This window comes from Luedemannella helvata (genome assembly GCF_039528415.1).
GTDB lineage: Bacteria > Actinomycetota > Actinomycetes > Mycobacteriales > Micromonosporaceae > Luedemannella > Luedemannella helvata.
In genome coordinates, this window is sequence record NZ_BAAALS010000005.1 from 227,846 (window position 1) to 271,933 (window position 44,088).

Below are 44,088 nucleotides of genomic sequence, written 5' to 3' on the forward strand. Positions count from 1 at the left end.
CGGCCGTACCGGTCTCGGGCACGTTCCTCGGCGGCTGCGCCGTGGCCCTGTTCGGGGCGGCGTGCGCGGCGCTGGGCAGCAACGTCGCCAGCCGTTACCTCGCTTCCATCGGTAGCTGGGAACAGACGATCGGCGCGTTCTTCTTCGGCGGCGCGCTGATGTTGCCCATGCTGATCATGGTGCCGGTGCCCGGCACCCCGGCGCCGGTCGACTACGCCTACCTCGCGGCGCTGGCGCTGCTGTGCAGCTCCCTGGCGTACGTGCTGTACTTCCGGCTGGTCGCGGAGGCCGGCGCGACCATCGCGATCAGCGTCGAGTTCGTCGTCACCGTGATCGCGGTGCTCGTCGGCGCGCTGCTGCTCGGCGAGCACCTGTCGGTCATTCAACTCGTCGGCGGCGCGGTCATCGTCGCCGGCTGCGCGCTGGTGCTCGGTCTCGTGCCCGGGCGGCGGCTCAGCGGACCGTGAGCCCGCCTCAGGCGAACAGCGCCGAGCCGTACTTCAGGACCACCGCGAGGACGAGGACGAGCAGCCAGATGGTCACGAGCATCGCGTCCACGTCGGCCTCGACGCCCCGCCGGAGGGTCGCCGCGAGCCGGCCGGGCAGCAACAGGTTGCCGTCGCGGATGTTCACGTGGGTCAGGGTGGCGAACACCAGGGTCGTGGAGACCGTGACGAGCAGGCACCAGGGGCACAGCGCGCCGATGGTGAACATCGCCTCGTAGAACAGCCAGTACGCGAAGATCAGGCCGAGGGTGTAGACGACCTGGGCGGCGAACATGAACCAGCGCGGGAACCGCACGCCGCCGAGGCTGGCGACCGCGATCGTGATGACGACCGGTTCCGCGATCAGGCCCAGGAAGGCGTTGGGGAAGCCGAACAGGTGCGCCTGCCACGACGCGCCCACCGTCCCGCAGCTGATCACCGCGTTGATGTTGCAGGACAGGCTGGTCGCCGGGTCCTTGGCGAGCGCGATCGCGTCCACCGACAGCACGAACGAGGCGGTGAGGCTCAGGCACGCCGAGAACAGCATCGTGCCGAAGATCCAGGCGTTGGAGTGCCGGATCCGGCGCAGGCGCGCGATCACCCCGTGGCCTTGGCGGCGACGATGGCCTGGGTCAGCGGCCCGGCCGTGTAGAGGTCGCCCTTGAACACCGTCCCGTTGATCTTCACGGTGGGGGTGCCGGTCACGTCGCCGCTGAGCACCTTCTCGGTCGACACCGCGATCCACGAGCGGAAGCGGTTCTCGTGGAAGGCGGCCACGACCTCGCCGGGCACCCCGGCGTCGCGGGCCAGCGTGGCGATCTGATCGTCCGTGAGTCCGGTCGTGCCCTCCTCGGGCTGGTGCTCGTACAGGGCCTGGTTGACGGCGAGCACCTTGTCGGGGGCCCGGTCCGCCACGGTCGCGACCGCGTTGGCCGCCCGGGTGGAGTACTCGCTGCCCTGCGACATGCGGTCCAGGAACGCCAGCGGGTACAGCTCAAGCCGCACGGTACCGTCCGCCACCAGCCGGTTCAGCTCCCCGGCGTTCGCCCGTTCGAACCTGCCGCAGTACGGGCACATGTAGTCGAGGTAGATCTCCACGCGCACGGGGGCGCCCGCCTGGCCGACCGTGAGGGCGCCGCCCGTCGTGGCCCCGGCGGGCGCGACGACGGCCGCGGTCGGCGTTGTCGCCGTGGACTTCTCGTCGCCTCCGCTGGCCGCCTTGACGACGGCGACCACGATGGCGAGGACGAGGCCGACGATCACCACTCCGCCGACGGTGGACATGATCCGCTTGCGCTTGGCGGCGCGCCGCTGCTCGGCCTCCCGCGCCGCTCGAATCTCCCTGGCCCGGGTCCGCGCCTGGACACCCATCGTCACGTCTCCTCGTCGTCGGCGTCGAGCCAAGTCTCGGCGTGACGGCCGTGGATGCGTCAGGGACAAGGTCCCGGGCGGCGACGACCGAAGGTCCCGATCTGCCCGCCGGACACCCGCCCCCGCCGGCGCGCTGCCGCTCGTATCCTGGCGCGATGGAGCTGGAGTTCAGCGGTGAGATCTGGTTCTGGCGCGGTCCCGCGCCGTGGCACTTCGTCACCGTGCCGGAGGACCAGTGCCACGAGTTGGAGGCGGCGTCGTCGATGGTGAGCTACGGCTGGGGCATGATCCCGGTGACCGCCCGCATCGGCTCGACCGCGTGGACGACCTCGCTATGGCCCAAGGACGGGCGCTATATCGTGCCGATCCGCACCAACGTGCGTAAAGCCGAAAACCTGGACGTGGGCGACTCCGTAAGGGTCTCGCTGACCGTCGGGGGCCTGAGCTAGCGTGGCGCCATGAGCGACAGCGACTACCCCTGGGAACCCCCGATGGCGGGCACGGAGGTCGAGCACCTGCTGGGCGCGCTCGACCGCCTGCGGACCACGTTCCGGTTCAAGGCCGACGATCTCGACGCCGCTGGGCTGAACACGACCGTCGGCGCCTCGTCGCTCACCCTCGGCGGCCTGCTCAAGCACCTTGCCGTCGTGGAGGATCACCAGTTCGGCACCAGGCTGAGCGGGGTGCCGCTCGACACGAGCGAATGGGACAGCGAGGACTATCCGTTCAGCTCGGCCGCCAGGGACACCCCGGATGAGCTCTACGCGCGCTACGACGAGGCCGTGGCCCGCGCCCGCGCCCGCGTCGCGGCGGCCCTCGCGGGCGGCGGCGTCGACCAGCCGGTCCCCATGGCCGCGCCGGACGGCCAGCACGCCAACCTACGCCGCCTGATCTGCGACATGCTGGAGGAGTACGGCCGCCACACCGGGCACGCCGACCTGATCCGCGAGGCCGTGGACGGCCGCACCGGCGAGGACCCGCCGGCCGGCTGGCGCCCCCGGAAGGGCCACTTCACGTTCGCCTGACGGCCCGACAGACGGGATTGCCGGCTCACGCCGGCCGCGACGACGGCCAGAGCGACGGCAGGGCCGGGCAGCGCTCGCTGGTGGCGCACGTCACCAGGTCGTCACAACCGGCGTCCAGCGCGGCACGCAGGCTGTCCGCGATGAGCCGTAGGTCGGCGATCCGGGCTTCGATCTCGGTCAGCTTCCCGGCGGCCCGGCGTTGCAGGCTGGTGTCGCGGCGGCGGCCGTGGCCATGGATGCCCAGGTCGACAAGTTCGGCGACCTCGTCCAGCGTGAACCCGAGCCGTTGCGCGGCCTTGATCACCCGCAGCGTGGTCAGCGCGCCGGCCGGATACAGCCGGTGCCCGCCCGGGCTGCGCCGCGGCTCGGCGAGGAGCCCGCGCCGCTCGTAGTAGCGCAGCGTCTGCGGGTTCACCCCGGCGGCCCGCGCCAGCTCGCCGGACCTCATACGCGGGCCGCCCATGCGTCCAGCACGTCGATCCGCGCGGCGGGAACCTCGATGTCCAGGCGCACCAGGCCCGGCTCCGGCGCGGTGACCGTGAAGTCGAAGAACGAGCAGCATTCCGTCTCCCTGGCGGCCAGGTCGCGGACGGACTCCGCCAGGTCCGGGCCGCCGGCGAGGGTCACGCGAAGGTGCCGCGCGCCGAGCCGTTCGCCACCCCGGACCGCTCTGGTGAACAGCTCGTCGAACTCCGCCAGCCGCAGCGGTCGCTCGGCCGTCGGCAGCGTGCAGGCGTCCGGCACCCAGGCCGGTTGCGGAAGGTTCTGGTCAGCCATGACCCAACGGTAAGCCGGTACCCGGGTACCGGATGCAACCCCACGGGCGCGGGCCGATGGTCTCGGCCCGCGCCCGTCGCGGGTCTAGCTCCAGGCCGGCACGGCCGTGAAGGAGCTGTCGGACTGGAACGTCGCGTTCGTCTCGTACGGGTCGATGCGCAGTTCGTAGTTGTAGTGGCGCAGGTAGCGGCCCGGGAAGTTGTAGGACTCCAGCCGCACCGCGCCACCGGTGGCGCCCGGCCGGGCGCAGAAGGTGGCGTCCCGGTTGAACGTGGCCGTCCCGTCGCTGGCGTCGGACCGGATGCGGTAGCCGTAGTGGCGCAGGTAGGCCCCGGTCGTCGTACGGAACGAGTAGCAGTTCCCGTCAGCCAGGCCGGCCACGATGGTCAGCGTCGCGGCCTGCTTGACGGCCGTGGTGCTCGACGACGTGACCGGGTCGACGTAGCCGAGACCGCCGCGCACGCTCACGTACCGGCCGGGGAAGTTCACCGACTGCAGGGAGCGGGTGACGTCGCGCGGCAGGGTGACGCCGCCGGGGACGACCTCCTTGAGCACGGTCAGGTGCCGCACGAAGCCCGACAGGCCGGGCAGTGCCCGCGGCGCGCTCCACGTGGCGAAGGTGTCGTAGCTGTCGCTGTAGTAGTACGTCCCCTCGCCGTAGCCGTCGTAGTAGATCCGCCAGCCGCCGTTGTCGAGCTGCACCAGCGCGGGGCCCTCCCGGCCGCCGCCCCAGCCGGCCCAGTTGCCCGTGCGCGAGATCGTGTAGGGGCCGGTGAGACTGCTCGCCGTCGCGTACTCGATGTATTTGGTGGTCTCGTTCTTGATGAACGCGTGATACGTCGAGCCGATCTTCACGATGAACGTGTCGATGTAGTTGGGGCTGATGCCCTGCAGCACCGTCGGGCTGCTCCACGCGGTCAGCGCGCTGTTCGTGGCCGTCAGCTTGTACGGCTTGAAGATGTACTCCCCGCCGGCCGTGAACGAGAGGGAGACGATGATGTTGACGCTGCCGTTGGAGTCGACGAACCACTCGGGCGCCCACGTGCGGGCCATCCCGCTCAGCGGGATCGTGTAGTCGTAGAGGAAGGTCCAGTTGAGCCGGTCGGTGCTGCGGGCGAAGCCGATCTGGGTGCTCGGCGCCGACCACGTCCGCGTCGTGTACGTCAGGTAGTAGTACCCGTCGGTGTGCCTGAAGACGCTGGGGTCCCGGATCGCGCCGGTGGGCGGCGTGTACGCCGGACCCTTGCGCAGCGTGAAGCCGGCGGCGTCGGGCGAGTCGTAGACGTACAGGTTGGACTCGCTGCTGTTGGTGAACGCCGTCATGGTGTAGCGGGTGGCGGACCCGGCGGGCGGGTGCGCGGCCTGGGCCGCGGGCGCCGTGACCGCGACGATCGCCGCGCCGAGGGCGAACGCGAGCCAGGTGCGCGGGCGCCTGAGCGAGGGCCTTGCGGGCAGGGCCATGTCTGCCTCCTGTGTGGTGGACGCGATGGTGCGACCCCGTGGTCCATGGGCATCGGCGGGCTTATTGACACCGGTTCCGTTAACGTTAACATCGAGGTTATCGAATGGAAACATTCCCTCGGATGTCACCAACCAGTCGGGCGGTATCGATGCGCATGAAAGCCCTGGCCGCGTTCACCGCGCTGGCCGTCGTCGCCTCCGTCGCGGTCCTGGCCGGGCCCGCGCAGGCCTCGCCCCCGGCCACCTTCACCAACCCGCTCATCGCCCAACGGGCGGATCCGCACATCTTCAGGCACACCGACGGTTACTACTACTACACGGCGACCGTCCCCGCGTACGACCGGATCATCCTGCGCCGGTCGACCACGCTGCAGGGCCTGGCCACGGCGAGCGAGCAGACCATCTGGACCAAACACAGCAGCGGCGAGATGGGCGCGCACATCTGGGCGCCGGAGATCCACTACATCAACGGCACGTGGTACATCTACTTCGCCGCCGGCGCCACCAACGACGTGTGGAAGATCCGGATGTACGTGCTGGAGAACTCCAGCGCGAACCCGCTGACCGGCACGTGGGTCGAGAAGGGCCGCATCTGGACCCACTACGACACCTTCTCGCTGGACGCGACGACCTTCGAGCACAACGGCACGCGGTACCTCGCGTGGGCACAGTCCGAACCGAGCCTGGCCAACAACTCCAACATCTACATCGCCGCGATGGCCAACCCGTGGACGATCACCGGCACGCCCGTACGCATCGCCACGCCGACGCTGTCCTGGGAGACCATCGGCTACCGGGTGAACGAGGGCCCGGCCGTCATCAAGCGCAACAACCGGATCTTCATGACCTTCTCGGCGAGCGCCACGGACGCCAACTACTGCCTCGGCCTGCTCACCGCGTCCGCGTCCGCCAACCTGCTGTCGGCGTCGTCGTGGACCAAGACGCAGACCCCGGTGTTCCGGAGCAACGCCAACACCAGCCAGTACGGCCCGGGGCACAACTCGTTCACGGTCTCCGAGGACGGGCAGAGCGACATCCTCGTCTACCACGACCGCAGCTACCAGAACATCAGCGGCGACCCGCTCAACGACCCCAACCGCCGCACCCGCCTGCAGAAGCTGTACTGGAACGCCGACGGCACGCCGAACTTCGGCATCCCGGTGCCCGACGGCGTCACGCCCATCCGGCTGCGGTCGCACAACTTCCCCGACCGCTACATCCGGCACTGGGAGTACCGGGCGAAGCTGGAGCCCAACGTCACCAACCTGGCCGACTCCCAATTCCGGATCGTCCCTGGCCTGTCCGGCTCGGGCACGGTGTCGCTGGAGTCGACCAACTTCCCCGGCTACTACCTGCGCCAGCGCGCCAACGGCGAGGTGTGGGTCGACAAGTCCGACAACAGCACGACGTTCCGCAACAACGCGTCGTTCTACCAGCGCGCCGGCCTGGCGAACGCGTCCGGCGTCTCGTTCGAGTCGTACACCACGCCCGGCGGCTACCTGCGTCACTACAACTACCTGATGGTGGTGCAGTCGGGCAGCGGTTCGGTCTTCACCGCGGACGCGACGTACTACACGGAGTAGTCCGCCCCAGACGGCGGCCGGCCGGCGCGACCACGACCTCCGCCGGCCGGCCGCGCGCAAATTGGCTGGACAAGCCGCACGCACGACGCGAGGGTGGTCGGCATGCCAGAACAGCGGGTCTGGGACGAGGCCACCGCGAAGCGCTACGACACGCCGGGTGAGGGCATGTTCGCCCCCGAGGTGCTCGATCCCGCCGTGGCGCGCCTCGCCGAGCTGGCCGGCGGCGGCGCGGCGCTCGAGTTCGCGATCGGCACCGGTCGCGTCGCCATCCCGCTGGCCGGACGCGGCGTGCCGGTCACCGGCATCGAGCTGTGGCAGCCCATGATCGACCAGTTGCGCACGAAGAACACCGCGATCACGGTCCTCCAGGGCGACATGGCGACCACGCGCGCCCCCGGCGAGTACACCGTGGTCTATCTCGTCTACAACACGATCTCGAACCTGCTGACGCAGGCCGAGCAGGTCGAATGCTTCCGCAACGCGGCCCGCCACCTGCGGTCGGGCGGACGGTTCGTCATCGAGCTGTGGGTGCCCGAGCTGCGCAAGCTGCCGCCCGGCCAGCAGGCCACCGTCTGGAGCGTGTCGCCGGGCTACGTCGGGCTCGACACGTACGACGTGCTCAACCAGCACGTCGTGTCGCACCACTTCCGGTTCGACGACACCGAGCAGGCGCAGCTGTTCCGCAGCCCACACCGCTACATCTGGCCCGCCGAGCTGGACCTCATGGCCCAGCTGGCGGGCTTCGAGCTGGAGTCGCGCCACGCCGACTGGTCCGGCGCGGAGTTCACCGCGGACTCCCGCTCGCACGTGTCGGTCTACCGCCTGCCCTAGACCTCAATATCGGTGGGGGTGCCCGGAGGCAGCCAGCGGACCGTGTCGCCCAGCACCTGCCGGGCGCGCTCGGGCGGCTCCCGGAAGTGCTTCCAGCCCTCGTAGTGCACCGGGATCACCGTGCGCGGCCGCAGCAGCCCGATCAGGTCCACGGCCTCGCGCGCCGTCATCGTGTAGCGCAGCGGCCCGGTGATCGGGAACTGGACGCCGCCCAGGTGCAGCAGCGCGGTGCCGACGTCGAACCGGTCGGCCACCTCCTTCACCCCGCCGTAGAGGACCGTGTCGCCGGAGATCCACAGCGCCCCGTGCCGCTGCCCGTCCCAGCGCAGGGCGAAGCCGATCGCGTCGCCGACGATCGGGTGGCTCAACGGCGGGCCGTGCCGGCACGGGGTCGCGGTGACCTCGATGGTGGGGTGGCCCGGCTTCGTCAGCGTCGTCGATCCCCAGGTGGCTAGGCCCTGCGCGTTGCCACCCAACCGCCGCGCCCCGGCTGTCGTGGTGAGCACCGTGCCCACGCCGGGCAGCAGCGCCCGGCCCGCCTCGTCGAGGTTGTCGCCGTGGTGATCGTGTGTCAGCAGGACGGCGTCGACCGGACCGAGCGCGTCCGAGGCCACCGCCGGTCCGGCGAGCTTCACGGACGACGTGCCCCACCCGAACCCGTAGGTACGGCCGGGGGCGTCGAACGTCGGGTCGGTGAGCAGCCGCCACCCCTCGATCTCCAGGAGTACGGTCGGCCCGCCGATGTGGATGATCCTCACGAGCGCGCGTGCTTGAGCGCCCACTCGAGGGCGTAGTCGGCGATCTCCTCCCAGCCCGCCTGGGCCGGCAGCAGGTGGGCGTAGCCCTCGTACTCCTTGACCTCGGTGACGGTGTTGGACGTGTAGTGCTTGGCGTTCGACTTCTGCACGGCCGGCGGCATGATGTGGTCCTCGCTGCCGGAGATGAACAGCAGCGGGGCCCGGTCGTCGTTGTCGTAGTTGACCCAGGTGTCCTGGTGTCCGGGCTGGAAGTTGGCCAGCACGCCGCCCCACACGATGTTTCCGCTGGCCGGGATGTGGTAGCGCGCGTAGAGGGCGCGACCCTCCTCCTCGGTGAACGTGTTCGTGAAGGCGTACTGCCACTCCTCGAACGACAGGCCGACGGCCTTGTGCCGGTTGGCGGGGCTCTTGAACACCGGCAGCGTCGACTTCAGCTGTGACAGCGGCACGACGCGGACGCCCTCGGTGGGCGCCGAGTTGAGCGCCACGCCGGCCGCGCCGAACCCGTGGTCGAGCAGGATCTGGGTGAACGCTCCGCCGGCGGAGTGACCCATGATGATCGGCGGCGCCGGCAGCTCCTTGATGACCGCTTCGAACTTCTCGATGATCTTCGGAACGGTGAGGTCGACGATCGGGGTCGGGTCGGCGTTGAGGGCCTCGACCTCCACCTCGAAGCCCGGGTATCCGGGCGCGAGGACCCGGAAGCCCTTCGCCTCGTAGTGGGTGATCCAGTTTTCCCAGCTGCGCGGGGTCACCCAGAAGCCGTGAACGAGGACGATCGTGTCGGGTACGGGCATGGCGTCTCCTTGCGGCGCGGAACCTGTTGGCAACAGGTACGTGGTACTAGTGGGGTTAACACGCTAGGAGCTGCGCATTTGCATGGTTCGACTGAGCGTGCACCGCTGTCGGCCCACGATGCACACTTGGGCCGGATCGATCGGAGGGGCGTCATGGCGTTCGTCCTCGACACGGCCGACCTTCCGGCCACCGACCGCGTCGACGCGGTCTACACCGCCATGATGTACGCGTCCGCGCCCTGTTACGTCGTCCACGAGGAACCGCAGCGCGGCGTGCGTACCCGCATCTGTGTGTGGGATCTGGGCGCCGCCAACATCTTCACCACGGCGTCCACGGGCATCCGGCTACTGCGCACGCCGCGGCTGGCCCGCCGGGGCGACGCCCCCGTGCTCGCGCTGTCCGTGCAGCAGGCGGCCGACGGCCGGCACGAACAGCTCGGCCGGCAACAGATCGTCGCGCCGGGCGAGCTCATGGCGGTCGACCTGTCCGCCCCGTACGACTTCTCATGGTCCGGCGACGGCGCCGCCGGCTGCGTCCAGTTCCCGCTCGACCAGCTGGGGCTGCCGGTCGACCTCGTCCGTCGAGCGGCCGCCAACCTAAGGGCCAGCCCGCTCTACGACCTCGTGACCAACCACGTCGCGCATCTGACGCGCGACGCCGACCGGATCAGCACCGATCTGGCCGCGCCCGCCCTGGGCACCGCGACCATCGAACTGGCGCGCGCGCTGCTCGTGTCCGCCGCGCACACATCCCGGCACACGCGGTCGGTGCTCGCCGAGACCCTGCTCGTCCAGGCCCGGGCGTACGCGCGACAGCATCTGGCCGACCCGGGCCTGCGGCCGTCGACGATCGCGGCCGCACTCAACGTCTCGGTCCGCTACCTGTACAAGGTCTGCGCGCAGGCGGACCTCAGCCTCGAACAGTGGATCATCAGCGAGCGGCTGGCGGGTGCGCGGGAGGAACTGGCCCGACCCGACAGCCGCACCCGTTCCATCGCGGTCGTCGCCCGCCGGTGGGGCTTCATCGATCCCACGCACTTCGCCCGCCGGTTCCGGGCCGCGTACGGCATCACGCCGAGCGAATGGCGGCGCGTCAACGGCCGGTGACGCAGCGGGCTTTCCGGCCCCATTCCTGTCAGGGGATCGGCTTAGTGTTTCCCTCGACACCAACCACGGCGGGAGGCCCTGTGACCACGCTGCCCGATCGACCGAACACCGCGTTGCTGGTCATCGACGTGCAGAACGGCGTCGTCGCCAGCGCACACGAGCGCGACAAGGTCATCGCGAACATCGCCACGCTCGTCGACAGGGCCCGCGCGGAACAGGTGCCCGTCGTCTGGGTGCAGCACAACGACGATGACCTGCCCCGCGACACCGAACTGTGGCAGCTCGTGCCGGAGCTGGTCCGCCGCGGCCCCGAGCCGCTCGTCCACAAGAGCTACGGCGACTCGTTCGAGGGCACCGACCTCGAGGCGCGCCTGGCCGAGCTCGGCGTGGGCCGACTGATCGTGGCCGGCGCGCAGACCGACCAGTGCATCCGTTCCACCATCCACGGCGCCTTCGCGCGCGGTTACGACGTGACCCTCGTCGGCGACGCGCACACGACGGAGGACCTCAGCGCGTACGGCGCGCCGGGACCCGACGCGGTGATCGCGCACACGAACCTCTACTGGCGCTACCAGAGCGCCCCCGGCCGCCAGGCCGGCACAGTCGACACCGCGGAGGTCAGCCTCACGGCCTGATCACCAGTATTTGCCGCAGGCCGGCTCCAGCTTCTTCGTCGCGTTTTCCAGGGTGCTGGTGTCCGCCACCTGAACGATCAGTTCCCGGTACACGGGCTTGGGCTTGCGGATCTGGGCTGATTGCGATCGGGCGGCGTCACCGAGGGCTCGAAGATTCTGCTGGAGCGTGCGATCGGTGGTCTTGCCGATCGCGGTGACGGTGGCGTCGTGCAGGCTGAGCAGGCGGTTGGAGGCCTCGATCTGACCATCCAGCACCTCCTCGTCGCTGCTGGAGCCGGAGGCGAGGACGGTCAGGGTGAGCAGGCCACTGACGGCCCGCTCAAGCGGCGCCTTGACGGTGGTGCAGGCCGCCTTCACCCCGGTGCTGGCGGGTCGGGTGGACGTTTTCGTCGTGGTGGTGGCCGTCGTGCGGGTGGCCCGCGTGGTGGCCGTCGGCGATGGCTTGCGGGTCGGCGTCGGGCCGACCGTCGGCGACGCCGTCGGCTCGGGAGCCCCGGTGTGGGTGGGCGCGTCGGCCGGCGTGGTCGCGTCCGCGGCGACCGGCGTCACCGGTACGGTCGGCTTGTCGCCGCAGGCCGCGACGGCGAGGAGCATCGCGAGCGTGACGACAATGGAGGCGCCGAGTCTGCGGGCCATGAGGTCGGGTCCTGTCTATCGGTTACCGGGCCCGCGACACTACCTCGTCCCACCGCTGCTGTCCGACCCTTGGCGCGAGGTGACACAGGGCCACTATGCCGGCATGCCGCCGTGGTGGGAGACCAGCCGGGCGAGCAGGTCGACGAGCCGCTCCCGCTCGGCTTTCGACAGCGGGGCGAGCAGCTCGTCCTGCAGGGCGGTAACCAGCGCGTCGAGTTCCCTCAGCCGCCGCTCCCCCGCCCCGGTGACGCTGATGACATTGCGGCGGCGGTCGTCGGGGTCGGGGGCGCGGCGCACGTACCCGTGCTGTTCCAGTTCGTTGAGCACGGCCACCATGTCACTACGGTAGATGCCCGTGCGCCGGCTCAGCTCCGCCTGGCTGGCGGGGCCCCCGTCGGCCAGGGTGGCCAACACCGCGAAGTGCCACCGGTGCGCCCCCACGCCGGACAGCCCACCGCCGACCAGTCGGTCGGCGTGGCCGTTGGCCATCGCGAGCAGCCGGCTCGGCACGCGTCGCAGCCGGTCAACGGTGTCGTCGTCCATGACGCCGATCATAGGGCTTGCGTTAGTGGGACTAACAATCTAGCTTCGTTAGGAGTACGAACGTTTATGTTTCTAACGAACGGGGGTCACCCATGCCCAGCGTGGACGTGCTCGACTCGACCATCCACTACGCCGAGGTCAACGGCGACGGCACACCGATCGTCTTCCTGCACGGCAACCCGTCATCGTCGTACTCCTGGCGCGCGGTGCTGCCGGCGCTGGCGGGTCACGGCCCCCTGCTCGCGCCCGACCTGATCGGCATGGGCCGCTCCGGCAAGCCCGACATCGACTACAGCTTCGACGACCACGCCCGGTACCTCGACGCGTGGTTCGACGCGCTCGGCCTGGACGACGTCGTACTCGTGGGGCACGACTGGGGCGGCGCGCTCGCGTTCGACTGGTCCACCCGCCATCCGGGCCGCGTGCGTGGCGTGGCCTTCTTCGAGACGATCGTGCGGCCCATGTCATGGAGCGAACTGGGCGACGGCCCGCGCGCCCGCACGGAGACCGTCCGGTCGGCGCAGGGCGAGAACCTGATCCTGGACCGGAACGCCTTCATCGAGAGCGCGTACACCGGTGGGGTGCTCCACCCGCTGAGCGCGCGGGAGATGGCGCCCTACACGGCGCCGTTCCCCACCCGCGAGAGCCGCCGGCCGGTGCTGCGGTGGGCCCGGTCACTACCGCTGGACGGCGAACCGGCCGACGTGACCGAGCGGACAACCGCGTACAGCGCGTGGCTGGCCGCCAGCCCGCAGGTGCCCAAACTGCTGCTGACCTTCGACGGCTCCCCCACCCTGCTCATCACCCCGGCCATGGCCGACTGGTGCCGGGCGAACATCGCCGGGTTGGAGGTGGAGCACATCGGGCCGGCCGGTCACCACGCGGCCGAGGACCAGCCGGACGCCATCGCGGCCGCGATCGACCGCTGGCTGGATCGTCACCGCCTCGGCTGACACCGGTGGGCGGCAACCCGTGGCCGCCCGAGCGGGCGTCGGCGCGCCGGGCCGGCCCGTCCGCCCTTGCTGCCCGGGATGCCGGTAGGACGACGTCGGGGCCGGCCCCCGAGAGGGCCGGCCCCGACTCACGACGACGATCAGGCGAGGTCGAACCGGTCGAGGTTGGAGACCTTGACCCACGCCGCGACGAAGTCGCGCACGAACTTCTCCTTGGCGTCGTCGCTCGCGTAGACCTCCGCGAGCGCGCGCAGTTCGGAGTTCGAGCCGAACACCAGGTCGGCGCGGGTGCCCGACCACTTGACCTTGCCGGTGGCGAGGTCGCGACCCTCGTAGACGCCCTCCTCGGCCGTCGGCGCCCATTCGGTGCCGAGGTCGAGCAGGTTCACGAAGAAGTCGTTGGTCAGCGTCCCGGGGTTCTCGGTGAAGACGCCCAGCGACGACTGCTTGTAGTTCGCGCCCAGCACCCGCAGGCCGCCGACGAGGACGGTCATCTCCGGGGCGCTCAGGGTCAGCAGGTTGGCCTTGTCGACCAGCAGGAACTCGGCCGGCAGGCGGTGGCCCTTGCCCAGGTAGTTGCGGAACCCGTCCACGGTCGGCTCGAGCGCGGCGAAGGACTCCACATCGGTCTGCTCCTGCGACGCGTCGACCCGCCCCGGGGTGAACGGGACCGTCACGTCGAAGCCCGCCGCCTTCGCGGCCTGCTCGACACCGACAACACCGCCGAGGACGACGAGGTCGGCGAACGAGACCGGCTTGCCGAACGACGACTGGATGCCCTCCAGCGCCCGCAGCACGACCGCCAGCTTGTCGGGCTCGTTGACCTCCCAGTTGACCTGGGGCTGCAGCCGGATGCGGCCGCCGTTGGCACCGCCCCGCTTGTCGCTGCCGCGGAACGACGAGGACGCCGCCCACGCGGTCGAGACGAGCTGCGCCACGGTCAGGCCCGACGCGGCGATCCGCTCCTTGAGCTCGGCCACGTCCGCGTCGTTGATGAGCTCGTAGTCGCGGGCGGGCAGCGGGTCCTGCCAGAGCAGCTCCTCCGTGGGCACCTCAGGGCCGAGGTAGCGCACGACCGGGCCCATGTCGCGGTGGGTCAGCTTGAACCACGCGCGGGCGAAGGCGTCGGCGAACTGGTCGGGGTTCTCCAGGAACCGGCGCGAGATCGGCTCGTAGATCGGGTCGAAGCGCAGCGCCAGGTCCGTGGTCAGCATGGTCGGCTTGTGCTTCTTGGCCGGGTCGAAGGCGTCCGGGACGATCGCTTCGGCGTCCTTGGCGACCCACTGGTGGGCGCCGGCCGGGCTCTTGGACAGCTCCCACTCGTACCCGAAGAGGATCTCGAAGAAGCGGTTGCTCCACTGGGTGGGCCGGTCGGTCCACGTCACCTCGAGGCCGCTGGTGATCGTGTCCGGGCCCTTGCCGGTGCCGTAGGTGCTCTTCCAGCCGAGGCCCTGGGCCTCGATCGGCGCGCCCTCGGGCTCGACGCCGACGTGGTCGGCCGGGCCGGCCCCGTGGGTCTTGCCGAAGGTGTGCCCGCCGGCGATGAGGGCGACCGTCTCCTCGTCGTTCATGGCCATGCGACCGAACGTCTCGCGGATGTCGCGGGCGGCGGCGATCGGGTCCGGGTTGCCGTTCGGGCCCTCCGGGTTGACGTAGATGAGGCCCATCTGCACGGCGGCGAGGGGGTTCTCCAGGTCACGCTCGCCGGTGTAGCGCGCGTCACCCAGCCAGGTGGTCTCGGGGCCCCAGTAGACGTCCTCGTCGGGCTCCCACACGTCCGCGCGGCCGCCGCCGAAGCCGAAGGTCTTGAAGCCCATGGACTCCAGCGCCACATTGCCGGCGAGGATCATCAGGTCGGCCCAGGACAGCGCCTGACCGTACTTCTTCTTGACCGGCCACAGCAGGCGGCGGGCCTTGTCCAGGTTGCCGTTGTCCGGCCAGCTGTTGAGCGGCGCGAACCGCTGCTGCCCGGCGCCGGCGCCGCCGCGGCCGTCGCTGATGCGGTACGTGCCGGCGCTGTGCCACGCCATGCGGATCATGAACGGGCCGTAGTTGCCGAAGTCGGCCGGCCACCAGTCCTGCGAGGTGGTGAGCACCTCGGCGATGTCCCGCTTCACGGCGGGCAGGTCCAGAGCCTGGAACGCCTTCGCGTAGTCGAACGCCTCGCCGAGCGGGTTGGCGACGGCGGGGTTCTTCGCGAGAATCTTCAGGTTGAGCTGCTCCGGCCACCAGCCACGGTTGCCGCCACCCTGGGTCGGGTGCGGGGCGCGCCCGTGCGCGACCGGGCACTTCGACTCGGAGCCCACCTCCGGGTCATGGACGATGGGCTCGTGGTTCTCGGACAACGGACTCTCAGGCATCAGCTTCCTTCCGCGACGTGACTCACCGGGGCAGTCTCGCTCCTTATCTGGAATGAGTCAAGATTACCAGGGTGGTATGCAACGTCAAGATCCCTGCCGGTACCCGCTGGGAGTGAGCCCGAGGACCGTGCGGAACTCGTTCGCGAGGTGGGCGTGATCGGTGTAGCCGAGGTCGGCGGCGAGCGCCGCCAGGTTCGCGGCCGGGTCCGCGCGCAGGCGCTCGGCGGCCCGCTGCAGCCGCGCCCGCCGGATCATCGCCAGCGGCGGCAGCCCGACGTACCGGCGCGCGAGCCGCTGCAGCGTGCGGGGCGAGATCCGCAGCCGCGCGGCCGCGTCCTCCACCGTCCGGATCGACTCGTCGGCGTCGATGACGTCCGTCATGGCGTTGGCGAGCAGCCCCTCGTCGCTCGGCGCGGGGACGGTGGCGACCAGCCAGTCGACGAACGCCTCGACGGCGCGGTCGCGCCGCTCCCCCGGACCGTTCATGGCACGCCGGACGGGGTCCGCCAGCGCCGGCAGTGACAGCGGCCGCGCGGCGTCCCGCAGCGTCGCCGGGTCGTCGAGGAAGTGGGGTACGGCCGCCGGCCGCAGCAGCGCGCCCACGGCCCAGCCGGTGCCCGTCAGGTCCCGGTGCGAACTGCGGGTCGTCGGCCCGGAGAGGGTGACCGCGGCCGGCTCGACGACGAGGTTGCACGCCGGAAAGGCGATCAGGTGCTGCCGCGACGTCCGGCCGGGCGCGATGCGCCACTCCGGGATCCAGAACCAGCGGACCAGCGCCGCGACCCGCCCGGGCGCCGGGGCCCGGTGGAACGTGGGCAGGCGCGCTGGATACAGCACACCCCGCTCGGCCAGCCCCACCTCGCCAGCCTACGCAGCTGTCGCGAATCACCAAGCCGCGCGCCGGCCGCCGCGCCTAGCGTCGGGCTCATGAGCGAAAACCACACAGCCGCCGACGGCGAATACACGACCAACGGAACGCCGCACGGCATGACCAGCCTGACGCCGTTTCTCGCGATCCCGGACGCGCGCGGCGCGATCGAGTTCTACCGCGATGTGTTCGGCGCCCGGGTGATCGACGTGACGGAGCTGGGCGGCGTCGTCGCGCACGCCGACCTGGACTTCGGCAACGGACACCTGCAACTGGGCGAACCCACGCCCGACTACGCGCTGGTCGCCGCGCCGGCCGGCGACAGCGACTGCTACTCCATCGGGCTGTACTGCCCCGACATCGACGCCACGGTCGCCCGTGCGGAGGCGGCCGGCGCCACCGTGCGCGAGGCGCCGACGACGTTCGTCTCCGGCGACCGGTTCGCGAGCATCCGCGACCCGTTCGGCGTGCGGTGGAGCATCATGACGCGCGTCGAGGACCTGTCCGAGAAGGAGAGCGCGGCCCGCGTCGCGGAATGGGCGAGCGCGCAGGGCTAGCCCCGGTACCGTTCCAGCCCGTCGAGCAGCAGGTCGAGCGTGAACTGGAACTCGACCTGGCTGTCGCACCAGCCGAGCGTCGGGTCAGTGGCCGCGTGCAGCTCGGCCGCCACCATGGCCGCCATGTGCGGGAGCGCCTCCGCCATGGCGGCCAGCTCGGCCTCGTCGTCGCCGCCCTCGTCGCCGGACCCGAACAGCTCCTGGACGAACCCGAGCGGCATGCTGCCGAACGCGTGCAGCGCGCGGTGGGCGATCCGGTAGGAGAAGCCCGCCCCGATCATCGTGCCCAAGATCATTTCATAGTACGCGTACACGACCGGCGGCACGGCCTTCCCGCGCCCCATGAGCGCGGGCGCCCACGGGTGGCGCAGCATCACCTCGCGCGCCGCCAGGAACCAGCGCCGCAGCGTGTCGCGCCAGTCCTCGTCCGGGCCCGTCTCGCCGTCACGGCTGACGGCGGCCACGACCTCCGCCGCCACGGTCTCGACGAGGCCGTCGAGCAGGCCGTCCTTGCCGGGCAGGTGGTGGTAGAGCGACATCGCCTCGACGCCGAGGCTGGCGGCGAGGCGGCGCATGGTCAGCGCCGGCACGCCCTCCGCGTCGGCGAGGGCGACCGCCGCCGCCAGTACCCGTTCACGGCTGAGTGGTTCGCGCACGGCTACCCATCTTCCGCTATTGCCCGCCCTGCCGGTCCGCCTTACAGTGTAAGGGAGCCTTACGTTGTAAGGTTGATCTCTAAGGAGCCCACCCCATGCACCCGTTGGTCCGCACCGCACGCGCCACCGGCGTCCTCTACCTGGGCATCGCCATCACCGGCATGCTCGGCTTCCTGATCATCCGGCCGCGGCTGTTCGACCCGGACGACCCGGCCGCCACGCTCGCCAATCTCGTCGCCCACGAGTCGCTCGCCCGGGCGGGCGTGGCCCTGGAACTGGGCATCGTCCTCACCCAGGCGCTCACGGCCGTCTGGTTCTACCGGCTGTTCCGCACGGTCGACGCGGTGGCCGCCGGCGCCATCGCCGCGTTCGGCCTGATCAACGGGATCGCCATCCTGGTCAGCGCGGCGCTGTTCGGCACCGCCGTCGGCATGGCGGGCGACCCGGTCGGCGACGCGGCCGCGACCGTCCAGACGCTCTACCTGCTCAGCGACAACATGTGGGGCGTCGGCAACCTGTTCTTCGGCCTGTGGCTGATCCCCATGGGCATGTGCGTGCTGCGGTCGGGATGGATGCCCCGCCCGCTGGGCTGGGTCCTCATCGCCGGCGGGGTCTGCTACGTGCTGGGCGGCCTCGTCCGGTACCTGGTGCCCGGCGCCGGGATCCTGGTCGAGGCGCTCGCCATGCCGGCCTCCGTGGGCGAGTTCTGGATGATCTCGTACCTGCTGATCCGCGGCGTCCGCCGCACCGCACCCGTCGGGGCGCCCGCCGCGGACCTCGCGCCGGCGAGGTGAACCGCCGCTGAGCCGGATCGGCACCCACGGGCACCGATCCGGCTCAGGGTTGAGACCGCGAGCGTCAGCAGGCGTTGGTCCGGAAGTCAGAGATCGCCGTACCGCTGAACCCGCACGTGAACGGCGTGAACCGGGCGTCCTGCTCGAGGTAGCGCTTGAACCAGGACACGAGCACCCGCGACACGGTGGCGTTGCTGGTGTTCGGGAAGAAGTGGCTGCCGCCGTTGAGCTCGACGTACGACTTCGGGCCCGACAGGCTGTTGTAGAACGGGATCGAGTGGGTCGCGACCGGCGCGATGCTGTCGGTCTCGCCGCCGACGATGGCGACCGGCTCGGTGACCCCGCTCCACGACTTGTCCAGGTTCCAGGGCGCGAGCGGCACCCCGGCCTTGATGCGGCCGGAGGTGTCGCCCGCGAGGGCCTCCAGCGTGCCGCCGCCGCCCATCGAGTGGCCCGCGACGCCACGACGGTTCGAGTCCGCCCGCGACCGCACGGCGCTGGGCGCCGACGAGCTGACCGCCCAGTCCAGGGCGGCACGCAGCTGGCTACCGCGACTGGCGGGGGTGTCGTAGATGGTGTTGGTCTCGATGCCGACGACGACGAAGCCCCACGACGCGAGGCGCGGGCCGATCCAGCTCAGGCTCGACCAGCGAGCGGTATAGCCGGGCGAGATCGCGATGACGGGGTAGGTGCCGGTGGCGACCGGGTAGTACACCTGGCCACCGCCGAAGCCGAGCACCAGCGAGGAGATGCTGGAGCTCGTGGTGGCGAAGCTGCCGTTGCCGGTGATGTTGGACGCGGTCGGGGCCTGCCCGATCTCGGCGGCGTGGGCCGACTCGCCGACCGCGACGATGCCGAGCGTCAGCGCGACGCTCGCCACGACACTGATCAGCCGCCTGCGGAGAAACCGGTGGGGGACGGACTGCATGAGGCTCACTCCCATGATGTGGGGACGGCCGGCCGCGGAGGGGCTCGCGCGCCGGTTGAGTTCCGACAGTCTGTGGTCGCTACCGGCCGGTACACATCGGGGTATTTACGGGTCTCGGTGTTCGTCCTTGCGGTATCTGGCCAGGTCAACGCGGGAACGGATGCCCAGGCGCTGGTAGATGTTGCCGAGGTGGTGCTCGACCGTGCGGCGCGACAGGAAGAGCCGGGCAGCGATCTCCGTGTTCGTCGCGCCCATCGCCACAAGGTCCGCGATCTGCTGCTGTTGCGGCGTCAGCGCCCCCGTCGGTCCGGCCGGTTCCACCCGATCGCCGGCGGCCCGCAACTCGGCCCTCGCCCGGACCGCGAGGCGTGTGGCGCCGAGTTGCTCGAACGTGGACAGCGCGACGCGCAGGTGCTCGCGGGCCGCGCCGCGCCGGCGGACCCGGCGCAGGTGCTGCCCGTAGAGCAGCTCCGTGCGCGCCAGGCCATGGTCCGATCCGGCGGCCAGGTGCTGGCGCAAGGCCTCCTCGAAGTACCGCTCGGCCTCGGCGTCGTCGGCAGCTACCAGAGCGTGGCTGCGGCAGGCCAGGGCGAGCCACGGCGCGGTGCGCGAGCGCTCCACCCATACGTCGAGGATGTACAGCTTGTCGCGGGCCAGTTGGTGCTCGGCGCACCGGGTGGCCGCCTCGATGAGCGCGAGGGTGGCGGGGATGCGGATCATCGTGTTGCCGCGCATCTGGTCGTCATCGCACATGAGCGGGCGGAGCCATTCGAGGCCGGCCTGGTAGTGGCCGTCGAACAACTCGATGATCCCCAGCGCCCACCGGGAGAACGCCTCCGTCTGGCTCATCTCGCCGTCGACCGGTGTCGGCCTGAGCTGGCGCAGCCGCGCGTGGCAGGTCGCCCGGTCGCCGTCCATGGCGGCGAGCACCGCCAGCGTCGCCAGGAAGCTGTTGGCGAGGCTCTCCTGACCGGTGGCGCGCGCCGCGCGCAACCCCTCGACCGCGACCTCGGCGGCCATCAGGTTGCGTCCGACCGCGAACTCGGAGAACGAGATGATCTCAAGCGCCTGCGGCACGACGGCCGCGGAGCCGCGCGAGGTCGCCTGGCCGATGGCCTGGCTGGCCAACTGGTGCGCCCGCACGGGGTCGCCGAGCAGCGTGGCGGCCACGGCGGCGCGCACCGACGCCGTCGGGCTCGACAGCTGCGCCGCCAGTTCGATGACCTGGCGCAGCGGCGCCTCCGCCCCGGTCAGGTCGCCGCTGTACGACGCCGCCTGACCATGGGCGTACGCCTGCAGGAACGTCGCCTCCGGCCGGCCGCCGGGCAGGTGCAGCGCCGCCACCACGTTGGCCAGCTCGATGAAGTCGGCGTGGTGCCCGGCGACCGTCATGGCCTCGCCCGCGAGAATCAGCGTGTCCAGCGTCAGCTCGGACCCGTCGCGCGACAGCGTGCTCGCGGCGCTGAGCAGCAGGTTCCGGGCACGCGTGGTCGTTCCCGCGCGCAGCTCGATCTCGCCCTCCAGCGCCTGCGCCCAACCCCGCACGTCCGCCGGCAGGTCCGTGGCCCGTGCCCGGTGCAGAAGCACCCGAGCCCGGGACGGCTGACCACCCAGCCACGCCTGGCGGGCCGCCATGACGAGTGCCTTCGCGGCCTCCCGGGGGCGACGGCTCAGGTTCGCGACGCACTCGAACGCGGCCGACGACAGTACCGGCGGGCCGGCCCGGGCCGCGCGGGCGAGCCGGCCCGCGAGTCGCGCGTCCCGGCCCTCGGCCGCGGCGGCCCGGTGCATGAGATGGCGCAGGCGGTTGGCACCGCCGGCGGTGACCTGGGCGAGGATCCGGTGGGCGGCGAAACGCTCGGCCAACCCGGCGTCGTGATAGGCCACCTGCCGTTCCAGCGGGTCGGTGATGAGCACCCGATTCCCCGCGACGCGCACGATGCCCGCCGCGACGGCCTCGTCCAGCGGGGCAAGTCCCGCGCGGCCGGCCGCCTCGGCCAGCTCGTGGACGCTGATCTCCTCGTCGGCCGCCACCAGCAGGGTCAACCAGCGCGCCGCCGGGGGCAGCCGGTCCAGCCGGCGCCGGTACGCCGCGCGCACCCGGCTGTCGGGCGGCAGCGTGACCGGCGGCACCTCCTCGCCGCGCGCCTGGCCGGGCGACAGCGACCGGGCCAGTTCGCTGAGCGCGAGTGGGTTGCCGCCCGCGACCGTCAACAGTGCGTCCGCGACGTCCCCGGCCAGGCCCGGGACGAGGTCGTCCAGCAGCGCCCGGCCAGCCGGCGCGTCCAACGGGGGCAGCGTCCGCCGGGGGACGGACCGGTCCAGCAGGTCCGCGCCGTCCGGGTCGACCGCGAAGACCATGCCGATCGCACTGCCCGCGAGGCGCCGGGCCACGTAGGACAGCGCGTTGACCGAGGGCCGGTCAAGATGGTGGACGTCGTCGACGACCACGAGGACCGGACGTTTCGCGCCCAGGTCCCGCAGCGACGCCAACGCGGCCTCGGCGTCGCGCGCCCCGTCGGTCGCGGGCCCGTCGAGCAGCCGTCGCAGGCCGGCGTACGGCAGGTCGGTCTCGTTGGGCGACCCGGTCGACGAGACCACCACGAACCCGTCGGACCGCGCCTGCGCGACGGCCGCCGCCAGTAACGCGGACTTGCCGGTGCCGACAGGGCCGACCAGGACGACCGCCGCGCCGGCCCGGTCCCTGGCCGCCGCGAGCACCGAGGCGACGGCAGCCCACTCGGCCGCCCGCCCGTGCAGCGCCATCGATGCCGGCTCCGGCATGACACCAGTGTTACCGCATTAACACGCCATTGGTAATAGTTGATGTCCTGGAAATCTCGGGCCGCCGGGTCCGGCGGGTCCGACCGCTCAACGACTCAGGGCGGTCTCCCGGGCGATGCGCGAGAGCTTCTCCGGGTTACGGACCGTGTAGATCCCGGTGACCAGGCCATTCTCGACGCTTACGGTCATGACGCTGTCGAGTTCGCCGTTGAGCCGCAGCAGGAGTGCCGGCGAGCCGTTGATGTGTGCGGGCTCGACCGACAGCGCCTGCCCGACCTTCTCCAGACCGACGGCCAGCAGGCGGGCCACCCGCTGGGCCCCCACCACCGGTCGGGGCATCGCCTGCTTCAGGCCACCACCATCGCCCAGGGCGACGACGTCCGGCGCGAGGACGCCGAGCAGGCTGCTGACATCGCCCGTCTCGACCGCCCGCTGGAACGCCTCGACAGCCGCCCGGCTCTCGGCCGGCGAGACGGGACCGACCGGGCGTCGCGCGGCGACGTGTGCCCGCGCGCGGTGCGCGATCTGCCGTACGGCCGGGAGGTTCTTGTCGACCGCCTCGGCGATCTCGTCGTACCCGAACTGGAAGACCTCACGCAGGATGAAAACCGCCCGCTCGACGGGCGTGAGCGTCTCCAGGACCAGCAGCATGGCCGTCGAGACGCTGTCGGCCAGCTCGACGTCATCGGCCACGTCCGGGGTGGTCAGCAACGGATCGGGCAGCCACGGGCCGACGTAGGACTCCCGGCGACGATCGAGCGCGCGCAGCCGGGTCAGCGCCTGGCGGGTGGCGATCGTCACGAGGTAGGCGCGCTGGTCACGCACCGTGTCGAGATCGACGTCGCGCCACCGCAGCCACGTCTCCTGCAGCACGTCCTCGACGTCCGCCGCCGAGCCGAGCATCTCGTAGGCGACCGTGAAGAGGAGGTTGCGATGGGCGACGAACGCCTCCGTGGCGGGGCCGTCCTGGTTCATGGGTCGCCTCCGTCGGCTGATGGGTGTCCCCTCACACGACGCCGGCGAGCGCCCGTCCGTGACAGCGCGTCGCGGTGACGCCCGTCACTGTCACACGAACGGCGTCGCCGGCGTCTCATGGTCGGATCGTGCACCCGAACGGAGGACACCATGAACGTGGCTCTGTGGATCGTCGCCGGCATCCTGGCCGTTGCCTATCTGGCCGGCGGGATCGGCAAGCTCATCATCCGCAAGGAGAGACTGGCGTCGTTCGGCCCGAGCGCCCGATGGACCGAGGACTTCAGCCAGGGTGCTGTGCGCACCATCGGCGTCCTGGAGGTGCTGGCCGCCATCGGCCTCGTGCTACCCGCGGCACTCGACGTCGCGCCGGTTCTCGTACCGCTGGCCGCTCTCGGCCTGGTGCTGATCATGGTCGGTGCCACGATCGTCCGCCTCCGGCGGCGCGAGTTCGCGTTCATGGCGGTGGACCTGGCCTATCTCGCCGCGGCCGCCTTCGTCGCGTGGGGTCGCCTCGGCCCCGAGTCGTTCCTCTAGGCCGATCGGGGCGCGAGCACGCAGAACTCGTTGCCGTCCGGGTCGGCCAGCACGACCCAACTCACCTCGCCCTGCCCGATGTCCAGCCGGGTCGCCCCGAGGGAGAGCAGCCGTTCGACCTCCGCCTGCTGGTCACCGTCCGCGGGCGGGGCGAGGTCGAAATGCAGGCGGTTCTTGCCGTACTTCGGCAGCAGCGGCGGGCCGCCCCAGGTGAACTTCGAACCGCCGTGCGGCGACTGGATCGCGGTCTCCTCGTCCTGGTCCCAGACCAGCGGCCACCCCAGCGCTTCGCTCCAGAAGTACCCGACTTCCCGCGTGCCGTCGCCGTTCACCGCGCCGAGGAACCCGCAGCCGGACAGGAAGTTGTTGCCCGGCTCGATGACACAGAACTCGTTGCCGTCCGGGTCGGCGAGCACGACATGCCCATCGTCGGGCTCCTGACCGATGTCGATGTGCCGGCCGCCGAGCTCCAGCGCCCTGGCGACCGTCCGCTGCTGCTCGTCGGCCGATTGACTCGTCAGGTCGAAGTGGGTCCGGTTCTGGCCCTTCTTGCGTTCCTGGGAGGGCAGGAACCGGATCCGGAACCCGGTGTCGTCGTCGGGCAGGAGCGCGATGCCGTCGCGCGGGTCGTCGATCATCTCCCGACCCAGGACTCCGGACCAGAACCGGGCAAGTCGCAGGGGGTCGCTCGCGTCGAAGCTGACCGCGAACAGGCGAGAAGTCATCGGTTCAGCCTAGGGAGCGGCGTGGCTACCCGCAGCCGAGTATTGACCCGGACGACCCCGACAAATACGGCATAATCAGGACCGTGGACCAACAACACGTGCAGGTCGAGGTGCTCGACGTGGCCGCGGTGGACCAGATGTCAGGCAAGGTGCAGGCAGCCGCGGCGAGCCCGGAGATGGACGACAGGGTGCGCCGGTGGAGCGAGGACAACCCGCTGGCCGCGAAACAGGCCACCCGGCGACCGGACGGCTACTCCTTCGCCGTCGTGGGAGAAACGCTGATGTACCTTCACCGCGCCCCGGACGGCATGGTCATCCCGCACGCTTGCTACCCGGACGGTACGGAGAAGGTCTACACCGACCACCTGCACGCCGAGGCGGCCTACGGTTAGAAACGGCCGTCGAGGCGGATGGTCGCTGGGGACCGTGTTGCGCGTTGGTTCCACAACGCTTCCACACAACGTCCATGCGACCACGACGACACCTACGCCCCCGAGCGGAGTGCGGCCGGGCCGGAACGGGTCCAGGCGACTGCTGGTATCCGTTCCGGCCCGGGCCCTGTCCGGATCAGCTGGACAGGGACAGCGCCGCGAGCGCGGCGTTGACGATCGCGCCGGGCGCGAGGTCATGCACCTGGTACAGCTCCTGCACCGAGCCGGACTGGCCGAACGAGTCCACGCCCATCGGCACGCAGGCGACGCCGAGCGCGGAGCCCAGCCACGCCATCGCGTGCGAGGAGGCGTCGTGCACCGTCACCACCGGCACGCCGGCGGGGAACGCCGTACGCAGGACGCCGGGCTGAGCGGGCGGCCGGGCGGAGCGCACGCCGTCCCGGATGGCCCCACGCCAGCCGTGATAGATGCGATCCAGCGAGGTCACGTCGACAACGTGTGCGGCGACGCCCTCGTCCGCCAGTTCCGCCGCCGCGGCGAGCGTCTCCGGCAGCACGGCGCCGGTCGCGGCGAGCGTCACCACGGGCGCGCCGGTCGCGGCCAGCTCGCTGGCGTCGACCAGCCGGTAGGCGCCGGCGAGCACCTGCTGGCGCAGCACCGCGTCGCCGAGGCGCTCCCGGGCCGCCTCGAACGGCGCCTGGTCCAGCGGCCGGGTGCTCAACCGCAGGTAGTAGGCGCCGGGCTCCTGCCGGGCGATGCGCCCCAGCGCGTCGCACAGCTGCCAGTCGAGCGCGGTCACGAAGGCCGGCTCGAGCAGCTCGACGCCGGGCAGCTCCAGCCCGATCGACGGGGTGATCGTCGACTGGTGCGCGCCGCCCTCGGGTGCGAGCGTGATGCCGGACGGGGTGCCCGCCACGACGAACCGGGAACCCGAGTAGGTCGCGTAGATGAACGCGTCCAGCCCGCGGCAGACGAACGGGTCGTAGACCGTGCCGATCGGCAGCAGCGGCTGGTCGGACAGGTCCCAGGCCAGGCCGAGCTGACCGAGCAGGAGGAACACGTTCATCTCGGCGATGCCGAGCTCGATGTGCTGGCCGGCGGGGCTCTCCGTCCAGCGCAACACCGCGTCCTCGGTCCAGGACTGCCGCGCCTGCGGCGAGAACACCCCGGCGCGGTTGACGAAGCCGGCCAGGTTGGTCGACGTCGCCACGTCCGGCGCGGTCGTCACCAGCAACGGCGCGACCTCCGGTACGCGGCTCAGGTTCACCAGCACCCGACCGAACGCCTCCTGGGTGGACAGCGGACGGCTCGACCGCAGCCCGGTGCCGGACGGCACGGTGACCGGCTCGTGCTGGCGAGGGGCCGGGCGGGTCAGCTCCGCGCGCCGGCGCTCCACCAGCGCCCCGGCCGGCGTGGCCGGGTCGAGGCGGTCCCACTCGGTGGCCTCGGTCAGCCCGTTGGCCGCCCGCAGCGTGGCGATCTGTTCGGTCGTGAGCAGGGCGGAGTGGTTGCGCGCGTTGCCCGCGATCGGCAGGCCCCAGCCCTTGACGGTGTACAGGAAGATGACGCTCGGCCGGTCGGTGACCGCGTCGGCGGCCTGCAACGCCTCCAGGATGCTCGCCGGGTCATGCCCGGCAAGGTCCGTGAGGAGCGGGACCAGCTCCGCGTCCGGCACCGCACGCAGCAGTTCGACGACCGCCTGTGGCGCGCCCTCGCAGAAGTGTGCCCGCGCCGCGCTGGGGTTCATCCCGAACAGGGCCTGGTAACGCTCGTTCGGCATCTCGTCCAGCCAGGCCCGCAGTGCGTCCCCGCCGGGCCGGGCGAAGGCGCTCCGCAGCCGGCGCCCGTACTTGACCTCGATGGTGTGCCAGCCGGCCGCCTGGAACAGCCCGTCCCACTGACCGATCCGGACGCCGGGCACGACCCGGTCCAGCGACTGCCGGTTGAAGTCGACGATCCAGGTGACATTGCCCAGGCCGGCGGTGGCGGTGTCGGCGACCGCCTCCCACACGTTGCCCTCGTCCAGTTCGGCGTCGCCGAGCAGGGCGATGAAGCGGCTGTGCGGCCGGGCCCCGAAGTGCGCGTCGACGTACCGGCGCACCGCGGCGGCGAACAGGGGCGCCGCGGCACCCAGCCCGACCGAGCCGGTGGAGAAGTCGACCTGGTCGGGGTCCTTGGTGCGGCTGGGGTAGGACTGGAGCCCGCCCAGGGCCCGCAGCCTGGTGAGGTACGACCGGTCCAGCCGGCCGAGCAGGTACTCGATGGCGTGGAAGACCGGTGACGCGTGCGGCTTGACGCTGACCCGGTCGGCCGCGTCCAGGTGCGCGAAGTAGAGGGTGGTCAGCACCGACACCATCGACGCCGACGACGCCTGGTGCCCGCCGACCTTCACCCCGTCCCCGGTGTTCCGGTCGTGGTTGGCGCTGTCCACCATGCGGGTGGCGAGCCACAGCACCCGGCGCGAGATCTCCTCGAGCAGCGGGACCGACCGGTCCACCGGCGGCGTCTGGTCGACGCCCGTACCCTGTGCTGTCTCGATCACGACCGTACCTCCCGAATGCCTTGTTCTATGAGGGTGTTGAACGCCAGGATCTGCAGATCCGGCACCGCCACGGCGGTCAACCGGCCGCTGACGGCGGCGTAGGACAGCCCGTGCCTTCGGGCCGCCTCGACGACCGCGACGTGAGCCGCCGCGATCTGCGGATGCGCCAGCTCGCCCGGGATGCCGAGGTCGTAGCTCAGGTCCCGTTCGCCCACGAGCAGCGCGTCGACGCCGGCCACGCCGGCGATCTGGTCCAGTTCGGCAAGGCCGCGACCGGTCTCGATCTGCACGCACACCCACGGCGGGCCGAGCACGTCGGCCCGCCGGCCGTAGCTGGTGACCCGGCTCGCGCTGACGCCACGATGGCCTTGTGGCGGCGGCGAGACGGCCGAGACCCATGCCCTCGCCGTGTCCGCGTCGTCGACCCGCGCCGCGATCACGCCGTCGCCGTCGGCGTCGAGGAACCGCGCCGCCCGGGCCGGCTCCGAGACGGCGACGCGGATCGCGACGCGGGCCCCGTTCGCGTGCGCGACGAGCGCCGCGATCCCGGCTTCGGCGTCGGAGATCGCGCCGTGCTCCAGGTCGAGGATGACGGCGTCGACATCGCGTGCCAGCAACTCCACGACGACCGGGTCGGCCGTCGGGGTGAGTACCGCCATGCCGGACAGGCCCGCCCCGCGCCTTTGCCGAGCGGCCCCGCCGCTGCCCTCCGACCTGTTCACGCATCGACCTCCACGCCGCCGCGCAGCGCCTCGCGAACCCGCCGCTTGATGGTCAGGAAGGTCTCCTCCATCTCCACCTCCGAGGTGCGCGGCCGGGGAAGGTCGACGATGATGTCCAGCACCACCCGGCCGGGGCGCTTGCTGAGCACGACCACCCGGTCGCCCAGCAGGATCGCCTCGTCCACGTCGTGGGTCACGAACAGCACCGTGCCCCGGTAGGACTCCCGGACCCGCAGCAGCAGGTCCTGCAGCGTGAGCCGGGTCTGCGCGTCCAGTGCGCCGAACGGCTCGTCCATCAGCAGCAGGCGCGGCTCGTTCGCCAGTGACCGGGCGATCGCGACCCGCTGGCGCATGCCACCGGAGAGCTGACGCGGATAGTGGTTCTCGAATCCCGACAGGCCCACCGCCTCGAGCACCTCACGGGCCTTGGCGTTGGCTTCCTTCTTGCCCATGCCACGCACGAGAGGGCCGTAGCAGACGTTCTCCAGCGCGGTCAGCCACGGGAACACCGCGCCGTCCTGGAACACCATGCCGCGGCTGTGGTGCGGACCCGTCACGACCTCGCCGTCGAACCACACCTTGCCGGTGGTCGGCGGCTCGATGCCGGCCGCGGCCGACAACAACGTGGACTTGCCGCAGCCGCTGGGACCGACCACGCAGACGAACTGCGACTCCGCGATGCCCAGGTCCAGCCGGTCCAACGCCTTCGTGACCTTCTTGGACCGGGAGTCGGCGAACTCCTTGCTGACACCGTCGAAACGGACCAGATCACTCATCGCACGTCCGTCCTGAACACTCGACGCAGCAGCCACTGCACCGGCGCGTCGCTGAGCACGCCCAGCAGGCCGATGAGGACCATCAGGGAGATGATGATGTCGGGTCGCAGGCTCTCCCGGGCCAGCAGCAACGACGCACCAAGTCCCTCGTTCACGCCGGTGAACTCCCCCAGGATCATGTAGATCCAGGAGTACGCCAGACCGAGCCGGAGCCCGTTGAGCACGGAGGGGATCGAGGCGGGCAGTGCCACCGTCCGGACGGCCTGCAGCGTACTGGCGCCCAGCGTGCGGGCGGCCCGGATCAGGTTGGGCTCGATGAACCGCACGCCCTGGATGGTGGACAGTGCGATCGGGAAGAACGAGCCGAGCGAGATCAGGAACACCGCGGACGGCGTGCCGAACCCGAACCAGATCAGCGCCAGCGGCAACCAGCAGATGCCGGGGACGCTGCGCAGCAGACCGATCATCGGTTCGAGGAGCGCCGCGGCCGTCCTGGAGAAGCCGACCGCGAGGCCCACCGGCACGCCGATCAGGGCACCGACGAGGAACCCGCCGGCCACGCGCTTCAGGCTCGCCCACAGGTCGATGACGAACGTACCGGAGTACTGCCCGCCGTCGCGCGGCCCGAAGATGTAGGTGTTGGCGCCCTCCACCACCTTGGCCGGGCTGGGCAGCTGGAAGGAGGTGAAGAAGTGCGGTGCCCAGAACTGCCACGCCAGGAGGATCAGCAGCGGCAGCACCGCCCCCACGGCGATGCGGGTGAGCCGGTTGCTACCGACTCCCCACCGCACCGCCGCGGAGCGCGGCTGACGCTGTGGCGGGTCAAGAGCCGCCACTGCCGACTGCCTTGCTGTACGTGTCGTTGACGATCGGCTTGACGTCAACGTCCGTGGTGACCAGACCGATCGCCTTGAGCTGGACGGCCAGCTCCTGGTAGTTCTTGACGAAGGTGTCGTCGATCTTCCAGGCGAATTCGAGGTTCTCCAGCGACTTCTCGGTCGCGGCGCGGTCCGCGCCCCAACCCTCGGCCACCCCGGGCACCAGGCTCTTGTTGGCGGTGATCTCGTCAATCGCCTTGGCCTGCGCCGAGACCACGTGCTGGACCAGGCTCGACTTCTTGTCGATGACGTCCTGGCTGGTCAGGATGCCGGCGTTGATGGTGCCGATGGAGGTGTCGTACGGGGCGACCAGGGACCGTCCGCAGTTCTTGAGGATGGCGACCGACGAGTTCGGCTCGTTGCCGACGAAGGCGTCGACCTGCTTGTCGCACAGCGCGGTCGGCATGTCGGCGAGGCCGACCTTGACCATCTTCACGTCCGTGCCGGGGTTCATGCCCGCGCCCACGAGCAGCTGCCGGGCGACCACGTCATGGATCGAGTTCGGCGCGTAGCCGATGGTCTTGCCGCGCAGGTCGGCGACGGAGTTGATGCCACTTTCGTTGCCGACGATGACGCCGGTGCCCTTGGTGGCGGTCTGGGCGATGACCCGGATCGGCTGGGACTGCGCGTTGGCCACGATCGCGATGGTCAGGCCGGTGCAGGCCACGTCGATGCTGCCCGCGAGCAGTGCGGTGACCTGGTCAGCCGGTGCGGTGTAGTAGCTCGGGGTGACCTTGGAACCGGGGGGAAGGTGCTTCTCCCAGAGGGTGGTCGGGGCGCAGGCCGATGCCTTGATGATGCCCACTCGGATGTTGACGGCGTCGGTGGCGGACGAGCCGGAGCCGGATTCGGAGTCGCTACCACAGCCGGTGGCGGCGACGGCCAGGACGGTGGCCGCTCCCAGAGCGGTGGCCATTTTTACTATGCGTGATCTCATGTGCCGTAACTCCCAACTGAGGGGGCTGAGGGGGGCTGAGTGGGGTTGATACTGTTTTCGAAACAATCAGCCGGCGTCTGCCGACTTCGGCGAGAGCGCGAGCTCCCAGATGTTCTTGCTGAGACGCCGCTCGTCCGCGACGAGCTGCGCCGACTCGTAGATTTCGCCACCCTTGATGACCTGGCGTACCTGCTCCAGCGCGTAGGGGTCGGCCAGTGGGTCGCCGTCGACGATGGCGATGTCGGCCCGCAGGCCGGGCGCGATCGTCCCGTGCCGGTCGGCCATCCGGAACGCCTCGGCCGGCCACCTGGTGCAGGCCAGCAACGAGTCGTGCGGGTCCATGCCCGCCTCGCGCAACAGCGCGACCTCCTCGGCGAAACAGCCGACCGTGTCCGTGCCCACCAGCATCTTCACGCCAGCGTCGATGGCGGCGCGGACCGCGGACTTGTGCGGCGGGATCAGCGGCGTGTGCCGGTCGGCCCAGACCTGGCCGCGGTCGAACCGGGGGTGCGTGGTCTGCACGTCGTACGAGCTGATGGTCGGCGTCAGGTACACGCCGTCGGCGGCCATCCGGCGCGCCAGCTCGTCCGTCAGGTAGTGGCCGTGGTCGATGATGTCGGCGCCGTTGTCGAGGACGGTACGGATCGCCTCCTCACCCATCACGTGGCAGCAGGCGAGCGCGCCGTGCCGGCGCACCTCCGCGTAGGCGGCGGCGACCTCCTCGGCCGAGAAGCCGGGCAGGGTGTGTGTGCCGTCCGGGGCGACCACCGGGTCATCGCTCGCCATGAGCTTGATGAAGTCGGCGCCTTCCTTGAACTGCTGCCGCACCGCGGCGATCATCTCGTCCGGGCCGTCCGCCTCCATGCACACCGACCAGGCGTGCCGGCCGGAGGCCACCAGCGGGCTGCCGCAGGCGATGACCGTCGGGCCGAGCAGCCGGCCGTCGTTGATGATGTCGCGGACGGCCAGGTGGATGCCGCGCGGTCCGGCCATGTCCCGGGCCAGGGTGATGCCCTGGGCGAGCAGGACCTTGGAGACCCGGAACGCGTGGGCGTAGAGGTCGGCGTCGCCCCGGGTGAGCACCTTGCTGACGTCACCGGTCATATACATGAAGGACAGGTGCACGTGGGCGTTGGTCAGCCCCGGCAGCACCGTGCCACCGGACGCGTCGATCGTGACGTCCGCGGCCGGGACGGACCCGTCGTCGAGCACGTCGGCGATCAGACCGTCCTCAAGGACGACCGTCGCCGGACGCGAGCCACGGGCGATGCCGTCGAAGACGGCACCACCGTGAATGACTGTGCGAGTCATGAGTTGTCGCCCAGTCGCCAGGTCGAGCCGCCGAGGTCCTCGGCCTGCCCGGTCTGGAAGCCCGCCCGCTCGACGCCGGTCTGGAAGTAGAGCACCCGAGCGTCGGTGAAGCCCGTGTTGCGCAGTCCGTGGAAGGTGCCGCGCGGGATCCACACCCAGTCCATCTCGCCGAGGTGGTGGTCGTTGCCGTCCGCGTCGAGCGCCGCGGCACGACCGGAGACCACGACGTAGATCTCGTCGAAGTCGTTGTGTACGTGCACGCCGGGCGAGGAGACGCCCGACGGCAGGACGATGAGCCCGCCGGTGCACGACTCGGTGGTGACCGCGCCGGGGTCGTTGCGGTTCATGTGCAGGTAGCCCTCGGGTCCGCCGACCGGCGTGATGATCCAACGGCCGTGGCCGGGGACGTCGTTGTTGGTGTTGCCCCAGAAAGGCTTCAGGTCAGCCTGTCGTATTACCTGGATGCCCATGCGTCTACTCCTTGTTTTGCAGTCCGACCAGATCCGGTCGAAGAGGGCTGTGCATTTCGACCACCCACGCCTCTTCCGGCGCGTGGGTGGAGTGGTAGACCCCGACGGGGTGGTGCCAGACGTCGCCGGGGCCCAGTTCGATGTCGTCGTCGTCGCCGATCCGCATGCGCACCCGCCCCCGCACCACGACGCCCATCGACTCGTGCTCCGGATGGTTGTGCCAGGGGTGGTCGAAGCCCGCGGGCAGCACCAGCTTCACGGCCATCAGCTGGGTTCCCACGATCAGGTTCAGCCGCGGCGGCGTGGCGATCTGCACACCGCCCGCGGCACTGAGACAGATCGCCGGTTCGGTGAGAAACAGTCGTGGCTCAGCCATCGCTCTCCTTAGGTTGGCGCTTAGCGGCCGCCGCCTTCCGCGGTCGCGCGGTGCTGCCGCCGGCGGCGCGCCGGCGTGGTGCGACGGCGTCCATGACGATGGCGAGACCGACGCTTCGGGCGAACGAGCCGATGTGTTCCCGCATCGCCGAGCCGGCCGTCGCCGAGTCGCGGGCGTGGATCGCGTCGAGGATCGTGCGGTGCTCGTCGAGCACCATGGGGCGCCGGGACGGCTCCACCAGGCTCTCCTGCCGGGTCTCGCTGAGCGTGACCAGCAGCGGCGTGACCGCGAGCACGAAGTATCCGTTGCCGGTGCAGCGGGCCAACTGCTCGTGGAAGGCGATGTCGTACCGGAGGAACTCCGAATCCGTCTCCGCCTCGCTCATGAAGAGGTACAGCCGCTGGAGCTCGGCCAGGTCCTCGACGCTGCGCCGCTGCGCGGCCAGCGACGCCACCGGCGGCTCGATCACGAGGCGGCTCTCCAGCAGTTGGTCGTGCGTCAGCTCGCCGAACTGCAACTGCAGGCCGAGCGCCTGGACCAGCTGCTTCGTGCCGGTCTGCACCACCCACGCGGAGCCGTGGTTGGCGACGATGCCGCCCTGGTCGGCCAGGCCGCGCAGCGCTTCCCGCACGGTCGAACGGCTGACGGAGAACCTGCTGGCCAGCGCCCGCTCGCTGGGCAGCTTCACCTCGCCAGCGGCATGCGTCTCGGCGAGAAGGGCCAGGATCTGGTCCCGCACATCCGCTACGGCAGACACAAGCAGCTCCTCCGAACCGGTCCGACCTGTTGAAAATTGGTCCGTCCAATATCGCAGGAGCCCCCAACATCATGTCAAGAGCCAAAAGTAGTATTTCCGCTGCTCAGAACCAATACAGATGGATCTATGCGACCGGCCGGGAGCCCGTCGCGGGCGACAAAGTGAGCGCATCAGCGACGGATGCCGGGCGACAAACGCCCACCCGTGGCCGAACGCCACGAAGGCCGCATAGCGCTAGAGTTGGCCACCGAGCGATGTTTGACCAACCGATCAAACAAAGATAGGTTGAGGCATGGCAGGCACACCAAGATTCGATCGCGATCATGTGCTTCGCGTCTCCGCACAGGCCTTCGCTGACCGCGGCTACGAAGGTGCGTCGATCAGCCACCTGGTGTCCGCAACGGGCCTACTGCGCGGAAGCCTCTACGGCGCCTTCGGGAGTAAGGCGGAGCTGTTCCGTTACGCCTATCTGCACGCAACCGGCCACACGCCGCACGACGACGATCTGGTGCTGGACCTGACCGTGGTTGCCCTCCGAGAAAGAGCCGCCCACGACCCCACGGTCGCCGCCCGCACACGCGAGGTTCTAACGAGCCTGCACCAGCGCACCGGGTCTGCCAGCGACGTCATCTTCTCTCGGCTGCTCAGGCGAGCGGGCGTCGCGCCCGATCCATCACCTCGACGTCCCGACCCGCAGGGAGGAAACATTGGCTAAGGTCACGGTCACCGCCAGCGACCTTGTCGTCACCATAGAGGGCCTGCGGAAGCTGTGGACTCTCAAGAGTGAGTTGACGATCCCGTTGACCCACGTGCGCGGGGCGACGGTCGATCCCGGAATCTCCACACGATTCCCGGGCTTCTCAAAGGTCTCAGAATGGCCGGGACGGAAGGTCCTCGGCACGGACTGGTACGGCCGCTACCTCGGCGGGACGTTCTCCCAGGATGGCGACCGGGTGTTCTGGGATGTCGGGAACCCGGACAAGGCCATTGTCATCACCGTGGACAGCGAGGATTTCACCCGGCTCTACATCGAGGTCGACGACCCGGAAGCGACCGTCCGCGCGATCGAGGCGGCCATCCGCGATCACTGAGTGCCGCGCCAGGCGTGTCGCGCCGTCAGCACCGCGTAAGGTGAGCGCCCATGACGATTCGGGTCGTCGTGGCTGAGGACAGCTTCCTGATCCGGGAGGCGCTGCGCGCGGTGCTGCGCGCCCACGGCGGCGTCGAGTTGGTCGCCACGGTTGAGGATGTCGAGGCGTTGCTGGCGGCGGTCGAGGCACACCGTCCCGATGCGGTGATCACCGATGTGCGGATGAGGCCCGACCACGACGACGAGGGCATCCGGGCGGCCGAGGCGCTGGCCCGCAGCCATCCGGAACTCGGGGTCGTCGTGCTGTCCCAGTACATCGAGCCCGAGTGGGCCCGCCGGCTTTTCGAACCCGGCGCCGCCCGACGCGCCTACCTGCTCAAGGAGCGGGTCGGTGACGTGGCCCAACTGCGGCACGCGCTCGACACGGTCATCGCCGGGGGCACGGTGCTGGACCCGCTCGTCGTGGACGCCCTCGTCCAGGCGCCGTCAGCACGACGCCTCGAAGCTGGCCCGGCTCACCGACCGGGAGGTGCAGGTGCTCAAGCTCGTCGCGTCGGGGCTGTCGAACCAGTCCATCGCCGACGAGCTGACGCTTTCCGTCCGGGCCATCGAGAAGCACGTCAGTTCGGTAATGGAGAAGCTCGACCTGCCGCCCGACGACACCCGCGTGCACCGGCGGGTACGGGCTGCGGCTCTCTACCTGTCGACGCTGCGCGGCTGAGCCGGGACCACACCCGTCACCTGCGTACCGCGACCCGGCGCGGAGTCGATCGTCATGTGTCCCCGCAGCGCGGTGATCCGGTCGTCCATATTGGTCAGGCCGGTGCCCCCGGTACGCGTCGCGGGGTCGAAACCGACGCCGTCGTCGGCCACAGTGAATCGGAGCCCGTCGCCGGACGCGGCCAGGCGTACCGTCACCCGTCTCGCACCAGCGTGCCGTACCGCGTTCTGCACCGCCTCGAGACAGGTGAAGTAGAGCGCGGTCTCCACCGCCGGCTCCCAGCGGCCCACGCCGTCGGCCTCCACCGTCACCGGCGTGCCCAGGTCCTGGCAGTGCAGGGTCAGCGCCGAGGCGACGCCGGAGCTGCGCAGCACCGGTGGGTAGAGGCCGCGCGCGAGTCCGCGAAGCTCGGTGACCGCCGAGTCGACCTCGTCCGCGACCGTACCCAGGGCGTCAGCCAGCTCGCCCAGCCCACGGCCGGAGGCCAGCGCGTGCGCGGCGCCTGCGCGCATACGGATCGACAGCAGCCGCGTCTGTACCCCGTCGTGCAGGTCGCGCTCCAGGCTGCGCCGGGCGCTGTCCTGCGCCTCGACCAGCCGGCGGCTGACCGCCTGGAGCTGCTCCAACCGCTCGCGCAGTTGGGCGGACAACTGGTCGTTGTGCACCGCGACCCCGACCACGTTGGCCACGTCCCCCAGCACCGCGGCGGCGTCGGGGGTCAGGTCGACGCTGGCGTGCGCGAACAGCCGCAGCGTGCCGATGCGCTGTTCACTGTGGACAATCTCAGCCTCAAGCACGGGCTCCCCCGCGGGCGGCGGCCCCGTGGCGGCAACCCGCGACCCGCCGAGCCACGCCTCCGCGCGGCTGGCTCCGGTGCTGCGCACCAGCAGCTCGACGGCGTCGGCGAGGACCGCCGCGGCGCCCGGTGAGCCTGTCGTACGGGCGGCGAGCTGCGACACGACCTCCGTACGGTCGGCGTGACGCCGGAACAGCACGCGGTCGACGAGGCGGCGGGCCCGACGCCGTACGGGTTCCACCGCGACGGCCACCACAGCGACCGCCAGCAGCGCCAGGAGCTGATCCTCGAACCGCCGGCTGACCAGCGTGCCGGCCCCGATGACGATGCCGACGTAGATCAGTATCGCGACGACCGAGAGGATGCCCGCGACGGCGGCTCGGCCGAGGAGCGGCTCCAGGTCGTGCAGCCGGTACCGCGCCACCGCCAGGGAATAGACGGTCAGCAGCGCGTAGAGGCTGATGAGGCTGGCGACGATGTAGGCATCCCACCACGGCGTGGGGTAGAGCAGGATCATTACCAGCGCCATCGTCCCGGCAGTCGCGCCGATCATGCGGTACGGGTAGCGCTGCCCGGCCGGGGCCCGTCGCCACCGCAGGGCGAGCGCGACCACGCTGGCGACCGTCGCGCCGATGATGAGCAGGCCGCCCGAGGCGAGCAGCACATCGATGACGGGCGGGTAGGCCACGTTGGTCCACGTGCTGCCCGGCCAGGCGTCGATGGCGTTTCCCAGCATGAACAGCGCGGCTCCGCCCAGCGCGGCGCCGGACGCCCACCGCCAGCGCGGTCCCGGCAGCTGACCGTCGGGGAAGAGCAGCAACAGGACGGTGGCCGTGAGCACCACCGTCGGCACCCAGATCCAGGCCTGCACCCACACCGGGACCGCCGCGTCGAGCGGAAGCCAGGCCATCTGGTACTGCGGCAGCTCGAAGACCTCGGGCCCGCTGAAGCCGGCCGCCACGATGCGCGCGTCGGCGAGGGCCGCGGCAACGGAGTGGGCCACGCTCAGCAGCCCGATCGCAAGCAGCACGCGGCCGGCCCCGTTGCCGGGCCGGCGCAGCAGCACCAGCCGCGACATCCACAGCAGGACCACCGCCGGTGGGCCGTTGTGGAGCAGGAACAGACTCAGGTAGGCGTCGAGGGGACGCTGCCGCCACCACATCGAGGCAAAGACCACCACCACCGCCAAGGTCCCGGCCACGGCCGTGACGCCGAGCGCACGGCGGCGGTCCCTGGGCAGCATGCGACCGAGTATGGGCGGCCGCGCACGCTGCTGGAAGCGTGTGGGCCGAAGCCCGCGGAGCGTGCTGGCCACACCCCAGATCGGGTGTTGCCACGCTGTCGGGCGACTCCCCTTCATTGCGACCGTGTGTCCAACGGTCCCTCTTCGAACGGGAGTCCCCATGACCGCAACGACCACCAGCGAGGTCGCACCGGCCGCCGGCACCGCCGCGCCGGCACTGCCGACCCGCATCTACGGCGTCGCCGCCGTGCTCGCGGCGATCCTGCTCGTCGCGAGCACCATCGCCTTCATCGTCCGGGGCGGCTTCACGAACGACGCGATGAACAACGGCATTCTGGGGGGCACACTCGTCGTCTGGACGGTCTTCGCCCTGATCCTCACCTTCGCCGGCGTGTCCCGCCTCATGGAGCCGCGCTTCCGGCGGTGGTCCAAGGCGCTGCTCATCCTCTCCGCCACCTATGCGGCGAGCGTTGGCTTCGGCCTGCACAGCATCGACATGGAGTACTACGGCCGCTCCTTCGACGCCGATAACGAGTTGGCGACCGGCCAGCAGGTCATCGGCTTCTTCGCCATGTACCCGTGGGGCGCGCTCGGCCCGGTCACCTTCATCCTCATCGGCGTCCTGCTGTGGCGGGCAGGGCAGGTGCCGGCCTGGGCGGGCATTGTGCTGGTGGCCGGTGGCGTGCTGTTCATCCCGGGCCGGGAGGGGAACATCGGCCTCACCGTGGCAACGGACATTCTGCTGTTCGTCGGGCTCCTCGCGATCGCCCGGGCGCTGCTGGCCGCCGCCCGCCGCGACGCCTGACCCGGCCGGCCGAGAGTGGTAGCCGCACCTGAACCCTGCGGCTACCATCCCGATCGGTACCCGGGCCCAGTCGTGGACGCGAGGGTTGTGTGCTCCGGCGCCGGCGGAGATGCGGCACCACGCCTGCGCGGGCAACGCCGCAACGAGTTCGTTGACGCGGGCGTTGCCCATCCGCGTGATGATGACGTCGTCGTTGCGGCGGGCGCGGACGGCGTCTGGCGACCCCGGCCCTGAGCAGCCAAGACCGCTGACGCACGCGGCCAGGCAGGCTAAACTAACCCCTTAGCTAGGCGAGGGGGTCGCGCCATGTCGGCTGAGGCGGCGCACTACAACATGCACGATGCCAAGACCCACCTGTCGCGCATCATCGAACGGGTGGAGCACGGCGAGGAGATCATTATCGACCGGGCGGGCACCCCGGTGGCGAAGATCGTACCGCTGGTCCGGCGGGCCAACCGCACCGCAATCGGCTCCCTCGCCGGCCAATTGGACCTCTCTGGCGACTGGGACTCACCACAGACCAATGCCGAGATCGCCGACGACTTCGGCATCGGCGCATGAACCTGCTGCTGGACACTCACGTCGCGCTCTGGGCCATTACCGGTGACCCGACCCTCGGCACCGAGTTACTCGACCGACTACGCCACGAGCCGGACGTCTTCCTCTCCCCGGTCACCCTGTGGGAAATCACCATCAAACAGAATACGGGGAAACTCGCCGGACCCCCTGACCTCGCAGAGCGGGTAAGAGACATGGGCTTCCGAGAACTCCCGGTGACCCACGCCCACGCTATCGCCGCCGGCCGCCTGCCACCGCATCACCGCGATCCCTTCGACCGCATGCTGGTGGCGCAGGCAATCACCGAAGGGCTGACCCTTGCCTCCCGCGACGCGTCGATAACGCTGTACGACGTGGACGTCCTCAAGGTGTGATCAGACAGCTCGGTCCACGCCTGATACCCGCGAGAGACCAGGCCCAGCTCGCCCCCTGGCCGCCCCCTACCATTCCGAGCGCGGAGATATACACCGTGGTCTCGTCGCAGCAGACGCGAGACGCGCTCAAGCGCCTGGGCGAAAGCCTCGACCGATGATGGCGGCGGCCCGTTGCTGTACTTCGCTGCTGTACGCCCTGGTATTGACCGCCACGCGGCGCCGCGAACAGGCCATTGACCTGCGGAGATGGTGGGGCGGGCGGGACTCGAACCCGCGACCCAGGGATTATGAGTCCCCTGCTCTAACCGGCTGAGCTACCGCCCCGGCGCGGACAGCTTACCTACGGAGGGCAAACGAGTAATGGACGGGATCGCCAAGATCCCGTCCATGATCGTCGAGTGGAGCTCCCCCGTTTGGACTCGAACCAAAAACCTGCCGGTTAACAGCCGGCTGCTCTGCCAATTGAGCTACGGGGGACCGTGCCTGAGGCCTCGACAAGAGTACACAACGATTGGGGGGTTCGCGCCAGGGGGTATCCCGCGCGCATCCGCAGAGCCGGACATCAGTCCCCAGCCAGGACAGATCAGGGACGCACCCGGCAGGATGAAGCATGAAACGGGGCCGGGGCGGGCAGGATGGGAGTCACCGGGCAGCACGGCAGAGAGGGGATTGACCATGCGCGGCAAGCTTCTGTTCATCGGCGGCTTGGCGGTCGGCTACGTGCTGGGCTCCAAGGCCGGTCGGCAGCGCTACGAGCAGATCGTGGCGCGGGGCCGTCAGGTTTGGGAGAGCCCCACGGTGCAGGAGGCGGCCGGTGTCGTTCAGGCGCAGGCCACCAAGCTGTACGACCAGAGCAAGAACGTCGTCACCGACAAGATTCACTCCGTGAAGGACCGTCGCTCGCAGTCTTCCGCGAGCGAGACCGACACCGACACGGAGGGTGCCTGGGATACGGCGAACCGTCGGGCGGGCTTCACCGCCAACGCGTTCTGATCCGGCTCATGGGCGCGTCTCACGTTTGAGGGCCCGGCGTCGGGCCCTCAAACGTGACGTAGCCCAGCGCGCCGCTGAGGTGCTCCAGGAACAGCGGTTCCGAGTACGCCTCAACGGTGTGTCCCAGGGCCGTGTAGAACATGCGCCCGCCGAGCCGGTCGTGACACCAGGCCAGCGGGTGCGGCTCCCCCATGGTCGCGCCGGCGTAGCTGGCCTCGTCCGCCGCGAGGAGCGTCCGGACGCCGGTCGGGCGGGCCGCGAAGTCGTACCACTCGTCGACCCGTTCCCACCGCGGCGGGAGCCCGGCCGTGGCCGGGTGATCACGCGTGCGGACGTCGACCACACCGGCCTGGACCTCCGGGTGTCCGGTGAACTCCGCGCCGAGCAGGTCGCGGTAGAACGGCCAGTCGGGCTCCGCGAGGATCGCCGCGTGCACGCCCAGGAACCCGCCGCCACCGGTAATGAACCCGGCCACCGCGTCGCGTGCGGCCGCGTCCAACACCGGGCCCGTGGTCTGCAGAAAAACCATTGCCTGGTACGTCCGGAGGTCCGCGCCCGTGAAGACGGACGGGTCCTCGGTCGCGTCCACGGCGAAGCCGGCCCGGGTGGCGACGCGGCGGAGGGCGGCCACCCCGGCGGGGATGGACTCATGCCGGTACCCGGTGGTTCTGGAGAACACGAGGACGCGGGGGCTGGCCATCCCGCGAGGCTAACGGACGTGTCGCCGGCCGTGGCGGGGGTAAGGGCCAGGCATGAGCGAGGAACCCCAACAGCAGCCGCCGGGCACGACCTCGGCGATGAACCGTAAGCCCGACCACGGCGAGGAGTCCTACCGGGGCTCGGGCCGGCTCGCCGGCAAGGCCACGATCATCACGGGTGGCGACAGCGGCATCGGCCGCGCGACCGCCATCGCGTTCGCCCGGGAGGGGGCGGACGTGCTCATCTCGTACCTGAACGAGGACGACGACGCCCGCGACACGGCGGCGCTGGTGGAGGCGGCCGGCCGCAGGGCCGTGCTCGTGCCGGGCGACCTATCGGACCGGGCGCAGTGCCAGGCGGTGATCGACCGGGCGGTCGAGGAGTTCGGCCGGGTGGACGTGCTGGTCAACAACGCCGCCTACCAGATGACCCACGAGAAGGTCGAGGAGATCTCGGACGAGGAATGGCTGCACACCTTCGACGTGAACATCACCGCCATGTTCCGGCTGGTGCAGGCGGCCCTGCCCCACCTGGGCGAGGGTGCCTCGATCATCAACACCAGCTCGATCAACGCCGACCAGCCTCGGCCGACGCTGCTGCCCTATGCCACGACGAAGGGCGCGATCGCGAACTTCACGGCGGGCCTGGCCCAGCTGCTGGGCGACCGGGGCATCCGGGTGAACGCGGTGGCGCCGGGGCCGATCTGGACGCCGCTGATCCCGTCGACGATGCCGCCCGACCACGTGGCGGAGTTCGGCAAGAACACTCCCCTCGGCCGGGCCGGCGAGCCGAAAGAGGTGGCACCCGTGTTCGTGCTGCTCGCCTCGGACGAGGCCAGCTACATCTCGGGCGCGGTGATCCCGGTGACCGGCGGCAAGCCGATCCTGTGAGTCATTCGGTCGGCACGTAGGCGGCCTCGGCCACCAGCTGGGCCGTCTGCAGGACCACGAGCGGGTCGTGCGCGTCCGTGCCCTCGTCGTAGCGGACATGCCAGGTCACGCCGTCGACGCCGGGTACGCGCCGGCCGACGACGCGCACGGCCCCGCCGGCCGCCAGGGTGTGATGGGTGCTGACAGCCACCGAGCGGGTCACCCTGGTGTTGATCTGGGACGGTACGTCGCCCGGATCGGTGAGGGAGACCCGGATGGGCGGCTGGTCGGCCATGATGGTGTACCCGTCGCCGTCCCCGACCGGGGCGCCCGGAGTGATCGTCAGGCGCGGGTTGTCCCAGGTGGCCTTGTGGATCTCATGCCAGCCGAGCCGCTCCGCGCGACCGGGCAGCCACAGGCCCCGGTTGGTGGTGACGACAGTGCCGTCGTCGGTGGTGCGCGCCCAGCCGAGGACGCGCTCGTCGCGTTCCAGCGCGGGCCGGCGCTCGGCCGGCAGTTTCTTGCCGCGTCCCCACATGGTCTACAGCCCTCCGACCGTCTGCTCGCGCAGGGCGCGCGCCTGGCCTTCCAGCGAGACCAGCTCGCCGAACAGACGCAGGTGATCGTCCTGGTTGGTGACCGGGTTGATGCGTTGCAGCTTGGACTTGAGGTCGGCGATGCGGCGGCTCACAGCGTGCAGTTGCAGGCGCGCCAGCGTGATCGTGACGTACCGGGGATCGGGGTCGCCGTCGACCATGAGCGGCTGGACGGCCAGTTCGCCGACGAGCGCCTTGGCGCCCAGGTCGTCGCAGGCGTCGCGGACGGCCTCGACCCAGTTGACCCCGCCGACGGCCGAGCTGGCCCCGCCCGCGGCGCCCACCGCCTCGCGGACGGTCACGTGGAGCGGGTGCAGGTACACGTCGGCGTCGAGGGCGTCGAAGGCCGGGCCGGCGAGCACGGGCTCCTGGATGGCCAGCTTGAGCGCCTCTCGCTCGACGAGGACGCGGGGGTCATTGGCGTCCGGGGCGGTGCGTGGGGAGGGTGCCACGGCGTCACCCTGGCGGCCGGCCGCCGCGGCCACGGCCCGGGTGACCGGTTCGACGTCCATGCCGAGGTCGCCGGCGAGCTTGCGGGCGTACTCCGGGCGCAGCGCCCGATCCTTGATCCTGGCGACGAGCGGGGCGGCGACGCGCAGGGCGCCCACCCGGCCCTCGGCGGTGTCGAGGTCGTAGCGGGCGAGGGTGGAACGCAGCGCGAACGCGATGAGCGGCTCGCGGCGGGCGACCAGGTCGCGCACGGCCGCGTCGCCGTGGGCGAGGCGCAGCTCGCACGGGTCCATGCCGTCCGGGCTGACCGCGATGAAGGTCTGCGCGACGAATTTCTGGTCGTCCTCGAAGGCGCGCAGGGCGGCCTTCTGGCCGGCCGCGTCCCCGTCGAACGTAAAGATGATCTCGCCGCCGTACGCGTCCGTGTCCATGAGCAGGCGGCGCAGCACCCCGATGTGGTCGCCGCCGAACGCGGTGCCGCAGGTCGCGACCGCGAGCGGTACGCCGGCGAGGTGGCAGGCCATCACGTCCGTGTAACCCTCGACGATCACCACCCGCCCCTGCTTGGCGATCTCGCGTTTTGCCTGGTCGATGCCGTAGAGGACGTGCGACTTCTTGTAGATCGCGGTCTCGGGGGTGTTCAGGTACTTCGGGCCGTCATCGTCGTCGAACAGCTTGCGCGCGCCGAACCCGATGATGTCGCCGGCCAGGTCCTTGATCGGCCAGAGCAGCCGGCGGCGGAACCGGTCGATCGGCCCGGACCGCCCCTGCTTGGCCAGCCCCGCGTTGATCATCTCCTCGACGGAGAAGCCGCGTCGCCGCAGCTCATGCGCGAGGGCGTCCCAGGAGTCGGGGGCGAACCCGCAGCCGTAGCGCTGGGCGGCCACGCGGTCGAAGCCGCGCTGCGCCAGGAACTCCCGCGCCGCGCGGGCGGCGGGAGTGGCGAGCTGGGCGGCGTAGAACTCGGCGGCGGCCGCGTGCGCCGCGATGAGCCGCTGCTTGTTGCCCTGCTGCGCCCGTACGGGAGCGGGGCCGGCCTCCACGTACCGCAACTGCACCCCGGCGCGCGCGGCCAGCCGCTCGACCGCCTCGACGAACGTCAGGTGCTCGTGGTCCATGACGAACTTGAGCGCGTCGCCACCAGCCCCGCAGCCGTGGCAGTAGAAGACGTTGCGGGTGGCGGACACGTTGAACGACGGCGTCTTCTCGTCGTGGAACGGGCACAGCCCTTTGAGGTTGCCGCCGCCCGCCGAGCGCAGCGTCACCGATTCGGAGATCACGTCGACGATCGACGTCTTATCGCGCACGAGCGCGATGTCCTCGTCGCGGATCTTGCCGGCCACCGCCACCTCCGTCCCTACCGCCCCCCATCCTGCCCCACCACCCCACCCGCACCCCACCTGTCCCCCGGCCCCGCCGGCCGATACCCGCCCGCCAGGCGCTCGCCGGCTCTGATGCTCGCGCGCTGGTCCTCGCTCTCCGACGTTTGGGTGGTTCCGCGTGTCATGACACGCCCGAATAGCGCGCCTTTCCGCCCAAATCATCGGGCCCGTGGCCGGGCGCCCTGGAGGCGCGAAAATGGGGCGGTGG

Annotated in this window: 48 protein-coding genes, 2 tRNA genes and 2 pseudogenes (1 of these 52 running past the window's edge); 21 read left to right on the plus strand and 31 right to left on the minus strand. The window is 70.7% G+C overall.

What is annotated here, in order from left to right:
• Positions 1 to 467, plus strand: the 3' portion of a protein-coding gene (locus ABD191_RS07455; protein WP_344078295.1) for a DMT family transporter. The gene continues 412 nt to the left of window position 1, outside the view; only the last 467 of its 879 coding nucleotides appear in the window; its start codon lies beyond the left edge, outside the window; the stop codon is at positions 465 to 467.
• 7 nt (positions 468 to 474) lie between these two features.
• Here ABD191_RS07455 and ABD191_RS07460 read toward each other — a convergent pair whose 3' ends face one another.
• Together ABD191_RS07460 and ABD191_RS07465 are read right to left on the minus strand one after the other, a co-directional pair.
• Positions 475 to 1,086 (minus strand): vitamin K epoxide reductase family protein, encoded by a 612-nt coding sequence (locus ABD191_RS07460; RefSeq protein ID WP_344078297.1) that lies wholly within the window; start codon positions 1,084 to 1,086, stop codon positions 475 to 477.
• Positions 1,083 to 1,856, minus strand: coding sequence for a DsbA family protein (locus tag ABD191_RS07465; protein WP_344078413.1), 774 nt, complete (start codon positions 1,854 to 1,856; stop codon positions 1,083 to 1,085). Before ABD191_RS07465 ends, ABD191_RS07460 begins: the two co-directional genes overlap by 4 nt.
• A gap of 155 nt (positions 1,857 to 2,011) precedes the next feature.
• Here ABD191_RS07465 and ABD191_RS07470 point away from each other — a divergent pair, with 155 nt between their 5' ends.
• The gene (locus ABD191_RS07470; RefSeq protein WP_344078299.1) at positions 2,012 to 2,305 is read left to right on the plus strand and encodes a DUF1905 domain-containing protein; all 294 of its coding nucleotides are present in this window, start codon (positions 2,012 to 2,014) and stop codon (positions 2,303 to 2,305) included.
• A gap of 9 nt (positions 2,306 to 2,314) precedes the next feature.
• The gene (locus tag ABD191_RS07475; protein ID WP_344078301.1) at positions 2,315 to 2,881 is read left to right on the plus strand and encodes a mycothiol transferase; all 567 of its coding nucleotides are present in this window, start codon (positions 2,315 to 2,317) and stop codon (positions 2,879 to 2,881) included.
• A gap of 25 nt (positions 2,882 to 2,906) precedes the next feature.
• Here the strand turns inward: ABD191_RS07475 and ABD191_RS07480 are convergent, their stop codons facing one another.
• From ABD191_RS07480 to ABD191_RS07490, 3 genes are all read right to left on the minus strand, one after another.
• Positions 2,907 to 3,344 (minus strand): MerR family transcriptional regulator, encoded by a 438-nt coding sequence (locus ABD191_RS07480; protein WP_344078303.1) that lies wholly within the window; start codon positions 3,342 to 3,344, stop codon positions 2,907 to 2,909.
• Entirely contained in the window at positions 3,326 to 3,658 is a 333-nt protein-coding gene (locus tag ABD191_RS07485) for a hypothetical protein (RefSeq protein ID WP_344078305.1), read from the minus strand. The genes ABD191_RS07480 and ABD191_RS07485 overlap by 19 nt, the downstream gene beginning before the upstream one ends.
• Before the next feature lie 84 nt (positions 3,659 to 3,742).
• Complete coding sequence (locus ABD191_RS07490; RefSeq protein ID WP_344078307.1) at positions 3,743 to 5,119, minus strand: glycoside hydrolase family 43 protein; 1,377 nt, start codon at positions 5,117 to 5,119, stop codon at positions 3,743 to 3,745.
• 149 nt (positions 5,120 to 5,268) lie between these two features.
• Here ABD191_RS07490 and ABD191_RS07495 point away from each other — a divergent pair, with 149 nt between their 5' ends.
• Positions 5,269 to 6,702: a family 43 glycosylhydrolase gene (locus ABD191_RS07495; RefSeq protein WP_344078309.1), complete on the plus strand. Its 1,434-nt coding sequence runs from the start codon at positions 5,269 to 5,271 to the stop codon at positions 6,700 to 6,702.
• 102 nt (positions 6,703 to 6,804) lie between these two features.
• Complete coding sequence (locus ABD191_RS07500) at positions 6,805 to 7,533, plus strand: class I SAM-dependent DNA methyltransferase (RefSeq protein WP_344078311.1); 729 nt, start codon at positions 6,805 to 6,807, stop codon at positions 7,531 to 7,533.
• Here ABD191_RS07500 and ABD191_RS07505 read toward each other — a convergent pair.
• Positions 7,530 to 8,291 carry an MBL fold metallo-hydrolase gene (locus ABD191_RS07505; RefSeq protein ID WP_344078313.1) on the minus strand — a complete coding sequence of 254 codons (762 nt, stop codon included), beginning with the start codon at positions 8,289 to 8,291 and terminating at the stop codon, positions 7,530 to 7,532. The genes ABD191_RS07500 and ABD191_RS07505 overlap by 4 nt on opposite strands.
• On the minus strand, positions 8,288 to 9,088 hold the full coding sequence (locus tag ABD191_RS07510; RefSeq protein ID WP_344078315.1) for an alpha/beta hydrolase: 801 nt from the start codon (positions 9,086 to 9,088) through the stop codon (positions 8,288 to 8,290). Before ABD191_RS07510 ends, ABD191_RS07505 begins: the two co-directional genes overlap by 4 nt.
• 153 nt (positions 9,089 to 9,241) lie before the next feature.
• On the opposite strand from ABD191_RS07510, the gene ABD191_RS07515 reads away from it, so the two are divergent.
• Positions 9,242 to 10,195, plus strand: a complete 954-nt coding sequence (locus ABD191_RS07515) for a helix-turn-helix domain-containing protein (RefSeq protein WP_344078317.1) — start codon at positions 9,242 to 9,244, stop codon at positions 10,193 to 10,195.
• An 80-nt stretch (positions 10,196 to 10,275) separates the two neighbouring features.
• Positions 10,276 to 10,830 (plus strand): cysteine hydrolase family protein, encoded by a 555-nt coding sequence (locus tag ABD191_RS07520; protein ID WP_344078319.1) that lies wholly within the window; start codon positions 10,276 to 10,278, stop codon positions 10,828 to 10,830.
• On the opposite strand, the gene ABD191_RS07525 is transcribed toward ABD191_RS07520, so the two are convergent.
• Both ABD191_RS07525 and ABD191_RS07530 read right to left on the minus strand, forming a co-directional pair.
• A complete protein-coding gene (locus ABD191_RS07525) occupies positions 10,831 to 11,466 on the minus strand; it encodes a hypothetical protein (RefSeq protein ID WP_344078321.1) in 636 nt (211 codons plus the stop codon). It lies immediately after the preceding gene.
• Between the two features lie 93 nt (positions 11,467 to 11,559).
• Positions 11,560 to 12,009: a MarR family winged helix-turn-helix transcriptional regulator gene (locus ABD191_RS07530; protein ID WP_344078323.1), complete on the minus strand. Its 450-nt coding sequence runs from the start codon at positions 12,007 to 12,009 to the stop codon at positions 11,560 to 11,562.
• 89 nt (positions 12,010 to 12,098) lie between these two features.
• On the opposite strand from ABD191_RS07530, the pseudogene ABD191_RS07535 reads away from it, so the two are divergent.
• A pseudogene (locus ABD191_RS07535) lies at positions 12,099 to 12,962 on the plus strand (haloalkane dehalogenase); the annotation flags it as partial.
• A 140-nt stretch (positions 12,963 to 13,102) separates the two neighbouring features.
• On the opposite strand, the gene katG reads toward ABD191_RS07535, so the two are convergent.
• Positions 13,103 to 15,322 (minus strand): catalase/peroxidase HPI, encoded by a 2,220-nt coding sequence (katG, locus tag ABD191_RS07540; protein WP_344078325.1) that lies wholly within the window; start codon positions 15,320 to 15,322, stop codon positions 13,103 to 13,105.
• An 84-nt stretch (positions 15,323 to 15,406) separates the two neighbouring features.
• Positions 15,407 to 16,141: a helix-turn-helix domain-containing protein gene (locus ABD191_RS07545; RefSeq protein ID WP_344078415.1), complete on the minus strand. Its 735-nt coding sequence runs from the start codon at positions 16,139 to 16,141 to the stop codon at positions 15,407 to 15,409.
• 108 nt (positions 16,142 to 16,249) lie between these two features.
• Between ABD191_RS07545 and ABD191_RS07550 the strand changes: the two genes are divergently transcribed.
• Entirely contained in the window at positions 16,250 to 16,747 is a 498-nt protein-coding gene (locus ABD191_RS07550) for a VOC family protein (protein ID WP_344078327.1), read from the plus strand.
• Here ABD191_RS07550 and ABD191_RS07555 read toward each other — a convergent pair.
• Complete coding sequence (locus ABD191_RS07555; protein WP_344078329.1) at positions 16,744 to 17,403, minus strand: TetR/AcrR family transcriptional regulator; 660 nt, start codon at positions 17,401 to 17,403, stop codon at positions 16,744 to 16,746. The two genes, ABD191_RS07550 and ABD191_RS07555, sit on opposite strands and share 4 nt — an antisense overlap.
• Before the next feature lie 95 nt (positions 17,404 to 17,498).
• On the opposite strand from ABD191_RS07555, the gene ABD191_RS07560 reads away from it, so the two are divergent.
• On the plus strand, positions 17,499 to 18,197 hold the full coding sequence (locus ABD191_RS07560; RefSeq protein ID WP_344078331.1) for a DUF4386 domain-containing protein: 699 nt from the start codon (positions 17,499 to 17,501) through the stop codon (positions 18,195 to 18,197).
• A 64-nt stretch (positions 18,198 to 18,261) separates the two neighbouring features.
• Here the strand turns inward: ABD191_RS07560 and ABD191_RS07565 are convergent, their stop codons facing one another.
• The 3 genes from ABD191_RS07565 to ABD191_RS07575 form a co-directional block, all read right to left on the minus strand.
• Complete coding sequence (locus ABD191_RS07565; protein WP_344078333.1) at positions 18,262 to 19,125, minus strand: alpha/beta hydrolase family protein; 864 nt, start codon at positions 19,123 to 19,125, stop codon at positions 18,262 to 18,264.
• A gap of 105 nt (positions 19,126 to 19,230) precedes the next feature.
• Positions 19,231 to 21,909 carry a helix-turn-helix transcriptional regulator gene (locus ABD191_RS07570; RefSeq protein ID WP_344078335.1) on the minus strand — a complete coding sequence of 893 codons (2,679 nt, stop codon included), beginning with the start codon at positions 21,907 to 21,909 and terminating at the stop codon, positions 19,231 to 19,233.
• Positions 21,910 to 21,996: 87 nt separating this feature from the next.
• Positions 21,997 to 22,884: an RNA polymerase sigma-70 factor gene (locus tag ABD191_RS07575; protein WP_344078337.1), complete on the minus strand. Its 888-nt coding sequence runs from the start codon at positions 22,882 to 22,884 to the stop codon at positions 21,997 to 21,999.
• Between the two features lie 150 nt (positions 22,885 to 23,034).
• On the opposite strand from ABD191_RS07575, the gene ABD191_RS07580 reads away from it, so the two are divergent.
• The gene (locus ABD191_RS07580) at positions 23,035 to 23,418 is read left to right on the plus strand and encodes a DoxX family protein (RefSeq protein ID WP_344078339.1); all 384 of its coding nucleotides are present in this window, start codon (positions 23,035 to 23,037) and stop codon (positions 23,416 to 23,418) included.
• Here ABD191_RS07580 and ABD191_RS07585 read toward each other — a convergent pair.
• Positions 23,415 to 24,143 carry a VOC family protein gene (locus tag ABD191_RS07585; protein WP_344078341.1) on the minus strand — a complete coding sequence of 243 codons (729 nt, stop codon included), beginning with the start codon at positions 24,141 to 24,143 and terminating at the stop codon, positions 23,415 to 23,417. The genes ABD191_RS07580 and ABD191_RS07585 overlap by 4 nt on opposite strands.
• A gap of 83 nt (positions 24,144 to 24,226) precedes the next feature.
• Between ABD191_RS07585 and ABD191_RS07590 the strand changes: the two genes are divergently transcribed.
• Complete coding sequence (locus tag ABD191_RS07590) at positions 24,227 to 24,535, plus strand: hypothetical protein (protein ID WP_344078342.1); 309 nt, start codon at positions 24,227 to 24,229, stop codon at positions 24,533 to 24,535.
• Between the two features lie 175 nt (positions 24,536 to 24,710).
• Here the strand turns inward: ABD191_RS07590 and ABD191_RS07595 are convergent, their stop codons facing one another.
• The 9 genes from ABD191_RS07595 to ABD191_RS07635 all read right to left on the minus strand — a co-directional run bounded on the left by ABD191_RS07595 (position 24,711) and on the right by ABD191_RS07635 (position 33,304).
• Positions 24,711 to 26,969, minus strand: coding sequence for a transketolase-like TK C-terminal-containing protein (locus ABD191_RS07595; RefSeq protein ID WP_344078417.1), 2,259 nt, complete (start codon positions 26,967 to 26,969; stop codon positions 24,711 to 24,713).
• A 104-nt stretch (positions 26,970 to 27,073) separates the two neighbouring features.
• The gene (locus tag ABD191_RS07600) at positions 27,074 to 27,799 is read right to left on the minus strand and encodes an aldolase/citrate lyase family protein (RefSeq protein WP_344078344.1); all 726 of its coding nucleotides are present in this window, start codon (positions 27,797 to 27,799) and stop codon (positions 27,074 to 27,076) included.
• Positions 27,796 to 28,575 carry an ABC transporter ATP-binding protein gene (locus tag ABD191_RS07605; RefSeq protein WP_344078346.1) on the minus strand — a complete coding sequence of 260 codons (780 nt, stop codon included), beginning with the start codon at positions 28,573 to 28,575 and terminating at the stop codon, positions 27,796 to 27,798. The genes ABD191_RS07600 and ABD191_RS07605 overlap by 4 nt, the downstream gene beginning before the upstream one ends.
• A complete protein-coding gene (locus tag ABD191_RS07610; RefSeq protein WP_344078348.1) occupies positions 28,572 to 29,411 on the minus strand; it encodes an ABC transporter permease in 840 nt (279 codons plus the stop codon). The genes ABD191_RS07605 and ABD191_RS07610 overlap by 4 nt, the downstream gene beginning before the upstream one ends.
• Positions 29,398 to 30,369: an ABC transporter substrate-binding protein gene (locus ABD191_RS07615; RefSeq protein ID WP_344078350.1), complete on the minus strand. Its 972-nt coding sequence runs from the start codon at positions 30,367 to 30,369 to the stop codon at positions 29,398 to 29,400. Before ABD191_RS07615 ends, ABD191_RS07610 begins: the two co-directional genes overlap by 14 nt.
• Before the next feature lie 87 nt (positions 30,370 to 30,456).
• Positions 30,457 to 31,701 carry an amidohydrolase family protein gene (locus ABD191_RS07620; protein ID WP_344078352.1) on the minus strand — a complete coding sequence of 415 codons (1,245 nt, stop codon included), beginning with the start codon at positions 31,699 to 31,701 and terminating at the stop codon, positions 30,457 to 30,459.
• Positions 31,698 to 32,171 (minus strand): cupin domain-containing protein, encoded by a 474-nt coding sequence (locus ABD191_RS07625; RefSeq protein WP_344078354.1) that lies wholly within the window; start codon positions 32,169 to 32,171, stop codon positions 31,698 to 31,700. Before ABD191_RS07625 ends, ABD191_RS07620 begins: the two co-directional genes overlap by 4 nt.
• A gap of 4 nt (positions 32,172 to 32,175) precedes the next feature.
• A complete protein-coding gene (locus tag ABD191_RS07630; RefSeq protein WP_344078356.1) occupies positions 32,176 to 32,547 on the minus strand; it encodes a cupin domain-containing protein in 372 nt (123 codons plus the stop codon).
• Positions 32,540 to 33,304 carry a FadR/GntR family transcriptional regulator gene (locus tag ABD191_RS07635; protein ID WP_344078358.1) on the minus strand — a complete coding sequence of 255 codons (765 nt, stop codon included), beginning with the start codon at positions 33,302 to 33,304 and terminating at the stop codon, positions 32,540 to 32,542. Before ABD191_RS07635 ends, ABD191_RS07630 begins: the two co-directional genes overlap by 8 nt.
• Positions 33,305 to 33,596: 292 nt before the next feature.
• Here ABD191_RS07635 and ABD191_RS07640 point away from each other — a divergent pair, with 292 nt between their 5' ends.
• From ABD191_RS07640 to ABD191_RS07655, 4 genes and pseudogenes are all read left to right on the plus strand, one after another.
• The gene (locus tag ABD191_RS07640; RefSeq protein WP_344078360.1) at positions 33,597 to 34,019 is read left to right on the plus strand and encodes a helix-turn-helix domain-containing protein; all 423 of its coding nucleotides are present in this window, start codon (positions 33,597 to 33,599) and stop codon (positions 34,017 to 34,019) included.
• A complete protein-coding gene (locus tag ABD191_RS07645) occupies positions 34,012 to 34,395 on the plus strand; it encodes a hypothetical protein (protein ID WP_344078362.1) in 384 nt (127 codons plus the stop codon). Before ABD191_RS07640 ends, ABD191_RS07645 begins: the two co-directional genes overlap by 8 nt.
• A gap of 50 nt (positions 34,396 to 34,445) precedes the next feature.
• Positions 34,446 to 34,715: pseudogene (locus ABD191_RS07650) on the plus strand (response regulator); the annotation flags it as partial.
• A 70-nt stretch (positions 34,716 to 34,785) separates the two neighbouring features.
• A complete protein-coding gene (locus tag ABD191_RS07655; protein WP_344078364.1) occupies positions 34,786 to 35,115 on the plus strand; it encodes a response regulator transcription factor in 330 nt (109 codons plus the stop codon).
• On the opposite strand, the gene ABD191_RS07660 is transcribed toward ABD191_RS07655, so the two are convergent.
• Positions 35,091 to 37,154, minus strand: coding sequence for a sensor histidine kinase (locus ABD191_RS07660; protein ID WP_344078366.1), 2,064 nt, complete (start codon positions 37,152 to 37,154; stop codon positions 35,091 to 35,093). The genes ABD191_RS07655 and ABD191_RS07660 overlap by 25 nt on opposite strands.
• 160 nt (positions 37,155 to 37,314) lie before the next feature.
• Between ABD191_RS07660 and ABD191_RS07665 the strand changes: the two genes are divergently transcribed.
• From ABD191_RS07665 to ABD191_RS07675, 3 genes are all read left to right on the plus strand, one after another.
• Positions 37,315 to 37,959, plus strand: coding sequence for a hypothetical protein (locus ABD191_RS07665; protein WP_344078367.1), 645 nt, complete (start codon positions 37,315 to 37,317; stop codon positions 37,957 to 37,959).
• A gap of 306 nt (positions 37,960 to 38,265) precedes the next feature.
• Positions 38,266 to 38,520: a type II toxin-antitoxin system Phd/YefM family antitoxin gene (locus tag ABD191_RS07670; protein WP_344078369.1), complete on the plus strand. Its 255-nt coding sequence runs from the start codon at positions 38,266 to 38,268 to the stop codon at positions 38,518 to 38,520.
• On the plus strand, positions 38,517 to 38,891 hold the full coding sequence (locus ABD191_RS07675) for a type II toxin-antitoxin system VapC family toxin (RefSeq protein ID WP_344078371.1): 375 nt from the start codon (positions 38,517 to 38,519) through the stop codon (positions 38,889 to 38,891). The genes ABD191_RS07670 and ABD191_RS07675 overlap by 4 nt, the downstream gene beginning before the upstream one ends.
• A gap of 247 nt (positions 38,892 to 39,138) precedes the next feature.
• Here the strand turns inward: ABD191_RS07675 and ABD191_RS07680 are convergent.
• Both ABD191_RS07680 and ABD191_RS07685 read right to left on the minus strand, forming a co-directional pair.
• Positions 39,139 to 39,215: transfer RNA gene (locus ABD191_RS07680), tRNA-Ile, on the minus strand.
• 80 nt (positions 39,216 to 39,295) lie between these two features.
• A tRNA-Asn gene (locus ABD191_RS07685) sits at positions 39,296 to 39,368 on the minus strand.
• A 198-nt stretch (positions 39,369 to 39,566) separates the two neighbouring features.
• Between ABD191_RS07685 and ABD191_RS07690 the strand changes: the two genes are divergently transcribed.
• Positions 39,567 to 39,884 carry a hypothetical protein gene (locus ABD191_RS07690; protein ID WP_344078373.1) on the plus strand — a complete coding sequence of 106 codons (318 nt, stop codon included), beginning with the start codon at positions 39,567 to 39,569 and terminating at the stop codon, positions 39,882 to 39,884.
• Between the two features lie 19 nt (positions 39,885 to 39,903).
• On the opposite strand, the gene ABD191_RS07695 is transcribed toward ABD191_RS07690, so the two are convergent.
• Complete coding sequence (locus ABD191_RS07695) at positions 39,904 to 40,584, minus strand: ThuA domain-containing protein (RefSeq protein WP_344078375.1); 681 nt, start codon at positions 40,582 to 40,584, stop codon at positions 39,904 to 39,906.
• A 52-nt stretch (positions 40,585 to 40,636) separates the two neighbouring features.
• Here ABD191_RS07695 and ABD191_RS07700 point away from each other — a divergent pair, with 52 nt between their 5' ends.
• Positions 40,637 to 41,473: a glucose 1-dehydrogenase gene (locus tag ABD191_RS07700; RefSeq protein WP_344078377.1), complete on the plus strand. Its 837-nt coding sequence runs from the start codon at positions 40,637 to 40,639 to the stop codon at positions 41,471 to 41,473.
• Between the two features lies 1 nt (position 41,474).
• Here the strand turns inward: ABD191_RS07700 and ABD191_RS07705 are convergent, their stop codons facing one another.
• Positions 41,475 to 41,990 carry a hypothetical protein gene (locus ABD191_RS07705; protein ID WP_344078379.1) on the minus strand — a complete coding sequence of 172 codons (516 nt, stop codon included), beginning with the start codon at positions 41,988 to 41,990 and terminating at the stop codon, positions 41,475 to 41,477.
• 3 nt (positions 41,991 to 41,993) lie between these two features.
• Positions 41,994 to 43,841 carry a DNA primase gene (gene dnaG, locus ABD191_RS07710; RefSeq protein WP_425560671.1) on the minus strand — a complete coding sequence of 616 codons (1,848 nt, stop codon included), beginning with the start codon at positions 43,839 to 43,841 and terminating at the stop codon, positions 41,994 to 41,996.
• Between the last annotated feature and the right edge of the window lie 247 nt (positions 43,842 to 44,088).

What these genes read in the sequence shown, in the direction of transcription:
- ABD191_RS07465 (WP_344078413.1), bottom strand. Translation starts at nt 1,856, where the DNA reads ATGGGTGTCCAGGCGCGGACCCGGGCCAGGGAGATTCGAGCGGCGCGG.
- ABD191_RS07470 (WP_344078299.1), top strand. Translation starts at nt 2,012, where the DNA reads ATGGAGCTGGAGTTCAGCGGTGAGATCTGGTTCTGGCGCGGTCCCGCG.
- ABD191_RS07475 (WP_344078301.1), top strand. Translation starts at nt 2,315, where the DNA reads ATGAGCGACAGCGACTACCCCTGGGAACCCCCGATGGCGGGCACGGAG.
- ABD191_RS07480 (WP_344078303.1), bottom strand. Translation starts at nt 3,344, where the DNA reads ATGGGCGGCCCGCGTATGAGGTCCGGCGAGCTGGCGCGGGCCGCCGGG.
- ABD191_RS07485 (WP_344078305.1), bottom strand. Translation starts at nt 3,658, where the DNA reads ATGGCTGACCAGAACCTTCCGCAACCGGCCTGGGTGCCGGACGCCTGC.
- ABD191_RS07490 (WP_344078307.1), bottom strand. Translation starts at nt 5,119, where the DNA reads ATGGCCCTGCCCGCAAGGCCCTCGCTCAGGCGCCCGCGCACCTGGCTC.
- ABD191_RS07495 (WP_344078309.1), top strand. Translation starts at nt 5,269, where the DNA reads ATGCGCATGAAAGCCCTGGCCGCGTTCACCGCGCTGGCCGTCGTCGCC.
- ABD191_RS07500 (WP_344078311.1), top strand. Translation starts at nt 6,805, where the DNA reads ATGCCAGAACAGCGGGTCTGGGACGAGGCCACCGCGAAGCGCTACGAC.
- ABD191_RS07510 (WP_344078315.1), bottom strand. Translation starts at nt 9,088, where the DNA reads ATGCCCGTACCCGACACGATCGTCCTCGTTCACGGCTTCTGGGTGACC.
- ABD191_RS07515 (WP_344078317.1), top strand. Translation starts at nt 9,242, where the DNA reads ATGGCGTTCGTCCTCGACACGGCCGACCTTCCGGCCACCGACCGCGTC.
- ABD191_RS07525 (WP_344078321.1), bottom strand. Translation starts at nt 11,466, where the DNA reads ATGGCCCGCAGACTCGGCGCCTCCATTGTCGTCACGCTCGCGATGCTC.
- ABD191_RS07530 (WP_344078323.1), bottom strand. Translation starts at nt 12,009, where the DNA reads ATGGACGACGACACCGTTGACCGGCTGCGACGCGTGCCGAGCCGGCTG.
- katG (WP_344078325.1), bottom strand. Translation starts at nt 15,322, where the DNA reads ATGCCTGAGAGTCCGTTGTCCGAGAACCACGAGCCCATCGTCCATGAC.
- ABD191_RS07550 (WP_344078327.1), top strand. Translation starts at nt 16,250, where the DNA reads ATGAGCGAAAACCACACAGCCGCCGACGGCGAATACACGACCAACGGA.
- ABD191_RS07560 (WP_344078331.1), top strand. Translation starts at nt 17,499, where the DNA reads ATGCACCCGTTGGTCCGCACCGCACGCGCCACCGGCGTCCTCTACCTG.
- ABD191_RS07565 (WP_344078333.1), bottom strand. Translation starts at nt 19,125, where the DNA reads ATGCAGTCCGTCCCCCACCGGTTTCTCCGCAGGCGGCTGATCAGTGTC.
- ABD191_RS07570 (WP_344078335.1), bottom strand. Translation starts at nt 21,909, where the DNA reads ATGCCGGAGCCGGCATCGATGGCGCTGCACGGGCGGGCGGCCGAGTGG.
- ABD191_RS07575 (WP_344078337.1), bottom strand. Translation starts at nt 22,884, where the DNA reads ATGAACCAGGACGGCCCCGCCACGGAGGCGTTCGTCGCCCATCGCAAC.
- ABD191_RS07580 (WP_344078339.1), top strand. Translation starts at nt 23,035, where the DNA reads ATGAACGTGGCTCTGTGGATCGTCGCCGGCATCCTGGCCGTTGCCTAT.
- ABD191_RS07585 (WP_344078341.1), bottom strand. Translation starts at nt 24,143, where the DNA reads ATGACTTCTCGCCTGTTCGCGGTCAGCTTCGACGCGAGCGACCCCCTG.
- ABD191_RS07595 (WP_344078417.1), bottom strand. Translation starts at nt 26,969, where the DNA reads ATGGTGGACAGCGCCAACCACGACCGGAACACCGGGGACGGGGTGAAG.
- ABD191_RS07605 (WP_344078346.1), bottom strand. Translation starts at nt 28,575, where the DNA reads ATGAGTGATCTGGTCCGTTTCGACGGTGTCAGCAAGGAGTTCGCCGAC.
- ABD191_RS07615 (WP_344078350.1), bottom strand. Translation starts at nt 30,369, where the DNA reads ATGGCCACCGCTCTGGGAGCGGCCACCGTCCTGGCCGTCGCCGCCACC.
- ABD191_RS07620 (WP_344078352.1), bottom strand. Translation starts at nt 31,701, where the DNA reads ATGACTCGCACAGTCATTCACGGTGGTGCCGTCTTCGACGGCATCGCC.
- ABD191_RS07625 (WP_344078354.1), bottom strand. Translation starts at nt 32,171, where the DNA reads ATGGGCATCCAGGTAATACGACAGGCTGACCTGAAGCCTTTCTGGGGC.
- ABD191_RS07630 (WP_344078356.1), bottom strand. Translation starts at nt 32,547, where the DNA reads ATGGCTGAGCCACGACTGTTTCTCACCGAACCGGCGATCTGTCTCAGT.
- ABD191_RS07640 (WP_344078360.1), top strand. Translation starts at nt 33,597, where the DNA reads ATGGCAGGCACACCAAGATTCGATCGCGATCATGTGCTTCGCGTCTCC.
- ABD191_RS07660 (WP_344078366.1), bottom strand. Translation starts at nt 37,154, where the DNA reads ATGCTGCCCAGGGACCGCCGCCGTGCGCTCGGCGTCACGGCCGTGGCC.
- ABD191_RS07665 (WP_344078367.1), top strand. Translation starts at nt 37,315, where the DNA reads ATGACCGCAACGACCACCAGCGAGGTCGCACCGGCCGCCGGCACCGCC.
- ABD191_RS07670 (WP_344078369.1), top strand. Translation starts at nt 38,266, where the DNA reads ATGTCGGCTGAGGCGGCGCACTACAACATGCACGATGCCAAGACCCAC.
- ABD191_RS07675 (WP_344078371.1), top strand. Translation starts at nt 38,517, where the DNA reads ATGAACCTGCTGCTGGACACTCACGTCGCGCTCTGGGCCATTACCGGT.
- ABD191_RS07690 (WP_344078373.1), top strand. Translation starts at nt 39,567, where the DNA reads ATGCGCGGCAAGCTTCTGTTCATCGGCGGCTTGGCGGTCGGCTACGTG.
- ABD191_RS07695 (WP_344078375.1), bottom strand. Translation starts at nt 40,584, where the DNA reads ATGGCCAGCCCCCGCGTCCTCGTGTTCTCCAGAACCACCGGGTACCGG.
- ABD191_RS07700 (WP_344078377.1), top strand. Translation starts at nt 40,637, where the DNA reads ATGAGCGAGGAACCCCAACAGCAGCCGCCGGGCACGACCTCGGCGATG.
- ABD191_RS07705 (WP_344078379.1), bottom strand. Translation starts at nt 41,990, where the DNA reads ATGTGGGGACGCGGCAAGAAACTGCCGGCCGAGCGCCGGCCCGCGCTG.